The organism is Prevotella heparinolytica (assembly GCF_004342845.1).
Lineage (GTDB): Bacteria > Bacteroidota > Bacteroidia > Bacteroidales > Bacteroidaceae > Bacteroides > Bacteroides heparinolyticus.
This window is the reverse complement of the sequence record NZ_SLXB01000002.1, coordinates 172691-221263: the sequence shown is the minus strand read 5'-3', so window position 1 is coordinate 221263 and position 48573 is coordinate 172691. Positions and strand designations below refer to the sequence as shown.

Sequence of the window (48573 nt, the reverse complement as noted above, 5' to 3'; positions counted from 1 at the left end):
TGTAAGAGAGATACTTACCGATTGCGATTACAAAAATGTCAAAGAACTAAATTATAAACAATTGAAAATCAGATGGGATTAAGTGCCCAGCAGTGGTATAAGATATTAACTAATTTGTTCACATATCAGGAAGTTGCTTAACGAATTAGCCCTATATCTTTATTGAAATTCTCTTATGGGACATTTCAAAAAGTCTACAAGGGACAATTTTAATCCTTTGACGAAACAATTTTAGATCTTTATTAGATTACTTATTATCAGTAAGTGATGAAATATTCTTTTCGTTAATGCGTATTACTGCCTTTGCCTTTGTAATTCTCCTCCAACATCTTTTCCAAATCCGAAGCCTTATAGAGGATTTTCCCAGCAAACTGCGTGTAGGGGATAACCTTTCGGTCGCGATAGTCCTGCAAGGTACGGGGACTGATATACAGCCGCTCGCACACTTCCTTGCCCGTGAGGAAAAGTTCTCCGGCAAAGAGTAGCTTATGCGTCCCTGCCACTTCTACAATTCTTTTTCCCACACCTCTTAGTGCCGAGACAACCAGCTGCATCTCGTCGCTTTCCATGTTCAAATCTTTTGCCATTTCCATCATATACTGTTGTTTTTAGGTTTGTCTGTTCTTGCAAGGAGCAGTTGTTCCACATCCTCACGCTTGTAATAGCACTTATGCCCGATTTGCGTAAACGGCAGCACGCCTGTGTCGCGGTAATGCTGCAAGGTGCGCTTACTGATGTTCAACAGCCTGCACACATCTCCGTTGTGTAGCCAATCGGTGTGTTTGCTCTTTTCTCCGAATGCCTTGTGGCAACATTCTGCAAGGCTCAAGATTTCATCTCGCAGCTTTGCCCAATTGGTTTCTGTAATGACGTAATAGTTCATAATCTTATCTTAGTTTTATTGTTTGTTGTTTCAGGCTTTTTTCCTGTTTCCTCTGGCAAAGGTAATGGCGTATATACGCCTCTCAAAGCAGCAGGGAACAGTAGGGAAGTATAGGGAACAATAGGGAAAAGAGCAATCCGTTCCATCGGTTCGCGTTTGCGTTTTCCTGCCCCGTCTTTTTTCTTTCATTGCAAAATTAAGATAGGACATTTCTTATTCCATCACTTTTCATTCAAGTGGCTGCTTGTGGCGTCGTAGTGGAATAGGTTGGCACAGTAATCCGATATAAAATATGTTCCAATCAATAGTTTGTAGATAGCTGGAGCAAACGACTGCATCTGAAAGCAAAAATCAATATCTATATTTTCTGCTTACCCCGTTCGTACTATCTGATTTTGCTTAATGAGGCGATAAATGCTCTTCTTTTTGACTTGCTTCCCTAAGAATTTAGCAGCAGACTGACGCAACATTATGCAAGAAGCTTCTGAATGCTTGGAAGTTACGCATTCTCACACTAACTTCACTCTTGGAAACCAATTCAAGGAAATAATGAAAAGAGAAGCAGATGCAGGCAATATAACCAATAGGCGAAATCACAATCGCAGGAGGCAGTTTACCTGTAATTGTAGTAGCATGTGTAGTATCTCTATATACTACAAAGTATTGTTGATTATCAAATACTTACAACAAAATAGTATGTAGTAAGAAGAAAGATGAAAAAGTTTGGAAAGGGGAAAATAGAAAAGAAGATTTCATTCTCAAAGACCTCAACGAGTATCATGTCAACCGTGTTCGTGAGCAACAGAAGAAGTTGGAGAAAAATCCAAAAACAAGCAATAAGGTAAAACAAGTCAAACTAAAAATAAGATAAAGTGATGAAAAAGGAAAAAAGAAACACAGACGAAATGGATCGTTTCATCGGAGAATCTTTTGGTATAAGTCGAGCTGAAAGTCCAAACGAAGAAACCTTCGCTGAATTTCAGGCAAAGGGAATGAATTTTATTCAAGAGCAAAACCAACAAGAGGTAGAACATGCCACACCATCCGAGCCTGCACTGAATACAGGGAACATAACCGTTCAGAAACGTATCAGTGCCAAGATGAGACGGGGAACGCTCGAAGCCTACAAGCAGGCGTTCCTTGTTCCGACCAAATTGAACGAACGAAAAGCAGTTTATCTGAGTAGGGAGACACAGGAGCGTGCGGACTTCATTGTCCGTAGGTTGGGCGACAAGGGTGCCAACGTGTCAAACTTCATTGAGAACCTCTGCGCATTCACTTGGAGGAATACGGCGAGGATATAGGAAAATGGATAAGACTGTAAACCACAGGAAAAGGGTTGAGGGTTTTACTGAAAAGGGACGTCCCTTTCGCTCAAAACCCACGTCCTTTTTTAGAGAATACGATAATGGCAATTTACTGAACAGGCAGAATGGTGGGAATGCCACGAACACGGTTAAACACAGAATGCAGTGCATTCGTTTTCAAGCAGAAAAATGCTTTATGTGTAAATGGCCTATTGGGTAGCATTGCAAGACGTCAGTTTGTACCCACAAACTGCGCTTGCTCCCCTCGTTTAATTATCGGGAGGTTAGACCGTAATCACTCCGTTCTCATCGGTCAGCCATCAGAAATTAAGAAATAACGAAAAGAGGACTTTTATATGAACAGAAACAACAGAAAGACTGCCCGATGGCAGCAACAGGAGAAGAAAGAACAGCGGATGAACAAGACGGAGTTCATCAGGGTAAGATGTACCTTAGAGGAAAAGCAGCGTATCAAATCGAAAGCGGAAAGCACAGGGCGGAAGTTCTCCGACTATTGCCGTGAAATACTCCTTAACGGAGAAGTGACTGCCGTTCCCAAGATGACAGATAATGAAAAGGAAGCCATAGAGGTGTTGAGGAGAACCGCCTACTTCTTTACACATGTTTCCAACCTTATCAAGGTAAAGGATGATGCGTGGGTACTGATTGCCCAAAGCCTTTCCTGTCTGGCAAGGGAAGCTTTTAAGCGCTTCTTTAATCCCAAATACCGTATTGAGGAAAGGGCAATTAAACTCTTAAATCTGATGGAGAATGATAGGTAAATGTAAAGCTATCGCGCATGGTAGCAATGCACTGGAATATATTTTCAGAGAGGGAAAACTCGATAAAGCGCTTCTCTTTCACAATCTCTGCGGCACTACGCCAAATGAGATTTACGAAGAGATGAAGATGGCCAGCGATTACAACACACGGTGCAAAAACAAGTTCCTGCGTATCGAAATCGGCATAGCTCCGAAAAACGAGAAAAGATTGAGTCTTGCATCCGTCCGTAACCTTGCGTCAAATTTTGCAATACGCATTGGGCTTGCCAACCATCAATGGTTGGCAGTAACGCACAGGGATACCGACAATATGCACATCCATATCATTGCCAATCGCATCAACCTGTACGGAGAAGTGTATGACACCACCTTTGTGAGCAACCGAGCAGCAAGGGGGGCAGAGGAACTCAGCCGTAAGTATGGTATGACCATCGCAAAGGAAGTCAAGGCGGAAAGGAAACACAAAAAGACAAAAGCCAACCCAACAAGAGAACAAACAAAGCAGCAGGTGCAGCAAATCTGCTACGCCTTACTTGATAGGTACAAAGGCACAGGTATCACAGGGCACTCCATGTTTCTCTATGACCTTAGCAAGAGTGGCGTAACCATTGAACGCTTAAAGAACAAACAGGGAAAGATCTATGGCTTGAAGTTCTCCTATAACGGACAAAGTTTCAAAGCTTCTGAAATCGGCAGGGAGTTCGGTTACCGTTCCTTGCAGAAGAACTTTGAGATAAGCAACAAGACAGAACCAAAGAAAGCCACGACAATGGCAGATGAGCCGGCAAAGAACAAAACTCAATCCGATACAGGTTATCAACTTGTTCCTCCCAGCCGTTCCTATACGTCACCTGCCAACACAAATGGAAGTTCATCTATTGCACAAGCCGTTGGCAATGTGGCAAGTACTGCCATAAATGCAGCCGAAGAAATCATTTCCGGAGCAGGTGGGTTAATCAGTCCGCAAACACACGGTGATGATTATGCCGAGACAGCATGGCAGCACAGGCTCAGAAACCAAGCCAAGAAAAAGAAGAAAAGAGGAAGAGGATTGTAACCACTTTTCTCTATTCCTAGTCTCTATCCCAAAACGAAGACAAAGCAAAAGAGAGAAATCTTCATCAAAAACGCTTGTTATTCAAAGCAAATTATTATCTTTGCAAATAGAATAACAAGCGTTCTTTGTTGATGCAGAAATCTGCGATTGAAAGTACTTCGCTCGTTTCCAAATCGTTACCTATTTAGTCTATGTAACAAGGTAACTTCTTTATTTTCAATTAGATACATTTTGAGAATTATCTTTTATAGTTAAAAAGGGAGGCTTATCAACTGATTTTCCTGACTGCTCCGGTTATCTTTTCTTTTAATAATCTTTTGAACGAGCAATAGAAAGTCAACAAGTTTCTGAACTGCCCCATATTTCACTCACAGAGTATTTTCATCAAACACCTTTCAGACTTCCCGAAACAATCCCTTTGAAAACTAGGTAAATAAGAGAAAACATTATAATGAAAAAGGAGCTGTCCAAAAAGTCGGATAGTCCCTTTTTCGTTATTCATCAATCGAATATTTCTTAGATAATATATTGCGAACTGATAGATTCATTGTTCATTACCCTCTTGATGGTTTCGGCAAACATATCGGCAATGCTTAATTGTTTTACTTTAGCGCACTTCTTGGAGTAGGGAATACTGTCAGTAAACACCATCTCAGTCAAAGATGATTCTTGGATTCTAAAAGAGGCAGGATCAGACATTACACAATGGCTGGCAATGGCACGAACAGACTTAGCTCCTGCATCTATCATGATGTTGGCAGCCTTAGTAATAGTACCGGCTGTATCTACAATATCATCTACCAATACAACATTCTTGTCTTGCACATCGCCGATTATTTGCATAGTGGCAACTACATTCGCTTTTTCACGTGTTTTATTGCACAATACCAAAGGAACACCCAGATATTTGGAGAACGTGCTGGCACGTTTGGAACCACCTACGTCCGGAGTGGCAATTACCAAATTCTCCAGCTTCAACGATTCGATGTAGGGAAGGAATACGGCTGACGCATACAGGTGATCTACCGGAATATCAAAAAAACCTTGAATTTGATCGGCATGCAAGTCCATCGTTATCAGACGATCAATCCCCGCAACAGAAAGCAGGTCGGCAACAAGTTTCGCACCGATAGATACACGCGGCTTGTCTTTTCTATCCTGCCGTGCCCAGCCAAAGTAGGGAATGACTGCCACAATACTCTTGGCCGATGCTCTTTTAGCTGCATCGATCATCAGCAAAAGTTCCATCAGATTGTCAGAGTTAGGAAAGGTTGATTGAACCAAAAAGACGTGCGCGCCACGAATAGACTCCTCATAAGAAACGGCAAACTCACCGTCTGCAAAGTGGGTAATGTTCATCTTTCCCAAAGGACAATTAAGACTGGCGCAAATTTTTTCTGCAAGGTATCTCGAATTTGTTCCGGAGAATACCATAAAGGGGGTTTTTTCGCTCATTTGTGTAATAGCTATTACCTATTTGTTAATTTGTATGCAAAGGTATGAATTTCCCATTACATAAAACAAGAGTTATTGTATAAAAAATATTTTTCTTTCAGGGATTTATTTGTAGTTTTGCTCTATGAAACGACTTTCTTCAATATGGTTTGCCGGATTACTTTACTTATGCGCAGTAATGGTTTCGTGTGGGGGAGCAGCTCCCATCAAAGAAGTGCGCCATATTGACTCTTTGAACCAAGTAGCGTATTTATATCGATATAAAAACCTGGACTCTTCCTATCATGCTGCCCTACGAGCTTATCAAGAGGTGAATCTGTATAAACAGGGTCGGGCAGAGGCTTCTAACAACCTGGGGTTCTGTGCCTTTATGCGCATGGATTTTGAACAAGCAGAGAAGCTGTTCATGGATGTCTACAATATAACTAAAAACGAATTGGAACTCCTGATCGCCGACATCGGTTTGATGAAGATTTATCAGCGGACGGCTTTGAATAAGGAATTTTATGATTATAGAAACAGTGCTTTGCGCCGCATGAAGCGGATAGCGGAAGACCATGACCTTTTTGTGGATAAACACGAACGTATGCGGTTGAATTACGCCCGTTCGGAATTTCATATAGTATCTGCCGTATACTATTATTATTTGCAACAGCGTCCCGAATCCATAACTTCCATAAACATGGTAGTTGCGAACGAAGAACTGGCAACCGACACCAACCAATTATTGTATCATCATTACATCAAAGGCTCTGCCGCTTTGTGCGAAGGCGAAACTCTGGAAGAACGTATGCTTCAAGAATTTGACGAGCTTTATACCACCTGGCAGATAGCTTCGAGGAAGGGATACCTCTATTTTGAAGGAAACAGTGTGCAAGGCCTTGCCAACCTAATGGTTTCACCCGATAGTTATAAGTTCTTTCAGAACAGGCGATCGCATGATTTAATGCAACTGGGTATACCTGTGGACTCTTTATTGCCTATGCAACTTGGACAGTTGGCATTAACTAAATTTCGCCAATACAATGACTTATATCAGATTGCAGGAGCCTATGTATCTATTGGCAGGTACTTGAATGGACATGGCAGATATGCCGAAGCGCTGGACACCCTGAAGCAAGCATTGGAATGCGTAAACAATCATCACCGTCGTTTCTATGATAGCCATAACAATGAGGATTACCTGAAAGCGTTTGACCACAGAGATACAATCAGCACGGAAAGAGTATGGATAGATCACAAACTAAAGACCGTACCCGAATGGATTTCACGTATTCGCGAACAGCTGACCGTATCATATGCCGGCCTCGGAATGAAAGAGAAATTAAATTATAACCGCAATATCTATTTGGACATATTGGAGGATACCCGCCAAGACAAGGAATTGGAAAGCCGGTATCAGGAACTGGAGAAGGAATCGAAACAATTGAATGTCGTACTTTCAGTGGTGCTTATCGGTTTCGTGCTGTTATTTTTCCTCTTCTGGCTTTTCAATAAACGTTCCAAAGCCAAAAGCAACCTTCATCTTCATCGCCTGCAACTGATGTTGGATATTTGCCAAAAAATTACAGTATCCATTCCAGCCGATGCACATAGCGAAGAAGAAATAGTCGAAGCCATTCAAAAATCAGTCTGTCCGGAATTAGAGTTACTCTTTGGAGTAAAAGATATCCGAATTAAAGATGGTAAATTAACCTTTCCATGTCATATCGGAAAAGACGAACAGGCAATGGTAAAAGTGATATCTCCTTATATTCAATGGGCATTGGATAATGGTATGACCACCCTTTCTTTGGGTGACGAGCGCCGAAGGCTGGAAAAACAACGTTATATCCACGAACAACACATAGCAGGAAACAAGCGGCAGAATCTGATAAAGAAGGCATGCATGGCTATTGTGAACGGTATCCATCCATATATCGACCGTATCATCAACGAAGTACACAAGCTTACCCGAAAAGAATCCGTGGAAGATGAAAGTATAAAGGCTGATAGGTATCTATACATGAATGAACTGGTGACTACAATCAACGAGTATAACGATATTCTTGCTTTATGGATCAAGATGAAACAAGGAAAACTTAGTCTGAATGTGGAAACCTTTGAATTGAATGAATTGTTTGACTTGGTGCGTAAAGGAAACCGAGCTTTCGAAATGAAGCAACTCACGTTGGACGTACTACCTACGGATTCTTGGGTGAAGGCCGATAAAGCATTGACCTTGTTCATGATTAACACATTGGCCGAAAATGCACGTAAATATACTCCACGGGGAGGAACAGTAAGAATTTATACGAAGCAAGAAGCGGATTACGTGGAGATTTCAGTAGAAGATAACGGCTGTGGACTGTCGTCGGAAGACGTGGCACGCATCGTCGGTGAAAAAGTTTACGACTCGAAAGCCATCGGAATGAACGAAACCCTTGATAAGGAGGAATTACAAAAGAACAAAGGAAATGGTTTCGGACTGATGAACTGCAAAGGCATTATTGAAAAATATCGCAAGACCAATGATTTATTCAAGGTCTGTATATTCAATGTGGAAAGCACCTTGGGACAAGGCAGCCGTTTCTATTTTAGGCTGCCCGGAATCACTCGTAAAACGACATCTGTTTTATTACTGTTTTTATCCTTAGGGATATCTTCCTGCCACCGCTATGAAAGGGATGAAGTATCTGTAGACACAAGGAACGACTCATTGGCATTAAATGCCCGAAATGAGTACGAAAGACTACTCGACGCAGCTTCGGATTATGCCAATGAGGCTTACTACTGCAATGTGGAAGAAAAATATGAGGCGGCTCTGCTATATATAGATTCTGCCATGTATTGCCTGAATGAACATTACAAACGATATGCACCGCATCCGCACCGCTACATGACTTTGACCGGTAACGGTACGCCGGCAGAATTGGATTGGTGGAACAGAATGTTTAATTCCGATTTTCATGTCATTTTGGATATCAGGAACGAAGCTGCTGTTTCATTTCTTGCATTGAAGCATTGGGATGATTATAATTATAACAATGCGGCCTACACCGCTTTATATAAGCTATTGGGTGAGGATCAGTCTCTCGAAGAATACTGCCGACAGCTGGAACGTTCCACTACCAACAGAATGGTTGGCATCTTGTTAACCCTGATTTTATTATTTGCTTTGTTGTTGGGTTACTATGTCCTTTATATCCGCAAACGTTTAGTCAACCGCTGGAACCTGGAGCAAGTGTTGGAAATAAACGAAAAAGTGTTTGCCTCCTCTTTATTATCTATTTCAAAGAGTGAAGAGATGCTCCGGCAGGAAGAAAATATCTGGAAGGCAATACCACTGCAAATTGTAAATTCTGCTTTCGATGCAGTAAATGAGTTGTTAAGTATTGACAGATTGATTCTTGCCATTTATAACGAAACAACCCGGCAACTGGAGTTCACTTCCAACCCTGCCGAAGAAATAGGAACAGAACAAGAAGTGCTGTGGAAAAATATAATGCAGCAAAGTTTTGATCGACATGCCTACATCTCTGAAGGAAACACGTATGCTTTGCCGCTTATGGTAGATACCGGAAGTGCGGGACTGTGTATTGGCGTGCTGTGCTTGGAACGCAGGGTAGGGACAGAGCAAGAAACAGATCACCTGCTGTTAGAACTCATTGCCAAATACATAGCCATCGTACTTTTTAATGCAGTGGTAAAACTGATCGTCAAATTCCGAGATATTGAGACGGCGCAAGATGAAGCCCGACGAGCATCGCGGGAAGACAGTCTGTTGCACGTACAGAACATGGTTTTAGACAACTGCCTTTCTACAATTAAGCATGAAACCATCTATTATCCCAATAAGATAAAACAATTGATCGGAAAATTGCGCTCGGGACAGATGGCAGAGGATGAGGAAAGAGAAACCGTTATTGCTATCCGTGAATTGATAGAATATTACAAAGGAATCTTCACGATACTCAGTTCCTGTGCCTCCCGGCAATTGGAAGAAGTCACTTTTCGTCGTTCCACCATCGCCGTAGCCAAATTAATGAATGCTGCCGAGAAGTATTTCCTTAAAAAGAACAAAGCTGGTAAATCACATCTCAACTTCAAGATAGAGACATTGGAAGAGTGGATAATCGGTGATTGGAATCTGCTGCTTTTCTTACTTGAAAATTTGATTGATGAAGCATTTTCCCATTCTTCAACCGGAAATATCCATCTGACGGCTGAAGAAGACGGCGACTTCGTACGTTTCCGGTTTACAGATATGCGTAGGGAGAAAAGCCAAGAGGAGTTGAATCATTTATTTTATCCGGAGCTGGCTCGTATGACAGCAAGTGAAAGAGGAGAGCTCCACGGAACGGAATATCTGATTTGCAAACAGATAATTCGCGATCATGACGAGTTTGCCGGACGTCGCGGATGTAGAATCAACGCCGAGCCGGAGAAAGATGGAGGTTTTACTGTATATTTTACGCTACCGAAAAAATAAAGATATGAACAAAAATTTCAAAGTAATCATCGTTGAAGATGTCAAACTCGAACTGAAAGGCACGGAAGAAATCTTCCGCCATGAAATACCCAATGCAGAGGTCATTGGCACTGCTATGACCGAACAAGAGTTTTGGACTTTGATGGAAAACGGTGTGCCTGACCTCGTCTTGCTGGACTTAGGTTTGGGAGGCTCTACCACCATCGGAGTCGATATCTGCCGCAACATTATCAAACGTTACCCCGACGTGCATGTCCTGATATTCACCGGAGAAATCCTGAACGAGAAGTTATGGGTAGATGTACTTGAGGCCGGAGCAGACGGTATTATTCTGAAAACCGGAGAACTGCTTACCAAAACCGATGTGCAAGCCGTGATGGATGGAAAAAAATGGTCTTCAATCATCCTATCTTAGAGAAGATTGTAGAGCGATTTAAAAAATCGGTATTGAATGACGCAAAACGTCAGGAAGCTATTATCAGCTACGACATCGATGAGTACGACGAGCGGTTCCTTCGCCATCTGGCATTGGGATATACCAAGGAGATGATAGCCAACCTGAAAGGTATGCCGTTTGGAGTGAAGTCGTTGGAGAAGCGTCAGAACGATTTGGTGGGACGTCTTTTTTCTCCCGACGAACGAGTGGGGGTGAATGCCACCCGACTGGCAGTACGCGCATTAGAACTCCGCATCTTGAACATTGACAATCTGGAAGCCGACGATGAGTAGACAGCGCATGCCACACCCCGCCACGATGTTCTTCCTGTTGACGCTGGCAGTCATCCTCCTATCATGGATATTTGACATCTATGGTTTGAGCGTGCTGCATCCGCAGACGGGCGAGGAGATACGCGTGCAAAGCTTACTGAGTCCGGAAGGCATACGCTGGCTATTGCGCCATGTAATCACCAACTTTACGGGATTTGCTCCTCTGGGTTTGGTGATTGTAGCTATGTTTGGAATCGGTGTGGCTCAACATTCGGGATTCATTGACGCATGTATCCGCAGAGGAGTACGGAGCAAGCTCGCTCCTTGGCGTACGCTTGTTTGGGTGATAATCTTAGGCTTGCTCTCCAATGTGGTGGGAGATGCAGGATATATCATTTTGCTCCCCATAGCAGCCACTTTATTCCAATCCGTTGGCTTGCATCCCATAGGGGGAATAATCACAGCATACGTTTCTGTCTCTTGCGGATATAGCGCTAATATCTTTTTGACTACTTTGGATCCGATGCTTGCCGCTTCTACTCAAGAAGCAGCTGATATGTCGAACATTGCTTCCGGGCAAACGGGACCTCTGTGCAATTATTATTTTTTCTTTGCTTCTACTTTCCTGCTCACATTTGTCATTTATTATATAACCCGTAAGAGCTTGTTACCCGGTTTAGGCGAGTACGGAGGCAACATTCGTTTCAGCGGATACAAACAATTATCCCGAAAAGAACGAAGGGCTATGATAGGAGCCGTTATGGTGGCTTTGCTGTACACCGGTATTATCATATGGGCAACTTTCTCTCCATGGGGCATACTACGGAGCGTCAATGGTGGACTGATTCGTTCTCCTTTCATCGTGGGCATTCTCTTTTTGTTATCTCTTGGCATAGGATTAACAGGGATGGTGTACGGTTTTGCTTCGGGACGTTATCGCACGGACGGTGATGTGATAGAAGGACTGACGCAACCCATGAAATTGCTAAGTGTGTACTTTGTGATAACTTTCTTTGCCGCACAAATGTTTGCATGTTTCGAGTATTCTCATCTGGACAGATGCATAGCCATCATGGGAGCAAATTTGCTTTCTTCTGTACGTTTAAGCAGTATATGGATTCTGATATTGTTCATTCTGTTCACTGCCTTGGTCAACACGATTATGGTATCGGCCACCGCCAAATGGACTTTCATGTCATTCATCTTTGTTCCGGTATTGGCGGGTATGGGCATTTCGCCGGACATGACCCAATGTGCTTATCGCATTGGCGACAGTGCCACCAATGCCATTACCCCCTTTATCTTTTACATGCCACTCGTTCTGACTTATATGCAGCAATATGATAAAAAAGCAACCTATGGTTCGCTTCTGAAATATACATGGAAATATTCACTTACCATTTTATTCTTTTGGACGGTTTTGCTCATACTATGGTACATCAGCGATTTACCATTAGGGTTATAGTGCTGCTTGTCTGCCAATCCGTTTTTTATAGATACGCTTTTCTCAGTTTGTTGTAAATGGATAAAGAAACTATATTGGGTCAATCAATTTGGAATTGGAAGCATTAACCTCATATGCGTTCACGTAAAATAACACTTGTTACAGCCTTTCTAAAAAGCTCAAAAAAGTTAAAAAGGTTTTGCTACTATATCTTAGCTGACTATTTTTGAAAATCAACTTTTAATTAATATAAAACGTATGAAAAAATTAATCTTATCTATTACACTATGTTGTGTAGCCGCAAATTTCTTTGCACAAAATGCTGATCCTGCACAATTGGTAAATGATGGTAAAGCTGCTCTTGAGGCTAAAAACTATCAGGTAGCTTATACGAATTTCAGCACTTATTTGACACAAACAAATAATCAAGACTCTGTAATCGCATACAACTGCGGCGTTTGTGCCGATAAGATAAAGAAACCGGCCGAAGCTCTGAAATATTTCGATATCGCCATCCAAAAGAAATATAATTTGGCAAATGCTTATATAGGAAAAGCCGGGGCATTGAAAAATTTGAAGAAGAATGACGAATATGTAGCAACTTTAAAAGAAGGACTGGAAGCAAATCCGGATAACCAAACATTAACGAGATTATATGCCACTTATTATGTAAATCAGGGAATCATGGCACAGAAAGCCCAAAAGACCGATGCTGCGGTAGATGCCTATAAGCAAGCAATAACGATTCAAGAAGATAATGTAAATGCCCTTAACGGTCTGGGAACTTTATATTACAGTAAGGGAGCCGTTGCTTTGAAGACAGATAAGGAAAAAGCTAAAGTAGAGTTTAAAGAAGCTAAAGAATATTTGGATAAGCTTATTCCATTACTCTCTGCCGGCAATCCGGGTCAAAAGAAAATGCTGGATAATGCAAAAACAATGATAAACTTCATTAATACCCAATTGAATTAAAAGGTTTCAGGTTCAGACACGGAATTTCCAGATTTACGGATAGACATACGAACATCATGTAAATATGTGAGATTCCGTGTCTGATATTTATTACTCGATTTTTCTCAACACGACAGCTGTACGTGCCGGTACATAGAGCTTCAGCCATTCTTTCTTTTCCTTTTTGTACAATGGATCGTGATTGGTGAAATGTTTCACTGTATCATCTGCAAAACCATTGCCGCCAAATGCAGGATTATCCGTGTTCAGAATGACCTCGTATGTTCCTGCCGGAACAAGGAAGCCATAGTCTGTGAAAGACTGTTTAGGGTTGAAGTTAAACACAAAAACCAAATTCTTGCGCATATAAGCCAATACCTGATCGCCGTCATTATGCCATATTTCCTGAACCGGTGAAGCCTGGAAGTTCTTCACGCTTTTCACCACTTCGAGCATTGCCGTATCAAAATCGCCCATGTAATGATATGCCAATTGAGGATTGTCCACCAAATTCCATTGACGGCGAGCATATTTGCACGACCAACTGTTACCTTCACGAGGAAAATCAATCCATTCAGGATGGCCGAACTCATTGCCCATAAAGTTCAGATAGCCGCCATTGATAGTCGTTGCTGTCAACAAACGTATCATTTTATGAAGAGCTATACCGCGATTCACCGTATAATTCTCATCTCCCTTCTGCATGTGCCAGTACATATCGGCATCCACCAGACGGAAAATGATGGTTTTGTCGCCCACCAATGCCTGGTCATGACTCTCCGTATAAGAGATTGTCTTTTCATCTTTTCTACGATTGGTGACTTCCCAAAACATACTTGACGGTTTCCAGTCTTCATCTATTTTTTCTTTGATTGTCTTAATCCAATAGTCGGGAATGTTCATTGCCATGCGATAGTCAAATCCATAACCGCCATCTTCGTACTTGGCTGCCAATCCGGGCATTCCCGAAACTTCTTCGGCAATCGTTATGGCTTTGGGGTTTACTTGGTGGATAAGCTTGTTGGCAAGGGTCAGATAACAAATGGCATTATCATCCTGATGACCGTTAAAGTAGTCTTCATAGTTACAGAACGCTTCGCCTAAACCGTGGCTGTAATACAACATAGATGTTACACCGTCAAAACGGAAGCCGTCAAAATGAAATTCTTCCAGCCAGTACTTACAGTTGGATAATAAGAAGTGTATAACTTCATTTTTTCCATAATCAAAACATAGAGAATCCCAAGCCGGATGTTCACGTCGCCCGTCGGGATAGAAGTATTGGTTAGGATCACCGGCAAAATTCCCCAAACCCTCCACTTCATTTTTCACTGCATGAGAATGAACAATATCCATGATGACGGCAATATTCATACCATGGGCCGTATCAATCAATTCTTTCAGTTCTTCCGGGGTACCGAAACGGGAGGATGGCGCAAAGAAACTGGAAACATGATATCCGAAACTACCGTAATAGGGATGCTCTTGAATGGCCATTATCTGTATGCAGTTATAACCCTGCCTGGCTATGCGCGGAAGAACTTTTTCCTGAAATTCCCGATAGCTTCCCACCTTCTCCTCCTGTTGAGCCATACCGATATGGCATTCATATATCAGCAAAGGATCGGTGGTCGGTTTAAAGGAACGTTTCTTCATCTTATACGCTTTCTCCGGCGTCCAGACTTGTGCACTGAATATTTTGGTCTGTTCGTCCTGCACCACACGGGTAGCCCATGCCGGAATACGTTCGCCGTAACCGCCGTCCCAATGTACCATCAGTTTATATAAGTCACCATGTTTCATGGCATCGGCCGGAAGTTTTATCTCCCAATTACCATTCGTTTTTCGCTTCAGACTGTATTTCTTATCTTCTTTCCAGTCGTTGAATGTGCCTACCAGAAAGATTTCGGTTGCATTCGGTGCCCACTCACGAAACACCCAACCATCATCTGTGCGATGCAGGCCAAAATACATGTAGCCGTCTGCAAAATCAGATAAGCTCTGCTTTCCTTCGTCGGTCAATTCGGCTTCTTTGTCGACGGCATACTGATGACGTCCGTTGATGGCCTCGGCATAAGGCTCCAGCCAAGGGTCGTTTTTAATCAAATTCAGTGTCTCCATAAAGGATTGTTTTGGGGATATTTGATAAATTTATGCTTTTACTTTTATTATTACTTTCTTCACGCCTTCAGCAGTGATGCCCGGAGCGTGTCCGTCTTGAGGAAAGAAAATGGCAAACATGCCTGGTTTCACTTCGATATAACTTTCGGCCAATCCTTCATAGAAAGTGATATCCTTCTCTGCATTGTAGACAGAATCGGCGGGAACACAATCTTTGGAAGTGGTATATCCCATTGTTTCCGTCCCCGAAAGCGGTATTTGAATGTCAATATATTCTCTGTGAGTTTCCAACTTGGCCTCTTGCTTGGTTTTAGATTTTGTTTGTGTCACATTGGCCATCAAGTCTTTTCCTTTCAGTTCAATCTTACCGATTTCGAGGGTATTCAAGTCGTGAGATTTCAAAAAGTCAAAGGCTTGTGCAAACAGAGGATTCAACGAAACATATTTTTCTATATTTTCAAGTTTGTCTATAATCATAATATTTAATGTTTTAGCAAGTTTATTATATGGGTAAACTATTCAAAATCATCTATCGTATAATTTACAAAGTCAGAAAAACGTTTCATCTGCTTAAGAATGTCATCCGTACGCTCCAGAAAATCAGGGGGCAAGAAGAAACTGTCCGGTAATTGGCAAGCAACCGTATATTCCTTACATTGAAGATATTTCAGGTAAGGGTAATCTTTTGGGAAGCCCTTAGGAGCTGTTTTCAGGAAATTTTCTCCTATAACGGGAAAGTATTGCTTGAAAGACGGATCTTCTACTATGCCACGAAATTCATCGATATTATCATAAACAGCCTGTCGCAAAGCTTTCAAGAGGGGAGGAGGGGGGCAATAGCTTCCTCCTGCCAACATACAATTACCAGGTTCCAAATGGATATAATAGCCGCAATGGTCGGACTTCTTCCCTTTGGCGTTGATGTATCCTCCCAAATGAGTTTTATAAGGTGTCTTGTCTTCGGAAAAACGTATGTCACGATAAATACGGTAAGTACAATCTTTTGCCTCTATGCCACGAATGCTTTCATCAAACAAAGAAATACGGGAAATGATAACAGTAAGCAATTCTTCAAACTCGTTACGAACCAATTCATACAGTTCCCGATGAGCATTGAACCATTCACGATTATTATTAGCAGACAGTTCCTTCAAAAATTGAAATATAGCGGGTATATTCATATCATATTCATTCCTTTAACCTGCCAAATTTACGGATAATATTTCTAACATAACACAAAGAAGGATAAAAAAAGCATTGGGCAACATCGCAACTCCATATTTTGTTTAAAGCAGGCAAAGAGATTGTGAGGTATTTGTTTTATCTTTGCAAAAAAGAACGGAAGATGATTGAATACAAGAATTACAGTGAAGCAGAAGTCAATGATTTGATAGCATGGGCCAGAACAGCTTCTTTTCCTCAACAAATCAGATTGAGTGAGGCCGAAAACATTGTGGACGTGAAGCGCTATGTCAAAGCAAATTTAAGCGATATAGAGGCACACTATCCTGACCCATTCTACAATCCGGCCATCACACATTTGATTCGCTTGAAAGCAAAAATGGAGGAAAGCATTTAAACGCTTCCTCCATTTTTTTCGCCGGACCTTTATCTTGTCATCTGTCCAACCTTATAACCTAATCTTCAGAATTCTTCCTCCGTATCCTTCAACAGCAACATTGGTTGCCTTGTAAGGAAGCAAGCTGATACTCTCTTTTCTTCCACTGAGCAAATCGGTGGCTTCATACTGATTGATTTGTGGCATTTGCAGAAAGCTGAAAGCATGAGCGGGAATATTGATAGCAAGATCGACTGACAGGTGATCGAAATTTACGACAAACAGCAATAACTCACTTTCATACTTGCGCAAAAAAGTATATTGCCTATGTTCGTTGAAGCGCCATCCTCCGATATTAGCATACATCAAATCGAAAAAAGCACCTTGCGAGATGGCTTTTTCTTCGTTGCAGAGTGTCAGTATCCGTTGGTAAGTGTCATATATATACTTCTGTTTTTCTGTAAGCATTTTGCCATCGAACTTACCTCCATTGCGCCAACGGCGGATTGTATCAACGCTCCAATAATCAAAAATGGTAGTACGCCCGTCTCTTCCGCTGAAGCCCTCACTATCCATGCCCGGTTCGCCGAATTCCTGTCCGAAATAAATCATCATCGGGTTGGTATTCATACATGCGGATACAATGAGTGCCGGGATCGCCTTGCGCGAATTGCCTGCAAAGAAATCAGAAGCAATGCGCTGCTCGTCATGGTTCTCTAAAAAGTTCAACATACGAGTCTCTATTCCCCCCAGACTCTGCCATGAGCGTGTGATATCCGTTGCCGAGCCTTGTCCACAAGTCACAGCCCGTAAGGTATCATAAAGCCCCACTTTATCATATAAATAATCAAATTTGCCTCTAAACAAGTAGTTCTTGTATTCTCCCGGATTGTAGACTTCGGCTATAAATAAAATGGAAGGATAGGCAGCCTTGACTTGAGGGATGACCCATTCCCAGAACTCCACGGGAACCATTTCCGCCATATCGCAACGAAAGCCATCAATGTTTTTTCCTGCCCAGAACAGCAGAATATCCAACATCTTATGCCAAGTGTCGGGAATGGGGTCAAAATGACAAGTCCCACCGTTCTGATAATCCACTCCATAATTCAATTTTACCGTTTCATACCAATCGGTGGCATCGGGATAGGAATCAAAACGATTATTCCCGGTAGCTTTTGCCGGATACTCCCTATAAGATTCAGATGCCGGTCCTTTCATGTCAAATCGGCCGCGCAATTCGGATTGCGGAATATAATAGAAATTATTGTACGGACTAAAGGCATGATTCACGTCATCGTTTGTTCCCAATTGCGAGGTTCCGTCCGGTTGAGCATCCGAATGATATTGACGGGCTACATGGTTGGGCACAAAGTCGATGATAACCTTCAAGCCACTGCGATGTGTGCGTTGCACCAGATTCTCGAACTCTTTCATACGTTCCGGAACATTTTTAGCAAGATCCGGATCTACATCATAATAGTCTTTGATGGCATACGGAGATCCCGCTTTCCCTTTCACAATAGCCGGATGGTCGGGACGGATGTTATAACGTCGGTAATCTGTCTGGGTAGCATGCTCGATGATGCCTGTGTACCAAATGTGCGTAGCCCCCAATTTCTTAATTTCTCCCAATGCCTTGGCTGAGAAATCTGCCATTTTGCCGCATCCGTTCTCGTCTATGCCACCATTATTCACACAATGGTTATTGTTGTTCCCAAATAGCCGGGTAAATACTTGGTAAATAATCAATTTATTCTCTTCCTTCATATCTTTCGCACTCCATATCATAATCTTTTACTTCACGCTTTCCAAACACTTCCTTTGTCTGCAAGCAAGCCTTGCAGCACATCGTTGGCGGTGTTATATCCTTGCATGAATATTTCTTCAGCTTTCTCCAACTCCGTATTGCTGTATCCTGCCAAATTATAAGGTTCTACCAACAAGTCTGCTTTTTCCCGCTCCGGAAAAGTATTGGAACGAAACATGAAATTGTATGAGCGCATCGCAATGCTGACAATGTTTTTCTTATATTCCGTCGCCATCAGCGGACTAACATTTACTGCCACCACCTTGTCGCATATACGTCGTAATGTAGTGACAGGCAGATTCATCAGTACACCACCGTCTACATAATAAGTTCCGTCAATCTGTACCGGAGCAAACAATACCGGCATGCAGCACGACGCGGCCACACGTTCGGCAATGTCTCCTTTATGAAAATGTACCAAACGCCCATGATCCAGGTCGGTAGCAGTCACAATCATAGGAATTTGCAGTTCTTCCAGCTTTTTAGCCTTCAGGTTACTCTTTAGGAAATCAACGAATTCTCCCAACTCAAACAGGCCGACTTTAGGTATCACCAATTTTGTCAAGTCCTGAAATTTATGTCCTGAGAAATAGTCGAGTACTTTATGCGGTTCATTACCGTCGGCGTAAAATACTCCAGCTAAAGCACCTGCACTCACACCGGAGAGTATATCAGGCTTTATATCATGTTCCAATAAAGATTGCATTACCCCCAAATGGGCAAAACCTTTGATGAAACCACCACTTAACGCAAAGCCTACCGGATGTTTTTGAGTGAACCAATTATTTGCTGCTGCCTCCATACTAAAAAGAATAAATTGCAATGTTCGGCACGAAATTAGTGATTTTATTGCAGGAAGAAAGGGTTCCGGCCGAAAAAAGTTCGTATGTTGCAGGAGCTTACTGTTTTTTATGGATATTCGGATAAATCCGTAGGGAAATCCCTTTCCACAAATAAGAAGAAAACCTGAGCTATATCCGTTATTCTGTTTATCTTTGCGGTAACTAAAAACTTGACAAGATGAAAACTTTCAGACAAATTATTGCAGGGGCGACAATCGTCATGGCATTTTCCGGTTGCGCTTCACTTATCCCTTCCAACTCCAGTACAAATGTATTGAGCAGCATTCAAAAAGGAATGAGCAAGCAAGAGGTAATCAACATATTGGGTTCTCCTGAATTTCGCCGTTTCGACAGGGAAACCGAAGAGTGGGAGTTTACAAGAAAACTCTATAACGAAGACGCTATCGCCACGACAACCCAGATCGTGATAAGCTTTGAAGAGGGTAAGGTGGTTGCCATGGATTCTTTCAGGAGAGATGCTTATTCAGTGCCGACACCTCCCGACGGTATGGTCATAAATCCTCCCGTCGGCTTTTATTTCAAAGGAATGCACCCCGGAGAGTTCCAGCGTCTGTATGAAAAAGTAAAATCCCGTCCTTTCAAAGACGACCAGACTGAGATGCTGCATGTGGCTTCCCGCAATAATAACCTTAGTTGTAAACAATGCGCCAGACTGATGTCGCTCTTTCCTTTTGATGACGACAAGATAAAAGTGCTAAAGATGTTTGCTTCGGGCATTGAAGACATTGAAAACTACGATGAGATTCTGGATGCCATCGATTCATTGTTCAAGAGGGATGACGCCAAGAAGATTCTGGGCATACGCCGTTAATCATTCCGATAACGGGAAATAATGCCATAAAGGTCCGTTGCCTTGTCCTATTTTCATCTCTTTTGCCCGGGCAATGGCTTGACTGATGTACTCCTTGCTCCGGCAGACGGCTTCATCGAGCCGGTGTCCGTCGGCCCAAAATGTGGCGATGGCGGAAGAAAGCGTACAGCCGGTGCCGTGCAGGTTCCGGCTTTCTATTTTGGTATGGGAGTAGATTGTCCATTCGGAGAGCGGAACAGTGTCGGCATAGTCGGAAGAGCGTCTTTCGTAAAGAACATCGCACATGTCAGCACCTTGCAGATGACCGCCCTTGATCAGTACCGAGGTACGAAACCTATATGATAATTCTCGGACCGCCTGTTTCATCTCGTCCGTATCAAAAATCGGCTGTTCGCACAGCAAGCCTGCTTCGTGCAGATTCGGGGTGATAAGGGTGCATAAAGGGAAAAGCTCTTCCTTGATGGCTCGAATGGTTCCTTCAGTCATCAAGGGTTGTCCGCCGGTTGATACCATGACGGGGTCATACACCACAAATGCGGGATGGTATTTTTGAAGGCACTTCACAATGGAATATACCGTTTCGGCATCGTGTATCATACCTATTTTGACACTATTCGGCCGGAGGTCATCCATTACGGACACGATTTGCGCTCGCACCACATCGGCAGGCATCGGATACACAGCCTGTACTCCGATCGTATTCTGTGCCGTGACAGCCGTGATGACAGAGGCGGCATAACCACCCAAAGCCGAAATCGTCTTTATGTCGGCTTGAATGCCTGCACCGCCTGAGGAGTCGGAACCGGCAATAGAGAGAATGATGGAAGGCATAGAGAAAGTCGATATTTTAAAAATTGAGCATACTAATGGGGAAGTTATACAGGTGCACAGGAGGCTTGTAAGCGGATGAAATGGGGAAGGATATCTTCCTCTTTTCTTTTCCAGACATCGCCCAACACGGCAACACCTCCGAATCCTAAAGAATGGATTTCGGGCAAGTGCTGTATGCCGACTCCTCCCAATGCGATGACTTTTTCGTTGATGATGCCTGCCTGACACGCTTTCAGCAAACTGTCATAAGGGTAGGCTGAGGTGTATCCTTCTTTGGATATGCTGTCGTAAACGGGACTGAGAAAAACATAATCGCAAAGACGCTTGCGTTGCGAGACTTCGTCGAACGAATGGCAAGAGCAACTGATATGTCCCGAATAACCCGTCGGTGCATGCTTGTTGCGCCCGTTCAGGTGGATGCCCTTCAGGTTGAAAACAGATACCATCTGAAAGTGCTCATGCGTCACAATCCTCGACATATATTCATCCGGTAGTTGCTGAAGAAAGCAGTCCAGCTCCCCGGCAGAGGCTTCCGGCTTACGCAGATGAAGAATTTCCAGACCGTTCTCAAACAGAGCGGTGATGATGGCGGCTTCTCCTTCAAAGAAGCGCGGGCGGGTGATAACAATCAGTTTCATGGTTTTCTTATAATGAAAGGATATACGATTGCATGGTTCTTAAATCAATGGTCCAAAGCCTGCCGGTTAACGGTTCGCCGTAGCCGCAAATCAGTTTCAAGGCTTCACTCGCCTCCACACTGCCCACAACGGCGGGGGTGACACCGATGACCGATTTGTCGGGGGGAGGCATAAGCCGCATTTTCTCCTCATCTGGATAAAGGTCACGGTAGGTTTTGGGACGTTTGCCGCAACCGAATACGGATACTTGTCCTTCAAACCCCTGAATGGCTCCATACACGTAAGGTTTGCCCAAGGCAATGCAGGTGTCGTTCATCAAGTAGCGTGTGGCAAAATTGTCGCAACCATCCACTACTAAATCATAACCTTCTATCAGATCTGCCGCATTTCCGCTATGGATGCGAAAAGGAAAGGGGCGTACCTCCACTTCGCTGTTCAGGGCGTGTAATCTTCGGGCGGCACAGGCCACCTTCGATTGTCCCACTTCGATTTCGGAGTAGAGCACCTGGCGTTGCAGGTTGCTGATGTTTACCGCATCATCATCCACAAGTCCCAGTGTGCCGACCCCTGCACCTGCCAGATAGAGGGCGATGGGCGAACCCAATCCTCCTACACCCACTATCAGCACTTTGGCGTTGCGCAGTTTCTTCTGTCCGGTTTCTCCCAGTTCGGGGAGAGCAAGTTGTCTGCCGTATCTGTTCATTGTCCGTCCTCTGTTTTTAGGCATGGATTTTATGGGAGGGGGTGTTCAAATCGAAACAAGCATCCCAGTCTTTCCACACCGGTTCGCGTCCCAAACGCTTCAATGCCCTGTCCACTTCCACAGCTTTGCGCTCGTCGCTCACATGAAACTGCTCCAGCGTTTGCGGATAACTGTAATATCCTCCCGGCTCGGTTTTGCTCTCGGCGCTCATGGTCGTCACGCCGAGTGTTGCCATGTGGTCGCGTATGGCGGCAGGTTCGCGGGTGGAGTAGGAGATATCTACGTCATGGTCGAAGATGCGCATGGCAAAGGTGACTTGCGCCAGCTCTCGGTCGCTCATGATGACGTTCGGGCGGAAACCGCCATTCTCCGAAGGGCGCATGCGCGGAAAGTTGACACTGTACTTCGTCTTCCAATAGTGCTTCTGAAGATAGCGCAGGTGGTAGGCTATCAGGGTGATGTCCGTCCGCCATTCCTTCTCCAACCCGATAAGTACCCCCATGCCTATGGAATGCACGCCGGCCTGTCCCATGCGATCGAATCCGTTGACCCGCCACTCGAATTTCGATTTCATGCCGCGTGGATGGTAGATGTGATAATGCGCCTTGTTATAGGTTTCCTGAAAACAGATAACGCCGTTCAATCCATGCTCTTTCAGTTCGGCATACTCTTCGGCTTTCAGAGGCATCACTTCTATTTTCAGGTTGCTGAAATAGGGCTTTGCGAGGTCGAGGGCACGGGCTATGTAGGGCACGCCGGCTTGGGCGGGATTCTCTCCCGTCACCAACAGCAGATTATCGAAGGGAGCCAGCCTCTTGATGGCTTTGTATTCATTCACAATCTCTTCTTCCGTCAGGATGGTGCGCGGCATCGGGTTGCCGATATGAAAGCCGCAATACACGCAGGAGTTGGTGCAGGAATTGGTGATGTATAGAGGGATGAACATGGAGATGGTTTTTCCGAAACGTTCTTCGGTGTACTTCTTACTGAGGCGTGCCATTGTCTCCAGATAGGGAGTGGCGGCAGGAGAAACAAGTGCCATGAAATCGTTTACATCACAATGCTCCTTGGCAAGGGCACGGCGCACGTCGGCCTCTGTCTTGGCATGGATGCGCTTCGTGGTTTCTTCCCATGATATATTTGCTAATTCGTCTGAAAACATTTATCCGATAGAAAAAAGATTAAGAAACTGTTTCGATTTTATTTTTGTGCCCTTTCAGCTCTCTGGACAGGCGCATGGCGCAGAAGTTCGGCCCGCACATCGTGCAATATTCTCCATCGGTATGCCGGCCGGCATGGAAATAACCGAAAGCACGTTCCGGGTCGAGCGAGAGGTCGAACTGGTCTTTCCAGCGGAACTCATACCGGGCTTTGCTCAGGGCATTGTCGCGCACTTGCGCTCCCGGATGCCCTTTGGCCAAATCGGCCGCATGCGCCGCTATCTTATAGGTGATTACCCCTACGCGTACATCTTCCTTGTCGGGCAGCGCCAGATGCTCTTTGGGAGTGACGTAGCACAGCATCGCCGTACCCTGCCAGCCTATCTGTGCCGCACCGATGGCGGAGGTGATATGGTCGTATCCCGGTGCTATATCCGTCACGATAGGGCCGAGGGTATAGAAGGGGGCATTGTGGCATTTTTCTATCTGGCGTTCCATGTTTTCCTTGATTTTGTGCATGGGCACATGGCCCGGCCCCTCAATAAAGGCCTGCACATTCTTTTCCCAAGCCCGGAGCACGAGTTCGCCCATCGTATCAAGCTCGGCAAACTGGGCTTCGTCGTTGGCATCGTATGTGGAACCGGGGCGCAGTCCGTCGCCCAAAGATACTGCCACATCGTATTGCGCCAGTATGTTGCAGATATCGTCAAAATGTTCGTACAAGAAGCTCTCACGGTTGTGCACAAGGCACCATTTGCTCATGATGCTGCCGCCACGGCTCACGATACCGCACAGGCGTTTGTCGGCCAAATGCACATTGTGGCGACGGATGCCGGCGTGAATGGTGAAGTAATCCACCCCTTGCTCGCACTGTTCTATCAAGGTGTCGCGATAAATCTCCCAACTGAGGTTTTCCGCCTTTCCTCCCACTTTCTCCAAAGCCTGATAAATGGGCACTGTACCTACGGGAACGGGACAGTTGCGTATAATCCATTCGCGTGTTTCGTGTATGTTCTCGCCCGTAGAAAGGTCCATCAGCGTATCTCCTCCCCATTTGCAGCTCCAAACGGCTTTTTCCACCTCTTCGTCGATGCTCGATGTCGTAGCGGAATTGCCTATGTTGGTATTTATTTTCACGAGGAAATTGCAGCCGATAATCATCGGTTCCGCTTCCGGATGGTTGATGTTGGCGGGCAGCAAAGCACGTCCTGCGGCGATTTCCTGACGCACAAACTCCGGAGTGATGTAGGTCTCTATCCCCAACTCGGCACAATTCATGTTTTCGCGGATAGCCACATACTCCATTTCGGGAGTGATGATGCCCTGTTTGGCATAAGCCATCTGGGTGATGCTTTTTCCGCTTTTGGCACGATAGGGCAGTGTGATATGCTCAAATCGAAGGTGATCGAGCGAACGGTCGGCACGGCGCAAGCGTCCGTATTCCGATGTCATACTGGGCAATTGTTCCACATCGCCTCGACTCAATATCCACGGTTCGCGCAGCCGGGGAAGTCCTTTTTTCAGGTCGATTTCCATGTCGGGGTCGCTGAACGGGCCGCTGGTGTCGTAAACATATACATCGGGGTTGGGGGTGATTACCTTCTTGCCATCTGCAAAATGAGTGCCGGGCACTTGTTCTACCTTGCGCATGGCTACGCGCAATTCGGGAAACAGCTTACCCGGCAGATATACTTTTTCGGAACGGGGATATGTTATTTTCATGATGATTGGATTGAATGAATCAAAAGAATTTACGTCAAAAAGTCATAGAAATGTCATTTTTCTCGGAAGAAGAGTTTTCTAAGAACGCCGTCAACGGTGAACTTGCCTCCGCCACAAAATTATCGGCCTGCACACCCGGCTTTGCCTCATAAGCCATGCGGCCCGCTTCCACGGCTTGTTTGAATGCTCTTGCCATGGCTACCGGATTGCCGGCTACGGCGATGGCGGTATTGACGAGGCAAGCCGCAGCGCCCATCTCCATTGCTTCGGCAGCATGGCTCGGAGCACCTATGCCGGCGTCTACCACGACGGGGATGTTGGCCTGTTCGATGATGATTCGCAAGAAGTCGCGGGTTTGCAGTCCTTTATTCGTTCCGATGGGTGCACCTAACGGCATGACGGTGGCGGCGCCGGCTTCTTCGAGGCGTTTGCACAAAGTCGGGTCTGCCTGACAGTAAGGAAGCACCACAAATCCCAGCTTCACCAACTCTTCCGTAGCCTTCAGGGTCTCTACGGAGTCGGGCAGCAGATAACGAGGGTCGGGATGTATCTCCAGTTTCAGCCAATTTGTACCGAAAGCCTCACGTGCCATTTGTGCGGCAAAAACGGCCTCCTCGGCGTTGCGTACTCCCGAGGTATTGGGCAGCAACCGGATGTGAGGATGACAGATGTGTTTCAGCATATCATCCTCTTTGTCGTTCAGGTCGATACGCTTCATGGCCACCGTCACCATTTCTGCGCCGGATGCCAGAACGGACTGTTCCATGACATCGTTGGAATAAAACTTTCCCGTTCCCAAAAACAAGCGGGAATTGAATTCACATCCCGCAATCACTAATTTTTCCATATTGGTGTATTTGTTGTTTTGTTGTTGGCTATTTCCATGTTTATTGACGACTTCCTTGCACGAGCCTAATGATTTTTTTCATTTCTTCCACCGGCTGATGGGCGCTCAGCACCGCGCCCGAAAGGGCAATCCCGCCAACGCCTGTCTGCATGACAGCCGGAATGTCTTCCGCCGTAATTCCTCCGATGGCCACTACCGGCAAGTATATGTCCGCTTTCCGCATTTGGCCGAGAATGTCCATATAGCCCTCTATTCCCAATATCGGACTCAAGTTTTTCTTGGTGGCGGTGTAGCGAAAAGGACCGCAACCTATGTAGTCGGCACCTGCCGCATGGTGCATCCGTATATCCTCAAACGTATTGGCCGTGCCGCCTATGATGAAACTTCCGCCCAAAATACGGCGTGCCTCGGCTATGGGCATATCGTTTTTTCCAAGATGCACACCGTCGGCATGCAGTTTCCCAGCCAGCTCCACATGGTCGTCAATGATGAAAGTGGCTTCATATTGTCGGCAAAGGGCTTGTACTTTCAGGGCCACAGGCTCTATCCCTTCCACCGGTGTGTCTTTCATGCGCAGTTGCACCCAGCGGCAACCGCCCTCAAGAGCCATGCGTGCGGCATCCGGATGGGAATACCGTTCCGTATGATGGGTGATAAACTGAATTTGTGCCATGACAGTTACCCTCCGCAGGCGGCTTTAATGATGACGACGGACAGGGATTCATGCAGGACATGCGCCGGCCATTCCGCACGGGGCACCATGCGGTTGTCTACGGCAACGGCAATGCCTTGTGCCGGCAAGGAGAGTTCTTCAATAAGTTGCGCAAGGGTGGTGGCATCGGTTTCCACTTCTTTGCTGTTGACTGATACTTTCATTTTTTTCTGTTTCTAAAAAAATAATGGAAGTAAACACAAAGAAGCGCGCCGTTACGGCAGATGCTTTTAGAAGAAAAGAAATATCCAATTCCTACGGCAGTACTAACTGCATCAGGTTCGAGGGTATGATCTCAGCCCGTCGAGGGGCACCCCTTTGTATTTACGTTGGCAAAGATACAACAAAGAGGAGGCAAAAGCAAGTAATAGGGGAGATAAAAAAAGTTCTTTTATTCTTTTGATGGAAAAGTATGGATTTCAGGCAAAAGAACAAAAGAACATAAAAAAGAAGTCAGGAATAAAAGCCTGTTTAAATGTCACTTGTAAAGACAATGCAGCGTAAAATTTAAACAGGCTCTAAATCAGACTGAATATTATTCGATTCCGTGAGCGGATGCTTCGGGAGCGATTTTCTTGATTAATCCTTGCAAAACCGTACCGGGGCCACATTCCGTAAAGTCCGTAGCGCCATCGGCAACCATGTTTTTCACGGTTTGCGTCCAGCGTACCGAAGCCGTCAGCTGAGCCACCAGATTCTTTTTGATTTCTTCCGGATCGGTGTGGGGCAATGCGTCCACATTCTGATATACCGGACATTTCGGGGTATGAACCGCTGTGGCGTTGATGGCCGCTTCCAGTTCTACTTTGGCAGGGTTCATCAGCGGAGAGTGGAATGCGCCGCCCACTTTCAGGGGCAATGCACGCTTGGCACCGGCGGCCTTCATCAGTTCGCATGCTTTGTCGATACCCGCCATAGAGCCGGAAATAACGATTTGTCCCGGACTGTTGTAGTTGGCAGCCACACACACTTCGCCTTCGGCACTTACCTGAGCGCAGATTTCCTCTACTTTCTCATCGGGCAGGGCAATGATGGCTGCCATGGTAGAAGGTTGTGCCTCACAGGCTTTTTGCATGGCCATGGCGCGGGCGTAAACCAGTTTCAGGCCATCTTCAAAGCTCAAAGCGCCAGCGGCAACCAATGCCGAAAATTCGCCCAGCGAATGGCCGGCGGTCATTTCGGGTTTGAAGCCATCGCCCATGCAGAGGGCGGATATAACGGAGTGAAGGAATACGGCAGGTTGAGTAACCTTGGTTTGGCGGAGATCTTCGTCCGTACCGTTGAACATGATATCGGTGATGCGATATCCGAGGATATCATTTGCTTTTTCAAAAAGTTCTTTGGCCAAAGCCGAGTTTTCGTACAGGTCTTTTCCCATGCCCACGAATTGAGCGCCTTGACCCGGAAATACAAATGCTTTCATAATTTTACTTGTTTTAGTGTTTAATGAAAAAACTGCTGCAAAGGTATGCTTTTTCTTCACATAAACCATATGAAAGCAACGGAAAGTTCGCATTGCCGCACTTCGGAAGGGGTGATGCCGCACTTTACCGCCCTTATGCCCACACTTTAAGAGACATAAGGTGTGGCAATGCAACTGCTATGCCGTGGGCTTTGCCCCGACAAAGTGCGGCCATTGTATTGCCGACATGTGACGCTATCGGACTTTCTCCGATTCTTTTGATTTTCATCTCCGCCTCCTCCACCGAAGGAGGGAGTATTTATAGGGAGGTGTATTCTTAATCTTATCTTATTCTTTTCTTCTCTCGCGCGCGCGAGGCTGAGTTCCACAATTAACTAATTGTTTCAGTGTATATTAAGGGCGTTTTTGGGCATTTTTGAATTGCTTGCCGGCTCGGAGTTGGTTTGGAGTTGGCTTGGAGTCGGCTCGTACGACCATAGACCATCGTTCTTTATCCTTTGGATATTCCCCATAGTGCAACACTGTAAGAGAGAGGGCTATAACTTCCAAATCGGAGAAGGCGAGAATAACCTCACAGCGAGGGACATTGCCATGCTCATTTACACGATTTCCTGCAAATTTCTTACAGATGTCGTGGATTCTTGTGAAATATACGATGAAGTTGTGCATATGTCGATTTGAACTTAACAGTTTGGACACTATTAAATTACTAAAAGTCAACGACATGCACAACTTTCTATCTATCATTGTATTAACTTTTAATTCAACCAACGGGTTACAGATTAAGCATTTTTCTCGAAGAATAATACTATCTTTGCCCATACAATTCGAGAATTGAAGTATCACAATGGATAGAAAGTTAAACAGAATCAAAAAGAGACTGGTCGATAAAGGTAAGACAAACAAGTGTTTGACAGAATAATTAGGTAAAGTTCCGGCTACGATTAGTAAGTGGTGTATAAAACGCTGACCTGTCTTCTCTTGAAACGATGATGAAGACCTCCAAACTTTTGCAGGTAAACCTGAATAAACTGATGGAGCTGGAAGAAGTGTCGGAGTCGGTGAAGAAGGAATGAAAGAAGGGGTGCAATATATGAATCGATATAAATCAATATAATATGTGATGATTCTATCAACGAAGTAGAACATTAGAATGAACTATAAAATGAATAAAATGAATAAAGCAAAACCTTTTGTCAAGTGGGTTGGTGGTAAGAGTCAGCTCATTGGACAACTGGATGCGCAACTTCCTGCCGACTTTGGTGATTGGGAGAATGCAACGTACATAGAACCTTTTGTGGGCGGTGGAGCGATGCTCTTCTATATGCTTCAGCGTTATCCTAATATCCAACATGCAATTATCAATGATATCAATTCTGATTTGACGACCTGTTATCGTACCGTCAGAGATACACCTGTTCAACTTATAGAATCTTTGCAAGATATAGCCAATGCCTATCATTCCCTTCAGACAGAAGAAGCTAGAAAGGATTTTTTTCTGGCTGTTCGTGACCGTTACAATGAGAAAAATCTTGAGTCTATAGAGAACACAACATATTTTATTTTCCTCAATAGAACCTGTTTTAATGGGCTATATCGGGTAAACAAAAAAGGTTTTTTTAATGTTCCTTTCGGAAAATATCTCAATCCAACAATTTGCGATCCAGATACAATTTTGGGAGACAGTAAATTATTACAGCGAGTAGAGATTCTTAACGGAGATTTCGAAACAACATTTGAGTATGCCCATGTCAATACCCTTTTCTATTTTGACCCACCGTATCGTCCATTGAGTGATACTTCAAGTTTTAATGATTATGCAAAAGAAGTATTTAACGATGATGCACAAATTCGATTAAAGGAGTATTGCGATAGAGTTCATAAAGCCGGTTATAAATTCATGCTTAGTAACTCTGATTGTAAAGGAAAAAATGAAGAGGATGATTTTTTTGATGTGTTATATGGAGCATATAAGATAGAACGTGTTTGGGCTTCAAGAAGTATAAACTCAAAATTAAATAAAAGAGGTAAACTAACAGAAATATTAGTACATAACTATTTAAACACCAAAGCAAATGCATATCCAGCCAATTTCATTTTCGGCTCTGGATATATTGCTGAAGATGATAAGATAACAAGTGTAGTTTAATTAAGGCGATTCGCCACAATACAAAATATATGGCTAAGAATTTTGATAAGTTCATGTCTCAGCTTCAAGAGACAAACCAAACATTGGATTTCTTCTGTGATTTCGGAAAGATATCAAGCAATGTTGACAACATAAAGTTAAGTCTATGTATGCTGAATAGTCTTATTGGAGCCACTAATCTTCGTAAGAGCGTAGAGACTATTTGGAATCGTGATAAAACAGCTTTTAGTATCATGGACATTCTTATTGCAGTCCGTAGTGAGGGTAAGAAGAAGATTCTTAATTCCAAGGGTGATTGTATTGTTTTTGATAGATTATTTGAAAGTGTTGATGGGATTGTTGAGTACCTTGAGAATACGGGTCTTGCGGAAATATTAAGAGAAGGAAAGATTAACAATTTAGTTGATTATGTTTTCGGCATAGAAACAGGTCTCGACAGCAATGCTCGCAAAAATAGAAGTGGTCATGTAATGGAAAGTATGGTGGCTAAGATTTTTACTGACCATGGCATTTTTTATCGTCAAGAGGTGTATTCGATTGAATGGGCAGAACTGCAAAAGGTTCTTGGCGATGATGAAAAGCGTTTTGATTTTGTTATAGAGACGCTTGAAAAGACTTATCTTATAGAGGTAAATTTCTATAGTGGTGGAGGTTCAAAACTAAATGAGGTTGCTCGCTCATACTCGGACATTGCACCTAAGATTAATTCAGTTGATGGCTTTGAGTTTGTATGGGTCACCGATGGAATAGGTTGGAAGTCTGCAAAGAACAAACTTCAGGAAGCCTACAACATAATTCCAAGTATTTACAATCTAACAAATATTGATGATTTTATTAACCTTGTAAAATAAAATTAGTTATGGCATCAGATAAAGCTTGGAACAAAATTTTTAGTGACTATAAAATTAATAGTCACGATTTCAATAAAGGACCATTTAAACTCTCTGCATATCAAATAAAAATGGCTTGTCAGAATTTTACAGCGACAGGAGATAAAGAACCTCGAATCTTATGTAAACAAGATACACGATCTGATAGACCTAGTATCTTTGTCAAGAACGGCTTATTTATTCTTCCTAAAAAAAACGGCTACTATTATATCTTAAAAGGTGAGGGCTATATTGATGTCCCAGAGATAAATACACCAATCCAGACTTATAAGAGCAAACTGGATTTCGAACTTGAAAGTTCTATAGTTGGTGACTCTGAAATGCAATTTTTAGATTTCGCTTATGCTAATTCTTTAATAAGAACTTTCATGAGTGATCCATCATTAGTCCTTACAATTAGAGGGAGAAAATATACACCTGATTTTTCATTCAAGGTTGGAAACAATAAGCTTCACATCTCTAGTGTTCAAACAGAAGTGGATGCAGGTTATGAAGGAAAAACATCTATTGTTTTAATTGAAGCAAAGAACTTTTCCGCCACCAATGTTATTATTCGACAACTATATTATCCATATAGACAATGGAGTGAAAAGACGTCAAAAGTTGTATACCCCGTTTTTTTTGAAAAGAGGGAGATAAATGGAGAAAAGATTTTCTATATTTGGCAATTTCAGTTTACTGATATTGAAGATTACAACAGTATAAAACTTGTTAAGTCAGGTAGATATAGAATTCAAACTTCATAAAGATGAGCCCTTCTTATTATAAATCCTTTTCTAATGACTTCACTCTCATTCAAGGCGATTGCGTGGAGACCTTATCTAAGTTTAAATTTGGCTTTGATATGGTTTTTGCAGATCCTCCATATTTCTTGTCGAGTGGTGGAATCAGCTGTCAGAGTGGAAAGGTGGTGTGTGTGGACAAGGGTGATTGGGACAAGTCTATAACACCCGAGGAATTGGATGCCTTTAATCTGCGTTGGCTCTCGGCTGTGCGTTGTCACATGAAAGAGAATGCTACTATTTGGATATCGGGCACTCATCACAACATCTTTAGTGTACAACAACAGTTGTTGAAGTTAGGTTTCAAAATTTTGAACGTGATTACATGGGCTAAGACCAATCCTCCACCAAACATATCTTGCCGTTATTTCACATATAGTACTGAGTTTATTATTTGGGCTCGCAAGTCTCCGAAAGTGGCTCATTACTTCAATTATGAATTAATGAAGAAACTGAATGGAAACAAGCAAATGACAGATGTATGGCAATTGCCTGCCATAGGAAAATGGGAAAAATCGTGTGGTAAACATCCCACTCAAAAGCCGCTGGGTGTACTGGCACGACTGATTCAAGCAAGTACGGAAGCTGGGGCATGGGTTCTTGATCCATTCAGCGGAAGTGCAACAACGGGAATCGCAGCAAATCTGCTTGGTAGAAGATATCTTGGCTTGGAAAAGGAAGAAGAGTTCTTGCTCATGAGTAAGTCCCGAAGGGAGGAGATAGAGAGCAATGAGATGCGTTCAGCGTATCTTAATCGGCTGGTAAAAGCAAAAACCATCTTGCCACCAGACAACTTCTTCGTGGCAGACGGCTCGGAATTATGCTATGGCGTGCCTTGGCTACAATAAATTTAAGGTGAATTAGCTTGCAATACCTTAATAAATAAAACAACTTCTCTTTAGTCAAAGTCTAGACTTCATTTATTTTTTAATTTTTCATTGAGGGGGCGAATGGGATTATGCAAAAATCCGGATGCAAGGAACAATTGTTTCCATACAATAAGCATCCCCCTTCTATCCTAAGAAACCAACAAGGGAAAAACTTTAAATCAAGGCATTTACCTCTTATTGTCATTGATACAATTACATAATATTGTATGCAGTACGATAACAATATGATTTGTTATTGTAAAATATATGATATGTATCTTATTGAAAAATAGTGCTTTATAACATGAAATAAAAACGATTATTTTTTATTTGTTTTTATAAAAACTTCTCTATATTTGCAGCGTTCAAAATGAAAAATATGCAAAATACGATACATGAAATACCCTTGGCAAACAATCACATCTCCGTAGATTGTGTGGTTATCGGGTTCGACGGTGAGCAACTGAAAGTGTTGCTGATAAAGCGTGTCGGTGAAGAAAAAGGCGAAGTTTTCCATGATATGAAACTTCCGGGAAGCCTGATTTATATGGACGAGGATTTGGACGAGGCAGCTAAACGAGTGCTGAAAGAGCTTACGGGATTGAAAAATGTCAACCTGATGCAGTTCAAAGCATTCGGCTCGAAGAATCGTACGAAAGACCCCAAAGACGTTCATTGGCTGGAACGGGCCATGCAATTGAAGGTGGAACGCATCGTCACCATAGCATATCTGTCGCTGGTGAAGATAGATCGGGCGCTGAATCGGGATTTGGACAATTATCAGGCCGACTGGGTCGCTATGCAAGACGTAAAGACGCTGGCTTTCGACCACAACCTGATCATCAAGGAAGCTTTAATCTACATCCGCCAATATGTAGAGTTCAACCCTTCTTCTTTATTCGACCTGTTGCCACGAAAATTTACAGCATCACAACTGCGCACTTTGTATGAGCTGGTGTATGGGAAACAGTTAGATGTCCGCAACTTCCACAAGAAAATAGCGATGATGGAATACGTTGTCCCGCTGGAAGAGAAGCAACAGGGGGTGGCCCACCGGGCGGCACGCTACTACCGGTTCGATAAGAAAATATATAATAAAACAAGACGATAACCGATTTTAGCAGGCATAAAGAATGAGTAATCAAAAAAAATAAAAATAGAGTATGTATTTATTAGGTTATGACATTGGCAGCTCGTCAGTAAAAGCAAGTTTGGTAAACGCGGAAAGCGGCAAATGCGTTTCATCCGCATTCTTTCCCAAGACAGAGGCGGAAATCATTGCCGTGAAACCGGGATGGGCAGAACAAAATCCCGAATCTTGGTGGGAAAACCTGAAGCTGGCCACACAAGCCGTATTGGCAGAGTCCGGAGTGAGTGCCGGAGACATCAAAGCTATCGGCATCTCATATCAGATGCACGGCTTGGTGTGTGTGGACAAGAACGGGCAAGTGCTGCGTCACGCCATCATCTGGTGCGATTCAAGAGCCGTTCCATACGGCCAAAAAGCATTTGAAGCATTGGGAGAGGAGAGGTGCCTTTCGCACCTGCTGAATTCTCCGGGAAACTTCACCGCATCCAAGCTGGCGTGGATTAAGAGAAACGAACCGGCCGTATACGAACGAATTCATAAAATCATGCTTCCGGGCGACTACATTGCAATGAAGCTGACTGGTACTATCTGCACCACCGTTTCCGGCTTGTCCGAAGGCATGTTCTGGGACTTCAAGAATGATCGGATTGCCGATTTCCTGATGGAGCATTATGGCTTTGACTCTTCACTGATAGCCGATATCAGGCCCACTTTCTCCGAACAAGGACGCGTCAATGCTGCCGCTGCCTGCGAATTGGGCTTAAAGGAGGGAACCCCCATCGCTTACCGTGCCGGAGACCAGCCCAACAACGCCCTTTCACTAAATGTATTCAACCCCGGAGAAATAGCTTCTACCGCAGGTACATCCGGTGTGGTATATGGTGTGAACGGAGAAGTAAACTACGACCCCAAATCGCGTGTCAACACATTTGCACACGTCAACCATAGTGCCGAACAAACCCGCTTGGGCGTCTTGTTGTGCATCAACGGAACAGGCATTCTCAATTCGTGGGTAAAGCGCACCGTCGCTCCCGAAGGTATTTCGTACAACGACATGAATGTATTGGCCGCGCAAGCTCCCATAGGTAGCGCAGGTTTGAGCATTCTGCCCTTTGGCAACGGAGCGGAGCGTATGCTCGAAAACAAAGAAACCGGTTGTTCTGTACAAGGAATCAACTTCAACCTGCATGGAAAATCACACATCGTCCGTGCGGCGCAAGAGGGTATCGTCTTCTCTTTTAAATACGGCATCGACATTATGGAACAAATGGGTATCCCCGTACAGAAAATCCATGCGGGAAAAGCTAATATGTTCCTCAGCCCGCTATTCCGCGAAACACTGGCAGGGGTAACAGGCGCAGTAATCGAGTTGTACGACACCGACGGTTCCGTAGGAGCAGCCAAAGGGGCGGGGATTGGTGCCGGCATCTACAAAGACAATAACGAGGCTTTTGCCACATTAGAGAAGCTGGAGGTCATTGAGCCGAAACCGGCCGACCGTAAAGCGTATGCAGAAGCATACGGACGCTGGAAACAGTGCTTGCTCAACGTTCTTTCATAAAACAAACAGAATATAAAAATAAACCCTAAAAACAAATTAAGATTATGACAACAAAAGAGTATTTTCCCGGAATAGGAAAAATCAAATTCGAAGGTAAAGAGAGTATGAACCCGATGGCATTCCGCTATTACGATGCCGAGAAAATGGTCATGGGAAAGAAGATGAAAGACTGGTTGAAGTTTGCCATGGCATGGTGGCACACCCTCTGCGCAGAAGGTTCCGACCAATTTGGCGGTGGCACGAAGAAGTTTCCTTGGAACGGTGAGGCCGACAAGGTACAGGCTGCCAAAAACAAAATGGATGCCGGTTTTGAATTCATGCAGAAAATGGGTATCGAATATTATTGTTTCCACGACATAGACCTCTGCGACGAAGCCGATAGCATCGAGGAATACGAAGCCAACCTGAAAGCTATTGTGGCATACGCCAAGCAGAAACAAACCGAAACAGGCATCAAACTGCTGTGGGGTACTGCCAACGTATTCAGCCATGCACGCTACATGAACGGTGCCGCGACCAATCCGGATTTCGACGTGGTGGCACGTGCTGCCGTTCAAATCAAGAACGCCATCGATGCAACTATTGAGTTGGGCGGTACGAACTATGTATTCTGGGGCGGACGCGAAGGCTATATGTCATTGCTGAATACCGACCAGAAACGTGAAAAGGAACACCTTGCACAGATGTTGAAGCTGGCACGCGACTATGCCCGCAGCAAAGGCTTCACCGGCACTTTCCTGATTGAACCTAAACCGATGGAACCCTCCAAGCATCAATATGACGTGGATACCGAAACTGTTATCGGCTTCCTGAAGGCTCACAATCTGGATAAGGATTTCAAAGTGAACATTGAGGTGAACCACGCCACACTGGCAGGCCACACTTTCGAGCACGAATTGGCCGTAGCCGTTGACAACGGCATGTTGGGCTCTATCGATGCCAACCGCGGTGACTACCAGAACGGCTGGGATACCGACCAATTCCCCATCGATAACTACGATTTGATACAAGCCATGATGCAAATCATCCGTAACGGCGGTTTGGGCAATGGTGGAACGAATTTCGATGCCAAGACCCGTCGTAACTCTACCGATTTGGAAGACATCTTCATTGCACACATTGCAGGTATGGATGCCATGGCACGAGCTCTTGAAAGTGCAGCCAAACTACTTGAGGAATCTCCTTACAAGAAGATGCTGGCCGACCGCTATGCTTCTTTCGATGCCGGCAAAGGTAAAGAATTTGAGGAAGGCAAGCTGACACTGGAAGAAGTTGTGGCATATGCCAAGGCCAACGGCGAGCCCAAACAAACCAGCGGCAAGCAAGAATTGTATGAAGCAATCGTAAACATGTATTGCTAAGCTTCATTCATATTACGAATAGCAGATTACATGATGGCTGAAGCGATGTCAAGAAAACAAAGCTTATTTGCGCTGTAATGCAATATTCGGATACGGACTTCACGGGTTTACGCATTTTTGGCACTAAATCCGTGATTTCCCATATAATCTGCGCGGACTCTTACGCCATTGCCTTGAACATCCGGCTATTCGTAGTTTAGTCGTTTATAGTTAATCCCTAATCCCTTTTATTATGAACAATACAGAAAACGGTAGCAAAGTTTACCTTTTTTCCATTGTACTTGTTGCCGTCATTGGCGGACTACTGTTCGGATACGACACGGCAGTTATTTCCGGTGCAGAAAAAGGACTTCAGGCTTTCTTCATGGGAGCCGATTTTGAATATACCGACACGATGCACGGCATAACTTCCTCCAGTGCACTGATAGGCTGCATTCTGGGTAGCGCAATTTCAGGTTTCCTTGCTTCCAGCCTTGGTCGCAAACGCTCCCTATTCGTAGCAGGTGTCCTGTTCTTATTGTCTGCGCTCGGTTCTTATTATCCGGAGTTCTTGTTCTTCGAACGGGGAGTGCCTTCTTACTCGTTGCTGATTGCATTTAATCTTTATCGCGTCTTAGGTGGTATCGGTGTCGGTTTAGCTTCTGCTATTTGCCCCATGTATATTGCGGAAATTGCTCCGAGCAATATTCGCGGAACATTGGTTTCCTGGAACCAGTTTGCCATCATCTTCGGTCAGCTGGTGGTTTATTTCGTGAATTTCTTGATTCTGGGCAGCCATGCCAATCCCGTCATAGATTTAGTAAACGGTGTGAACCAAATCATGAACCCGGATGCAGCTGCATGGACCATTGAAACCGGATGGCGCCTGATGTTTGTCAGCGAGGCTGTTCCCGCAGGACTTTTTGCCTTGTTGGTGTTGTTTGTACCTGAAACGCCCCGCTATCTTGCCCTGTGCGGCAAGGACGAGAAGGCGTTGCATGTACTGAGCCGCATCAACGGACTTGCTCAGGCCAAAATCATCTTGTTCGAAATCAAAGCAACAGCCGAAGAAAAAACCGAAAAGCTCTTCACGTACGGATGGATGGTTATTTTCATCGGTATCATGCTCAGCGTATTCCAACAAGCCGTCGGCATCAATGCCGTGCTCTATTTCGCCCCGCGCATTTTCCATACAATGGGTATGGGTAACCCGATGATACAGACTGTGATTATGGGCGTCATCAATATTCTGTTCACACTGCTGGCTGTCTTCACGGTAGAAAAATGGGGACGCAAGCCTTTGCTGATATCCGGTTCCATCGGTATGGCAATAGGAGCATGCGGTGTAGCTCTTTGCAACCTTGTCACAGGACTTCCGTCCATTTTGCCGGTCATCAGCATCATGGTGTACAGTGCTTCATTCATGTTCAGCTGGGGTCCCATTTGCTGGGTGCTGATTGCAGAGATCTTCCCGAACACCATTCGTGGTGCGGCAGTGGCCATTGCCGTGGCATTTCAATGGATTTTCAATTTCATAGTCTCATCCACATTTGTACCTATGTATAACATGCGGTTAGGAGAGATGGGCGACAAATTCGGACACATGTTTGCCTATGCGCTCTATGGCGTCATCTGTGTGGTGGCAGCCATCTTCGTCTGGAAGTTGGTGCCTGAGACAAAAGGTAAAACGCTGGAAGATATGACCCAATTGTGGAAAAGCCGGAAATAGTAATTACTCATCCGGTGTAATTGATAAAGAAAGGTGGGGTTGATAAAGATTGACCCCACCTTTCTTTATTTCTCTCCAAACTCTATCTTCTCAAGAGTATGTAAAGTTCATACCAGCATTCTTATGAACATTCTACCTGAGGTCTTAGAATTCAGATAACATTCTTTTTTGGGGACATTCCCGTTTTAAGAAAAAGATAGCGTGCTATAACGAGTCAGAAGAGTAAAAACAGGCTGAAAAGAAGCGCAAAAGAAGCTGAATAAAAAAACTTTTTGAGGAAAATTTAAGCAGGCTCTAAGTTTTTTGTAACTTTGCACCTTCAAAATAAAAAAGGTTTCTTTGATGTAAGGAAGATTACTCCTTAAAATCGTAAAATCAAGTAAGTAAAAATGGCTAAAAAGTTTGCCGAATATTCGCAATTCGACCTCTCTGAGGTAAACAAGGAAGTGTTGAAAAAATGGGACGAAAACGGAGTTTTCGCCAAAAGTATGACAGAACGTGAAGGTTGCCCTTCTTTCGTTTTCTACGAAGGGCCTCCCTCGGCAAACGGTATGCCGGGAATTCATCACGTAATGGCTCGCTCCATCAAAGATATATTCTGCCGCTACAAAACCATGAAAGGATTCTTGGTGAAACGCAAAGCAGGATGGGATACGCATGGCCTGCCGGTGGAACTGGGTGTGGAAAAAGCATTGGGTATCACAAAAGAAGATATCAGCAAAAGTATCTCTGTTGCCGAATACAACAAGGCTTGCCGCAAGGATGTCATGAAATTCACCAAAGAATGGGAAGACCTGACGCACAAAATGGGATATTGGGTGGATATGAAAGACCCTTATATCACTTATGACAACCGCTACATAGAAACTTTGTGGTGGCTGCTGAAACAACTCTATAAGAAAGGGTTGCTCTACAAAGGATATACCATACAGCCTTATTCGCCCGCTGCCGGTACGGGACTTAGCTCGCACGAGTTGAACCAACCCGGATGCTATCGTGATGTAAAAGATACCACCGTGGTAGGACAGTTCAAGATTAAACAGCCTAAACCGGAAATGGCAGAGTGGGGAACTCCCTACTTTTTGGCATGGACCACTACTCCGTGGACGTTGCCTTCTAACACGGCCCTTTGCGTAGGTCCGAAAATAGAGTATGTATCCGTACAAACATATAATGGATATACAGGTGAGAAAATAACCGTAGTATTGGCCAAACCTTTACTCTACACTCACTTCAATAAAAAGGCAGAAGATATTGCATTAGAGGACTATAAACCCGGAGACAAGCTCATTCCTTTCAAAGTGGTAGGCGAGTATAAGGGTACGGACTTGGTAGGTATGGAATACGAACAACTCATTCCGTGGGTAAAACCGGTGGACGTGGACAATGACGGCAACTGGAAAGCCAGTGCGAACGGTTTCCGTGTCATCCCCGGCGATTATGTCACCACAGAAGACGGTACCGGTATTGTGCACATTGCACCTACTTTCGGTGCCGATGATGCTTTCGTAGCACGTGCCGCAGGTATTCCTTCGTTGTTTATGATCAATAAAAAAGGGGAAACCCGTCCGATGGTGGATCTTACAGGTAAATTCTACCTGCTTGACGAATTGGACGAAAGATTTATTGCCGAATGTGTCAATATCGATTTATATAAAGAATACGAAGGCCGTTGGGTGAAAAACGCATACGACCCGCAATTCACCATTGATGGTAAATATGATGAAAAAGCAGCCGGAACTGCCGAGTCGCTCGACATCTATATCTGCATGATGATGAAGGCTGCCAACCAAGCGTTCAAGATAGAGAAGCACGTGCACAATTACCCGCACTGCTGGCGTACGGACAAACCGGTATTGTATTATCCGTTGGACAGCTGGTTCATCCGAAGCACAGCCTGCAAGGAGCGCATGATGGAACTGAATAAGACCATCAACTGGAAGCCGGAAAGCACCGGTACAGGACGTTTCGGCAAGTGGCTGGAAAACTTGAACGACTGGAACTTGAGCCGTTCTCGCTATTGGGGCACTCCACTGCCCATCTGGCGCACGGAAGACGGCAGCGATGAGAAGTGCATCGAATCGGTAGAAGAACTTTATAACGAAATAGAGAAATCTGTGGCCGCCGGCTTGATGACGTCCAATCCTTATAAGGAGATGAATTTCAAACCCGAACTTTATACGGAGGAGAATTACGATAAGATAGACTTGCATCGTCCCTACGTAGACGATATCGTACTTGTATCTAAAGACGGATTGCCGATGAAGCGTGAAAGCGACTTGATTGACGTATGGTTCGACTCAGGTGCCATGCCGTATGCACAGATACATTACCCGTTCGAAAACAAGGAATTGCTGGACAGCCACCAAGTATATCCCGCCGACTTCATCGCCGAAGGTGTGGATCAGACTCGCGGATGGTTTTTCACGCTACACGCCATTGCCACTATGGTGTTCGACAGTGTTTCATACAAAGCCGTTATTTCCAACGGACTGGTGTTGGATAAGAACGGGAACAAGATGTCCAAACGTTTGGGAAACGCCATCGATCCATTCTCTACCATCGAAAAATACGGTTCCGACCCATTAAGATGGTACATGATTACCAACTCTTCTCCATGGGACAACCTGAAGTTCGATGTGGAGGGAATAGAAGAGGTTCGCCGCAAATTCTTCGGAACGCTGTATAATACTTATTCATTCTTCGCTCTATATGCCAACGTGGACGGTTTTGAATACAAAGAAGCCGACGTGCAGGACGAACGTCCGGAAATAGACCGCTGGATTCTGTCCGTACTGAACACGCTGGTGAGAAATGTAGACACTTGCTACAATGAATACGAACCTACCAAAGCCGGTCGTTTGATTTCGGAATTCGTAAACGACAACCTGTCAAACTGGTATGTCCGCCTGAATCGCAAACGCTTCTGGGGTGGCGGTATGACACAAGATAAGCTGTCAGCATTCCAAACCCTCTATACGTGTTTGGAAACCGTAGCTAAGCTGATGGCCCCCATCGCTCCGTTCTATGCGGACAAACTGTATATGGATTTGATTGCAGCGACCGGACGCGATAAAGTAGTTTCGGTTCATTTATCCAAGTTTCCCGAATGCAAAGAAGAACTGATAGACAAGGAATTGGAAGATCGCATGCAGATGGCACAAGACGTGACATCCATGGTATTGGCACTCCGTCGCAAGGTAAACATTAAAGTGCGCCAACCCTTGCAGTGCATCATGATACCGGTGACAGACGACAAGCAACATGCACACATCGAGGCAGTAAAAGCACTTGTTATGAACGAGGTCAATGTAAAAGAGATTAAGTTCGTTGACGGTACCGCCGGTATATTGGTGAAGAAAGTGAAGTGCGACTTCAAGAAACTGGGACCTAAATTCGGAAAGCAGATGAAGGCTGTGGCTGCTGCCGTGGCTGAATTGTCACAAGAAGCCATCGCGCAGTTGGAGAACAACGGTTCTTATACGCTGAATTTGAACGGAGAGGAAGCTGTGATTGAAACCACCGATGTGGAAATATTCAGTGAAGACATCCCCGGCTGGTTGGTAGCCAACGAAGGCAAACTGACAGTAGCTCTTGAAGTGATCGTAACCGAGGAGTTGCGTCGCGAAGGTATTGCGCGCGAGTTGGTGAATCGCATTCAAAACATCCGCAAGTCGAGTGGCTTTGAGATAACGGATAAAATAAATATTACGTTATCAAAAAATCCCCAAACGGATGATGCGGTAAATGAATATAAAGACTATATTTGCAACCAGGTTTTAGGAACTTCACTGATGCTTATAGACGAAGTGGAAAACGGAACGGAACTTAATTTTGACGATTTTTCGTTGTATGCAAGCATCGTAAAAAAATAATTGTTTAACAAGTCGGCAGCACGGTGGTTTTCTGCCTCCTGCCGGCAACTAATCACTAAAAAACACATATTATGACAGAGAAGACGAGATACTCGGATGCTGAGTTAGAAGAATTCCGCACCATTATTATGGAGAAGTTGGAATTGGCGCAACGTGATTACGATTTGTTGAGATCCAGCTTGAATGGACAGGATGGAAATGATACGGATGATACGTCTCCAACCTACAAAGTGCTGGAAGAAGGAGCCAATACTTTGTCTAAGGAAGAAACTACGCGCCTGGCACAACGCCAATTGAAGTTTATCCAAGGATTACAAGCGGCTTTGGTGCGCATTGAAAACAAAACGTACGGTATTTGCCGCGAGACCGGTAAATTGATCCCGGCAGAGCGTTTACGTGCTGTGCCTCATGCTACATTAAGCATCGAAGCCAAAAACAACGGTAAGAAATAAAGATGAGCAAATTTTTCACAAAAGGCCGGATAGCCCTACTTATTATTTTCTCGGTACTGATTATAGACCAAATAATCAAGATTTGGATCAAGACCCACATGTATTGGCATGAAAGCATCCGTATCACCGATTGGTTTTATATCTATTTCACAGAAAATAGCGGTATGGCATTCGGCATGGAAATATTTGCAAAGCTGTTTTTAACGCTATTCCGTATCGCTGCTGTTACGGCGATTGGTTGGTTTCTGCACAGGTTTGTTAAACTGGGACTGAAAACCGGATTCATCATCTGTGTCTCTTTAGTCTTTACCGGAGCATTAGGAAATATAATCGATAGTGTGTTTTATGGGGTACTATTCAATGAGAGCACTCATTCACAGATAGCCTCTTTCATGCCCGAAGGGGGCGGGTACGCTCCATGGCTCTATGGCAAAGTAGTAGACATGTTCTATTTTCCTATCATTGATACCAATTGGCCGGAATGGATGCCGTTTGTCGGTGGACAACACTTCATATTCTTTAGTCCGATATTTAACTTTGCGGATGCGGCAATCAGCTGTGGCATCATTGCTTTGTTGCTGTTTTATGGCAAGGACTTCAATGATGCATATCATGCTGCTATAAAGAAATCATGAAAAGAAAAAATCGAATTCAATGGTATGGCGTACTCCTTTTGACGTGCTGCTTGACGGCTTGTCAGGTAAAAAGGCCTGACTATGTATTGCAGGATGACCGGATGGAGGAGGTGCTTTATGACTACCACATAGCAAAAGCTATGGGTGAGGAAGTACCGTATAATGAGAAATATAAACGGGTGCTGTACATTGAATCGGTTTTTAAAAAACATGGTATCACACAAGCCGACTTCGACTCTTCCATGGTTTGGTTTGCCCGCAATCCGGAAGTTCTCGCAAAGATATATGAAAAGGTAAACCTGCGGTTGAAAGTTGAAAGAGACGGTATCAATCATTTGATTGCCATGCGCGACCACAAACCGAAGGAATCTCTTCCCGGCGACAGCATCGATGTATGGGCTTGGCGGCAAGTCTACCGGCTGACAGGAATGCCTTTGGACAACAAGGTGGTATTTGTTTTGCCGTCGGACACTAACTTCCGCGACAGAGATACATTGCGTTGGAGTGTCCGTTTCTGTTTTCATAAAGGTGTGCCTAATGAAATACAAGACAGTACGTATGCTCCTTTTATGGCAATGCAGGTATCGTATGAGAAAAATGATAGTGTGATTGGCTTTGGCCGGAGAATAATAAAAGAAGGCGTCAACACAATCAGCCTGTACGCAGATAAGCTGGGCAAAATAAAAGAAATACGTGGATTCATCTATTATCCGGTCCAGAAAAATGGACGCTCATTATTGGCAGACCGTATTTCTTTGATGCGCTATCATGCTAAGGACAGCTTGACAATTGCCCCAACAGACAGTCTCCAACAAGTTCCCGACTCTACGCACAAGGACAGCATCGAGCAGCAACCTGCTGACTTGAAAACTCCGGGAAATGAAGAAACAGGTGTTAATGAGAATGCAGGACGCAGAAACATACGTCCCCGTCCCACACTAAAAGAAGTTGAAAGAGTTTCCCCTTAAAGGGAAGTATCTCCTCTGAATAAAAAGAAAGATGAAACGGTATGCCTCTCATTTTCTGTTTTTCCCCGGCTATGGCTGTTTGAGCCGGCATGTCGTAGAAATGTGTGAGGGACACGTGGTACGTATCTTCCCATTGACTGAAGAAATAGAAAATACCGAATGGCTGCCGGGTGTCATCGCATTGCTTTCCGACAAAGATTCCGATCTGCCGGATTTTGACAAATGCGGAAACAAGCTTACAACAGTTCCTGCTGATATAACAGAAAAGCTTCCCTCTCTGACAGCATTTCTTTTCTCTCCTTTTGATTTTACAACGATGCGTCCCTGCGCCGAAACTCAGCGCAAACCACTGCGGTAGCAATGGCTACATTCAGTGAGTCGGAAGTCTTGCGCTCTGCCGGATAATTCGGAATGTATAGTTTTCGGTTGATAAGTTTCTCCACTTCTTTTCCTATCCCGTTTCCTTCGTTGCCCATCACGATCAATCCGCAAGAGGAGAGAGGAAGGGAATACATGTTTTCACCATCCAAAAAAGTACCGTAAACGGGTACGTCTTTCAGCGAACCGATCAGCTCGGGCAGAGAAGTGTAATGCAATTTTACACGTGCAATTCCTCCCATCGTTGCCTGTACCGTCTTAGGATTATAAGCATCCACCGTATTGGGTGAACAGAAAATATGCTCTATCCCAAACCAATCGGCAAGACGGATAATAGTACCCAAATTACCGGGATCTTGCACATCGTCCAAAGCCAGACAAAGCGAATGGTTGATGACGGAAGCATCCCATTCGTCATCCGGTTGCCGAAACACCGCCAATACTTGCTGGGGGGCTTTCAACAAACTGGCGCGCGACAACTCTTCTTCAGAAACCACGGTGACATCTGCTACCGAGAGAGGTCTGTTTTGAGAAAGCCATTCGGCAGTTGCCAAGAGAAAAAGGCAGGGAAAATGCCCCAACAAATCGCCGACAAGTTTAGGCCCTTCGGCCAGAAAAACCTTATCGGATTTGCGGTTCTTCTTCAACTCCAAAGAGTGGATATATTTTATGCGGTTCTTACTCAGTGCCATGAAATCAATGTTATTATTCGGACAAAAATACTCTTTTTCGTGGAACATAACAAACTGTGTGGAAATGAAAGAGAAAGAAAAGAGAGAATTTAAGCGGACACTTGACTCAGGTGAGAAAAAATACAAGTATATTTGCATTTGTTTATGTGCAATCAATCAATTGATATGGATAAAGGCTTCTGCTACACGATACTTGCCACTGTTTTACTCCTATTGGCTTCTTGTTCATCTACCAAATATGTGCCGGACGGTTCGTATTTATTGGACGAAGTGCGCATACACACCGACAACAAAGAAGTGAAACCTTCCAATCTGTCCATATACTTTCGTCAGACCCCTAACTCCAAGTGGTTCAGCTTGATAAAAACTCAACTGTACATATACAATTGGTCGGGACGCGACTCTACGCGCAGCATCAACCGCACTTTGCGAAGATTAGGAGACGCCCCTGTCATTTATAGCGAAGAAGAAACCAGCCGTACCGGAGAGGAAATCACTAAAGCGGTGCAGAACATGGGTTATATGAGAGCCACGGTAATTCCTGTGCGCCAAACTAAGAAGAAGAAAATGAAGTTGACTTATCAGGTTACTACCGGAAAGCCTTATATCGTGCGTTCTATAAAATATGATATTCAAGACGATAAAATAAAACAGTACGTCCGGCAAGACTCTGTATTGACCCTTTTATCTGAAGGCATGCGCTTTGATGTCAATGTATTGGATGCGGAACGCCAGCGCATTACGGACATCTTGTTGCAAAACGGATATTATAAATTCAATAAGGAATACATCTCGTACACCGCCGATACTGTGCGGAACAGCTATTATGTTGACTTGACCTTATCCTTGATTCCATATAGACAACACAGCGAAGATAAACCGCAACCTCATCGGCAATATACCGTAAATAAGGTCAGTTTCATTACGGATTATAACATGTTGCAATCGCCCGCTCTAAACAGTGTCGAAGTGAACGACTCATTACACTACAAAGGCTTTCCTATTTACTATAAAGATAAATTGTATCTACGTCCCAAGGTACTGACCAACAATTTGTACATCACTCCCGGAGATTTATATAAAGAGCGGGATGTGCAACGCACTTATTCCAATTTCGGACGTCTGCAAGTATTGAAATATACGAATATCCGTTTTTTCGAGACACAACAGAATAATCATCCTACGCTGGATGCATACGTAATGCTGACAAAAAGCAAGCATCAGGCTGTCTCATTCGAAGTAGAAGGAACTAATTCTGCCGGTGATTTGGGTGCGGCGGCATCCGTGTCATTTCAGAACCGTAATGTCTTCAGGGGTTCGGAAGCGTTTATGCTCAAATTGCGTGGAGCATACGAAGCCGTATCGGGCTTGCAAAACGATTTGAATCAGAATTACATTGAGCTGGGCGCAGAGGCTACCATCAATTTTCCGCGTTTCATGTTCCCGTTCATCTCCAACGATTTCAAGCGGAGAATAAGAGCCACTACGGAGTTCGGCTTACAGTACAACTACCAAATGCGACCTGAGTTCACTCGTATCGTGGCCTCTGCCGGTTGGAGTTACAAATGGGGGGTACAGCAACAACGCTCGCAACATCGCATTGACTTGCTGGATATTAATTATCTGTACATGCCTTGGATAGATGAGGAATTCAGAGAAACATATCTGGAACAAGATGAAAACTACATCCTAAGGTATAATTATGAAGACCGTTTCATTGTACGAACCGGATACAGCTATACTTATCACAGTGCCGGGAGGGGATTTATCAATAATTCCCTGACCGGTAACTCTTATGCCGTTCGTCTGAACCTTGAATCGGCGGGAAATCTGCTCTATGCTTTGGCGAAGGTAGGAGGGATGAAGAAAAACGACGAGGGAGAATATACTTTACTGAATATTCCTTTTGCACAATATCTTAAAGGTGATTTCGATTTTGCCAAAAACTGGACGATTGATTACCGTAACTCTCTGACATTTCATTTAGGTGCCGGCATTGCTATGCCTTACGGAAATGCATCTATCGTTCCTTTTGAGAAACGTTACTTTTCCGGTGGTGCAAACAGTGTGCGCGGTTGGTCGGTACGCGATCTGGGTCCGGGGACTTACAGTGGGGATGGCAAAAACTTTTTGAATAAAACCGGAGACATTAAATTGGATGCAAGTATTGAGTATCGTACACGTTTGTTCTGGAAACTCAGAGGAGCGTTTTTCGTAGATGCCGGAAATATATGGACCATACGAAATTACAAAGATCAGCCGGGAGGTAAATTCGAAATAGATAAATTCCACAAGCAGATTGCCGTAGCCTACGGCTTGGGATTGCGTCTTGATTTAGATTTCTTTGTATTGCGCTTTGACGGAGGTATGAAAGCTGTGAACCCGGCATATACAAATAAAAAAGAGCATTATCCGATTATACATCCGAGATTCAGCCGTGATTTTGCTTTTCATTTTGCAGTAGGGTATCCGTTCTGAGAATGGAGAGGGCATAAAAAAAGGCTATCTATCCCAGACAGCCAATCTTTTGTTAACCTTAAATCTAATACTATGAAAAACACATTGCAAATATACGTACTTTCTGCATATCTCCAAAAGAACGGAGCGTAATGGCTTAATTTATAACACGGTTTAATAAGAATATCCCGTTATTAACAGTTTTGTGCCCGAAAAACAAAAAAAATCGCTATCTTCATGCCCTGAATAGAGAAAATGTTTTTATGAATATAAATAGGAGCTTGTTTGCATTTATTTCAGCTTCTAAAGTACTGAAAACTCAAAGATTATAAAAAAATCCCGTAATGATTCATACCATACTCGATACAGATCTTTACAAATTCACAACTTCGTATGCCTACATCAAGTTGTTTCCTTATGCTGTGGGAACTTTCAGTTTCAGAGACAGG

40 protein-coding genes, 3 pseudogenes and 1 riboswitch (1 of these 44 running past the window's edge) are annotated in these 48573 nt (G+C 44.1%); of the genes and pseudogenes, 25 read left to right on the top strand and 18 right to left on the bottom strand.

Features of this window, described 5'->3' with window-relative positions:
- Positions 1-284: 284 nt before the first annotated feature.
- Entirely contained in the window at positions 285-596 is a 312-nt protein-coding gene (locus EV202_RS02440; protein WP_131925183.1) for a helix-turn-helix domain-containing protein, read from the bottom strand.
- Positions 593-883 carry a helix-turn-helix domain-containing protein gene (locus EV202_RS02435; RefSeq protein WP_131925181.1) on the bottom strand — a complete coding sequence of 97 codons (291 nt, stop codon included), beginning with the start codon at positions 881-883 and terminating at the stop codon, positions 593-595. Before EV202_RS02435 ends, EV202_RS02440 begins: the two co-directional genes overlap by 4 nt.
- Positions 884-1643: 760 nt before the next feature.
- Here EV202_RS02435 and EV202_RS15210 point away from each other — a divergent pair.
- From EV202_RS15210 to EV202_RS02410, 4 genes and pseudogenes are all read left to right on the top strand, one after another.
- Positions 1644-1754 (top strand): annotated as a pseudogene (locus tag EV202_RS15210) (toprim domain-containing protein); the annotation flags it as partial.
- Between the two features lie 4 nt (positions 1755-1758).
- Positions 1759-2207, top strand: a pseudogene (locus tag EV202_RS02420) (DUF3408 domain-containing protein).
- A 339-nt stretch (positions 2208-2546) separates the two neighbouring features.
- The gene (locus EV202_RS02415; protein ID WP_131925179.1) at positions 2547-2972 is read left to right on the top strand and encodes a plasmid mobilization protein; all 426 of its coding nucleotides are present in this window, start codon (positions 2547-2549) and stop codon (positions 2970-2972) included.
- Positions 2962-4029, top strand: a complete 1068-nt coding sequence (locus tag EV202_RS02410; RefSeq protein ID WP_131925177.1) for a relaxase/mobilization nuclease domain-containing protein — start codon at positions 2962-2964, stop codon at positions 4027-4029. The genes EV202_RS02415 and EV202_RS02410 overlap by 11 nt, the downstream gene beginning before the upstream one ends.
- Positions 4030-4545: 516 nt before the next feature.
- On the opposite strand, the gene EV202_RS02400 is transcribed toward EV202_RS02410, so the two are convergent.
- Positions 4546-5484, bottom strand: coding sequence for a ribose-phosphate pyrophosphokinase (locus tag EV202_RS02400; RefSeq protein WP_165483526.1), 939 nt, complete (start codon positions 5482-5484; stop codon positions 4546-4548).
- Between the two features lie 124 nt (positions 5485-5608).
- On the opposite strand from EV202_RS02400, the gene EV202_RS02395 reads away from it, so the two are divergent.
- From EV202_RS02395 to EV202_RS02380, 4 genes and pseudogenes are all read left to right on the top strand, one after another.
- Positions 5609-9955 carry a DUF5113 domain-containing protein gene (locus EV202_RS02395; RefSeq protein WP_131925175.1) on the top strand — a complete coding sequence of 1449 codons (4347 nt, stop codon included), beginning with the start codon at positions 5609-5611 and terminating at the stop codon, positions 9953-9955.
- A 4-nt stretch (positions 9956-9959) separates the two neighbouring features.
- Positions 9960-10684, top strand: a pseudogene (locus EV202_RS02390) (DUF5932 domain-containing protein).
- Positions 10677-12128 (top strand): AbgT family transporter, encoded by a 1452-nt coding sequence (locus EV202_RS02385; protein WP_129588725.1) that lies wholly within the window; start codon positions 10677-10679, stop codon positions 12126-12128. The pseudogene EV202_RS02390 and the gene EV202_RS02385 overlap by 8 nt, the downstream one beginning before the upstream one ends.
- Positions 12129-12365: 237 nt before the next feature.
- A complete protein-coding gene (locus EV202_RS02380; RefSeq protein ID WP_106068537.1) occupies positions 12366-13079 on the top strand; it encodes a tetratricopeptide repeat protein in 714 nt (237 codons plus the stop codon).
- A 90-nt stretch (positions 13080-13169) separates the two neighbouring features.
- Here the strand turns inward: EV202_RS02380 and EV202_RS02375 are convergent, their stop codons facing one another.
- Genes EV202_RS02375 through EV202_RS02365 form a run of 3 tightly spaced genes read right to left on the bottom strand, consistent with a single transcriptional unit; the run spans position 13170 to position 16360 of the window.
- Entirely contained in the window at positions 13170-15179 is a 2010-nt protein-coding gene (locus EV202_RS02375; protein ID WP_131925173.1) for an alpha amylase C-terminal domain-containing protein, read from the bottom strand.
- Between the two features lie 30 nt (positions 15180-15209).
- Positions 15210-15656, bottom strand: coding sequence for a YhcH/YjgK/YiaL family protein (locus tag EV202_RS02370; protein ID WP_106068539.1), 447 nt, complete (start codon positions 15654-15656; stop codon positions 15210-15212).
- A gap of 38 nt (positions 15657-15694) precedes the next feature.
- The gene (locus EV202_RS02365) at positions 15695-16360 is read right to left on the bottom strand and encodes a DUF2461 domain-containing protein (RefSeq protein ID WP_106068540.1); all 666 of its coding nucleotides are present in this window, start codon (positions 16358-16360) and stop codon (positions 15695-15697) included.
- 164 nt (positions 16361-16524) lie between these two features.
- Between EV202_RS02365 and EV202_RS02360 the strand changes: the two genes are divergently transcribed.
- Positions 16525-16758, top strand: a complete 234-nt coding sequence (locus tag EV202_RS02360) for a DUF6965 family protein (protein ID WP_106070432.1) — start codon at positions 16525-16527, stop codon at positions 16756-16758.
- A 51-nt stretch (positions 16759-16809) separates the two neighbouring features.
- On the opposite strand, the gene EV202_RS02355 is transcribed toward EV202_RS02360, so the two are convergent.
- Both EV202_RS02355 and EV202_RS02350 read right to left on the bottom strand, forming a co-directional pair.
- A complete protein-coding gene (locus EV202_RS02355; RefSeq protein ID WP_131925196.1) occupies positions 16810-18507 on the bottom strand; it encodes an alpha-amylase family protein in 1698 nt (565 codons plus the stop codon).
- Positions 18508-18539: 32 nt separating this feature from the next.
- The gene (locus tag EV202_RS02350) at positions 18540-19349 is read right to left on the bottom strand and encodes a patatin-like phospholipase family protein (protein WP_106068541.1); all 810 of its coding nucleotides are present in this window, start codon (positions 19347-19349) and stop codon (positions 18540-18542) included.
- Between the two features lie 218 nt (positions 19350-19567).
- Here EV202_RS02350 and EV202_RS02345 point away from each other — a divergent pair, with 218 nt between their 5' ends.
- Positions 19568-20221, top strand: a complete 654-nt coding sequence (locus EV202_RS02345; protein WP_106068542.1) for a DUF4476 domain-containing protein — start codon at positions 19568-19570, stop codon at positions 20219-20221.
- Here the strand turns inward: EV202_RS02345 and thiD are convergent, their stop codons facing one another.
- The 9 genes from thiD to fabD all read right to left on the bottom strand — a co-directional run bounded on the left by thiD (position 20222) and on the right by fabD (position 28257).
- On the bottom strand, positions 20222-21052 hold the full coding sequence (gene thiD, locus EV202_RS02340) for a bifunctional hydroxymethylpyrimidine kinase/phosphomethylpyrimidine kinase (protein ID WP_131925171.1): 831 nt from the start codon (positions 21050-21052) through the stop codon (positions 20222-20224).
- Positions 21053-21096: 44 nt separating this feature from the next.
- Positions 21097-21690: a thiamine phosphate synthase gene (locus EV202_RS02335; protein ID WP_106068544.1), complete on the bottom strand. Its 594-nt coding sequence runs from the start codon at positions 21688-21690 to the stop codon at positions 21097-21099.
- Positions 21691-21697: 7 nt separating this feature from the next.
- A complete protein-coding gene (locus tag EV202_RS02330; RefSeq protein ID WP_106070434.1) occupies positions 21698-22393 on the bottom strand; it encodes a HesA/MoeB/ThiF family protein in 696 nt (231 codons plus the stop codon).
- 16 nt (positions 22394-22409) lie between these two features.
- A complete protein-coding gene (gene thiH / locus EV202_RS02325) occupies positions 22410-23555 on the bottom strand; it encodes a 2-iminoacetate synthase ThiH (RefSeq protein WP_131925169.1) in 1146 nt (381 codons plus the stop codon).
- A 19-nt stretch (positions 23556-23574) separates the two neighbouring features.
- Complete coding sequence (thiC, locus tag EV202_RS02320) at positions 23575-25275, bottom strand: phosphomethylpyrimidine synthase ThiC (protein ID WP_234878227.1); 1701 nt, start codon at positions 25273-25275, stop codon at positions 23575-23577.
- Positions 25276-25309: 34 nt separating this feature from the next.
- Complete coding sequence (locus EV202_RS02315) at positions 25310-26122, bottom strand: thiazole synthase (RefSeq protein ID WP_106068547.1); 813 nt, start codon at positions 26120-26122, stop codon at positions 25310-25312.
- Between the two features lie 40 nt (positions 26123-26162).
- A complete protein-coding gene (locus EV202_RS02310) occupies positions 26163-26795 on the bottom strand; it encodes a thiamine phosphate synthase (protein WP_394364500.1) in 633 nt (210 codons plus the stop codon).
- Between the two features lie 5 nt (positions 26796-26800).
- The gene (gene thiS / locus EV202_RS02305) at positions 26801-26998 is read right to left on the bottom strand and encodes a sulfur carrier protein ThiS (protein ID WP_106070435.1); all 198 of its coding nucleotides are present in this window, start codon (positions 26996-26998) and stop codon (positions 26801-26803) included.
- 71 nt (positions 26999-27069) lie between these two features.
- Positions 27070-27162: riboswitch (TPP riboswitch) on the bottom strand.
- Positions 27163-27369: 207 nt separating this feature from the next.
- Positions 27370-28257 carry an ACP S-malonyltransferase gene (fabD, locus tag EV202_RS02300; RefSeq protein ID WP_131925163.1) on the bottom strand — a complete coding sequence of 296 codons (888 nt, stop codon included), beginning with the start codon at positions 28255-28257 and terminating at the stop codon, positions 27370-27372.
- 1174 nt (positions 28258-29431) lie between these two features.
- Between fabD and EV202_RS02290 the strand changes: the two genes are divergently transcribed.
- From EV202_RS02290 to EV202_RS02230, 13 genes are all read left to right on the top strand, one after another.
- On the top strand, positions 29432-30406 hold the full coding sequence (locus EV202_RS02290; RefSeq protein WP_131925161.1) for a DNA adenine methylase: 975 nt from the start codon (positions 29432-29434) through the stop codon (positions 30404-30406).
- A gap of 29 nt (positions 30407-30435) precedes the next feature.
- Positions 30436-31257, top strand: a complete 822-nt coding sequence (locus EV202_RS02285) for a type II restriction endonuclease (RefSeq protein ID WP_131925159.1) — start codon at positions 30436-30438, stop codon at positions 31255-31257.
- A gap of 8 nt (positions 31258-31265) precedes the next feature.
- Positions 31266-32042: a type II restriction enzyme gene (locus tag EV202_RS02280; RefSeq protein ID WP_131925157.1), complete on the top strand. Its 777-nt coding sequence runs from the start codon at positions 31266-31268 to the stop codon at positions 32040-32042.
- 2 nt (positions 32043-32044) lie between these two features.
- On the top strand, positions 32045-32926 hold the full coding sequence (locus tag EV202_RS02275) for a DNA-methyltransferase (RefSeq protein WP_131925154.1): 882 nt from the start codon (positions 32045-32047) through the stop codon (positions 32924-32926).
- A gap of 400 nt (positions 32927-33326) precedes the next feature.
- Positions 33327-34058, top strand: coding sequence for an NUDIX hydrolase (locus tag EV202_RS02270; protein WP_106068551.1), 732 nt, complete (start codon positions 33327-33329; stop codon positions 34056-34058).
- A gap of 52 nt (positions 34059-34110) precedes the next feature.
- A complete protein-coding gene (locus tag EV202_RS02265) occupies positions 34111-35598 on the top strand; it encodes a xylulokinase (RefSeq protein WP_106068552.1) in 1488 nt (495 codons plus the stop codon).
- 44 nt (positions 35599-35642) lie between these two features.
- The gene (gene xylA / locus EV202_RS02260; protein WP_131925151.1) at positions 35643-36959 is read left to right on the top strand and encodes a xylose isomerase; all 1317 of its coding nucleotides are present in this window, start codon (positions 35643-35645) and stop codon (positions 36957-36959) included.
- A 232-nt stretch (positions 36960-37191) separates the two neighbouring features.
- Positions 37192-38667: a D-xylose transporter XylE gene (gene xylE / locus EV202_RS02255; protein WP_131925148.1), complete on the top strand. Its 1476-nt coding sequence runs from the start codon at positions 37192-37194 to the stop codon at positions 38665-38667.
- Positions 38668-39056: 389 nt separating this feature from the next.
- On the top strand, positions 39057-42542 hold the full coding sequence (gene ileS, locus EV202_RS02250) for an isoleucine--tRNA ligase (RefSeq protein WP_106068555.1): 3486 nt from the start codon (positions 39057-39059) through the stop codon (positions 42540-42542).
- A 71-nt stretch (positions 42543-42613) separates the two neighbouring features.
- On the top strand, positions 42614-42994 hold the full coding sequence (locus EV202_RS02245; RefSeq protein ID WP_106068556.1) for a TraR/DksA family transcriptional regulator: 381 nt from the start codon (positions 42614-42616) through the stop codon (positions 42992-42994).
- A 2-nt stretch (positions 42995-42996) separates the two neighbouring features.
- A complete protein-coding gene (locus tag EV202_RS02240; protein ID WP_106068557.1) occupies positions 42997-43629 on the top strand; it encodes a lipoprotein signal peptidase in 633 nt (210 codons plus the stop codon).
- Positions 43626-44597, top strand: a complete 972-nt coding sequence (locus tag EV202_RS02235; protein ID WP_131925145.1) for a DUF4296 domain-containing protein — start codon at positions 43626-43628, stop codon at positions 44595-44597. Before EV202_RS02240 ends, EV202_RS02235 begins: the two co-directional genes overlap by 4 nt.
- A gap of 31 nt (positions 44598-44628) precedes the next feature.
- Positions 44629-44955: a hypothetical protein gene (locus EV202_RS02230; RefSeq protein ID WP_131752613.1), complete on the top strand. Its 327-nt coding sequence runs from the start codon at positions 44629-44631 to the stop codon at positions 44953-44955.
- Here the strand turns inward: EV202_RS02230 and EV202_RS02225 are convergent.
- The gene (locus tag EV202_RS02225; protein WP_131925142.1) at positions 44906-45667 is read right to left on the bottom strand and encodes an RNA methyltransferase; all 762 of its coding nucleotides are present in this window, start codon (positions 45665-45667) and stop codon (positions 44906-44908) included. The two genes, EV202_RS02230 and EV202_RS02225, sit on opposite strands and share 50 nt — an antisense overlap.
- 165 nt (positions 45668-45832) lie before the next feature.
- On the opposite strand from EV202_RS02225, the gene tamL reads away from it, so the two are divergent.
- Complete coding sequence (gene tamL, locus EV202_RS02220; protein WP_131925139.1) at positions 45833-48145, top strand: translocation and assembly module lipoprotein TamL; 2313 nt, start codon at positions 45833-45835, stop codon at positions 48143-48145.
- 323 nt (positions 48146-48468) lie between these two features.
- On the top strand, positions 48469-48573 hold the 5' end (the start) of the coding sequence (gene pncB, locus EV202_RS02215; RefSeq protein ID WP_131925136.1) for a nicotinate phosphoribosyltransferase. It continues 1065 nt past the right edge of the window; the window shows 105 of its 1170 coding nt (coding positions 1-105); the start codon lies at positions 48469-48471; the stop codon falls past the right edge of the window.

What these genes read in the sequence shown, in the direction of transcription:
- EV202_RS02440 (WP_131925183.1), bottom strand. Translation starts at nt 596, where the DNA reads ATGATGGAAATGGCAAAAGATTTGAACATGGAAAGCGACGAGATGCAG.
- EV202_RS02435 (WP_131925181.1), bottom strand. Translation starts at nt 883, where the DNA reads ATGAACTATTACGTCATTACAGAAACCAATTGGGCAAAGCTGCGAGAT.
- EV202_RS02415 (WP_131925179.1), top strand. Translation starts at nt 2,547, where the DNA reads ATGAACAGAAACAACAGAAAGACTGCCCGATGGCAGCAACAGGAGAAG.
- EV202_RS02410 (WP_131925177.1), top strand. Translation starts at nt 2,962, where the DNA reads ATGATAGGTAAATGTAAAGCTATCGCGCATGGTAGCAATGCACTGGAA.
- EV202_RS02400 (WP_165483526.1), bottom strand. Translation starts at nt 5,484, where the DNA reads ATGAGCGAAAAAACCCCCTTTATGGTATTCTCCGGAACAAATTCGAGA.
- EV202_RS02395 (WP_131925175.1), top strand. Translation starts at nt 5,609, where the DNA reads ATGAAACGACTTTCTTCAATATGGTTTGCCGGATTACTTTACTTATGC.
- EV202_RS02385 (WP_129588725.1), top strand. Translation starts at nt 10,677, where the DNA reads ATGAGTAGACAGCGCATGCCACACCCCGCCACGATGTTCTTCCTGTTG.
- EV202_RS02380 (WP_106068537.1), top strand. Translation starts at nt 12,366, where the DNA reads ATGAAAAAATTAATCTTATCTATTACACTATGTTGTGTAGCCGCAAAT.
- EV202_RS02375 (WP_131925173.1), bottom strand. Translation starts at nt 15,179, where the DNA reads ATGGAGACACTGAATTTGATTAAAAACGACCCTTGGCTGGAGCCTTAT.
- EV202_RS02370 (WP_106068539.1), bottom strand. Translation starts at nt 15,656, where the DNA reads ATGATTATAGACAAACTTGAAAATATAGAAAAATATGTTTCGTTGAAT.
- EV202_RS02365 (WP_106068540.1), bottom strand. Translation starts at nt 16,360, where the DNA reads ATGAATATACCCGCTATATTTCAATTTTTGAAGGAACTGTCTGCTAAT.
- EV202_RS02360 (WP_106070432.1), top strand. Translation starts at nt 16,525, where the DNA reads ATGATTGAATACAAGAATTACAGTGAAGCAGAAGTCAATGATTTGATA.
- EV202_RS02355 (WP_131925196.1), bottom strand. Translation starts at nt 18,507, where the DNA reads ATGAAGGAAGAGAATAAATTGATTATTTACCAAGTATTTACCCGGCTA.
- EV202_RS02350 (WP_106068541.1), bottom strand. Translation starts at nt 19,349, where the DNA reads ATGGAGGCAGCAGCAAATAATTGGTTCACTCAAAAACATCCGGTAGGC.
- EV202_RS02345 (WP_106068542.1), top strand. Translation starts at nt 19,568, where the DNA reads ATGAAAACTTTCAGACAAATTATTGCAGGGGCGACAATCGTCATGGCA.
- thiD (WP_131925171.1), bottom strand. Translation starts at nt 21,052, where the DNA reads ATGCCTTCCATCATTCTCTCTATTGCCGGTTCCGACTCCTCAGGCGGT.
- EV202_RS02335 (WP_106068544.1), bottom strand. Translation starts at nt 21,690, where the DNA reads ATGAAACTGATTGTTATCACCCGCCCGCGCTTCTTTGAAGGAGAAGCC.
- EV202_RS02330 (WP_106070434.1), bottom strand. Translation starts at nt 22,393, where the DNA reads ATGAACAGATACGGCAGACAACTTGCTCTCCCCGAACTGGGAGAAACC.
- thiH (WP_131925169.1), bottom strand. Translation starts at nt 23,555, where the DNA reads ATGTTTTCAGACGAATTAGCAAATATATCATGGGAAGAAACCACGAAG.
- thiC (WP_234878227.1), bottom strand. Translation starts at nt 25,275, where the DNA reads ATGAAAATAACATATCCCCGTTCCGAAAAAGTATATCTGCCGGGTAAG.
- EV202_RS02315 (WP_106068547.1), bottom strand. Translation starts at nt 26,122, where the DNA reads ATGGAAAAATTAGTGATTGCGGGATGTGAATTCAATTCCCGCTTGTTT.
- EV202_RS02310 (WP_394364500.1), bottom strand. Translation starts at nt 26,795, where the DNA reads ATGGCACAAATTCAGTTTATCACCCATCATACGGAACGGTATTCCCAT.
- thiS (WP_106070435.1), bottom strand. Translation starts at nt 26,998, where the DNA reads ATGAAAGTATCAGTCAACAGCAAAGAAGTGGAAACCGATGCCACCACC.
- fabD (WP_131925163.1), bottom strand. Translation starts at nt 28,257, where the DNA reads ATGAAAGCATTTGTATTTCCGGGTCAAGGCGCTCAATTCGTGGGCATG.
- EV202_RS02290 (WP_131925161.1), top strand. Translation starts at nt 29,432, where the DNA reads ATGAATAAAGCAAAACCTTTTGTCAAGTGGGTTGGTGGTAAGAGTCAG.
- EV202_RS02285 (WP_131925159.1), top strand. Translation starts at nt 30,436, where the DNA reads ATGGCTAAGAATTTTGATAAGTTCATGTCTCAGCTTCAAGAGACAAAC.
- EV202_RS02280 (WP_131925157.1), top strand. Translation starts at nt 31,266, where the DNA reads ATGGCATCAGATAAAGCTTGGAACAAAATTTTTAGTGACTATAAAATT.
- EV202_RS02275 (WP_131925154.1), top strand. Translation starts at nt 32,045, where the DNA reads ATGAGCCCTTCTTATTATAAATCCTTTTCTAATGACTTCACTCTCATT.
- EV202_RS02270 (WP_106068551.1), top strand. Translation starts at nt 33,327, where the DNA reads ATGCAAAATACGATACATGAAATACCCTTGGCAAACAATCACATCTCC.
- EV202_RS02265 (WP_106068552.1), top strand. Translation starts at nt 34,111, where the DNA reads ATGTATTTATTAGGTTATGACATTGGCAGCTCGTCAGTAAAAGCAAGT.
- xylA (WP_131925151.1), top strand. Translation starts at nt 35,643, where the DNA reads ATGACAACAAAAGAGTATTTTCCCGGAATAGGAAAAATCAAATTCGAA.
- xylE (WP_131925148.1), top strand. Translation starts at nt 37,192, where the DNA reads ATGAACAATACAGAAAACGGTAGCAAAGTTTACCTTTTTTCCATTGTA.
- ileS (WP_106068555.1), top strand. Translation starts at nt 39,057, where the DNA reads ATGGCTAAAAAGTTTGCCGAATATTCGCAATTCGACCTCTCTGAGGTA.
- EV202_RS02245 (WP_106068556.1), top strand. Translation starts at nt 42,614, where the DNA reads ATGACAGAGAAGACGAGATACTCGGATGCTGAGTTAGAAGAATTCCGC.
- EV202_RS02240 (WP_106068557.1), top strand. Translation starts at nt 42,997, where the DNA reads ATGAGCAAATTTTTCACAAAAGGCCGGATAGCCCTACTTATTATTTTC.
- EV202_RS02235 (WP_131925145.1), top strand. Translation starts at nt 43,626, where the DNA reads ATGAAAAGAAAAAATCGAATTCAATGGTATGGCGTACTCCTTTTGACG.
- EV202_RS02230 (WP_131752613.1), top strand. Translation starts at nt 44,629, where the DNA reads ATGAAACGGTATGCCTCTCATTTTCTGTTTTTCCCCGGCTATGGCTGT.
- EV202_RS02225 (WP_131925142.1), bottom strand. Translation starts at nt 45,667, where the DNA reads ATGGCACTGAGTAAGAACCGCATAAAATATATCCACTCTTTGGAGTTG.
- tamL (WP_131925139.1), top strand. Translation starts at nt 45,833, where the DNA reads ATGGATAAAGGCTTCTGCTACACGATACTTGCCACTGTTTTACTCCTA.